The organism is Pseudomonas sp. GM78 (assembly GCF_000282475.1).
Lineage (GTDB): Bacteria > Pseudomonadota > Gammaproteobacteria > Pseudomonadales > Pseudomonadaceae > Aquipseudomonas.
Genome location: NZ_AKJF01000017.1, coordinates 1 through 55,918, shown reverse-complemented (window position 1 = coordinate 55,918; position 55,918 = coordinate 1). Strand labels below are relative to the sequence as shown.

The 55,918-nt window shown below is 60.9% G+C and carries 53 protein-coding genes, 1 tRNA gene and 4 pseudogenes (1 of these 58 cut by a window edge); 36 read left to right on the top strand and 22 right to left on the bottom strand.

Going from position 1 to position 55,918, the window contains the following annotated elements; translation table 11 throughout:
* The 3 genes and pseudogenes from PMI35_RS29885 to PMI35_RS34515 all read left to right on the top strand — a co-directional run.
* Positions 1-771: the 3' portion of an IclR family transcriptional regulator domain-containing protein gene (locus PMI35_RS29885; RefSeq protein WP_008054946.1), read on the top strand. The gene continues 3 nt to the left of window position 1, outside the view; the window shows 771 of its 774 coding nt (coding positions 4-774); the start codon falls outside the window, past its left edge; it ends in the stop codon at positions 769-771.
* 217 nt (positions 772-988) lie between these two features.
* Positions 989-1,804, top strand: a complete 816-nt coding sequence (gene dapF, locus PMI35_RS29890) for a diaminopimelate epimerase (protein ID WP_008054945.1) — start codon at positions 989-991, stop codon at positions 1,802-1,804.
* 15 nt (positions 1,805-1,819) lie between these two features.
* Positions 1,820-1,942, top strand: a pseudogene (locus PMI35_RS34515) (IclR family transcriptional regulator); the annotation flags it as partial.
* Here the strand turns inward: PMI35_RS34515 and PMI35_RS29895 are convergent.
* The 9 genes and pseudogenes from PMI35_RS29895 to PMI35_RS29930 all read right to left on the bottom strand — a co-directional run bounded on the left by PMI35_RS29895 (position 1,929) and on the right by PMI35_RS29930 (position 13,289).
* Positions 1,929-2,594: a TetR/AcrR family transcriptional regulator gene (locus PMI35_RS29895; RefSeq protein WP_008054943.1), complete on the bottom strand. Its 666-nt coding sequence runs from the start codon at positions 2,592-2,594 to the stop codon at positions 1,929-1,931. The pseudogene PMI35_RS34515 and the gene PMI35_RS29895 sit on opposite strands and share 14 nt — an antisense overlap.
* Positions 2,591-3,325 (bottom strand): methyl-accepting chemotaxis protein, encoded by a 735-nt coding sequence (locus tag PMI35_RS35790; RefSeq protein ID WP_443217043.1) that lies wholly within the window; start codon positions 3,323-3,325, stop codon positions 2,591-2,593. Before PMI35_RS35790 ends, PMI35_RS29895 begins: the two co-directional genes overlap by 4 nt.
* Positions 3,326-3,448: 123 nt before the next feature.
* Positions 3,449-4,153 (bottom strand): annotated as a pseudogene (locus PMI35_RS35785) (cache domain-containing protein); the annotation flags it as partial.
* Between the two features lie 129 nt (positions 4,154-4,282).
* Complete coding sequence (locus tag PMI35_RS29905; RefSeq protein WP_008054939.1) at positions 4,283-5,434, bottom strand: acyl-CoA dehydrogenase family protein; 1,152 nt, start codon at positions 5,432-5,434, stop codon at positions 4,283-4,285.
* A 17-nt stretch (positions 5,435-5,451) separates the two neighbouring features.
* Positions 5,452-6,540, bottom strand: coding sequence for an enoyl-CoA hydratase/isomerase family protein (locus PMI35_RS29910; protein WP_008054937.1), 1,089 nt, complete (start codon positions 6,538-6,540; stop codon positions 5,452-5,454).
* Positions 6,537-7,433: a 3-hydroxyisobutyrate dehydrogenase gene (gene mmsB / locus PMI35_RS29915; protein WP_032831291.1), complete on the bottom strand. Its 897-nt coding sequence runs from the start codon at positions 7,431-7,433 to the stop codon at positions 6,537-6,539. The genes PMI35_RS29910 and mmsB overlap by 4 nt, the downstream gene beginning before the upstream one ends.
* A 53-nt stretch (positions 7,434-7,486) precedes the next feature.
* Positions 7,487-8,995, bottom strand: a complete 1,509-nt coding sequence (locus tag PMI35_RS29920; RefSeq protein ID WP_008054935.1) for a CoA-acylating methylmalonate-semialdehyde dehydrogenase — start codon at positions 8,993-8,995, stop codon at positions 7,487-7,489.
* 102 nt (positions 8,996-9,097) lie between these two features.
* Positions 9,098-10,801, bottom strand: a complete 1,704-nt coding sequence (locus PMI35_RS29925) for an AMP-binding protein (RefSeq protein ID WP_008054933.1) — start codon at positions 10,799-10,801, stop codon at positions 9,098-9,100.
* Positions 10,802-11,927: 1,126 nt separating this feature from the next.
* The gene (locus tag PMI35_RS29930) at positions 11,928-13,289 is read right to left on the bottom strand and encodes an MATE family efflux transporter (RefSeq protein ID WP_008054931.1); all 1,362 of its coding nucleotides are present in this window, start codon (positions 13,287-13,289) and stop codon (positions 11,928-11,930) included.
* A 441-nt stretch (positions 13,290-13,730) separates the two neighbouring features.
* On the opposite strand from PMI35_RS29930, the gene PMI35_RS29935 reads away from it, so the two are divergent.
* Positions 13,731-14,003 carry a hypothetical protein gene (locus PMI35_RS29935; protein WP_008054930.1) on the top strand — a complete coding sequence of 91 codons (273 nt, stop codon included), beginning with the start codon at positions 13,731-13,733 and terminating at the stop codon, positions 14,001-14,003.
* 39 nt (positions 14,004-14,042) lie between these two features.
* On the opposite strand, the gene PMI35_RS29940 is transcribed toward PMI35_RS29935, so the two are convergent.
* The 5 genes from PMI35_RS29940 to PMI35_RS0132155 form a co-directional block, all read right to left on the bottom strand.
* Positions 14,043-14,819, bottom strand: a complete 777-nt coding sequence (locus PMI35_RS29940) for an alpha/beta fold hydrolase (RefSeq protein ID WP_008054928.1) — start codon at positions 14,817-14,819, stop codon at positions 14,043-14,045.
* 200 nt (positions 14,820-15,019) lie between these two features.
* Positions 15,020-15,095: transfer RNA gene (locus PMI35_RS29945), tRNA-Phe, on the bottom strand.
* Between the two features lie 153 nt (positions 15,096-15,248).
* Positions 15,249-15,698 (bottom strand): GNAT family N-acetyltransferase, encoded by a 450-nt coding sequence (locus tag PMI35_RS0132160; protein ID WP_086935995.1) that lies wholly within the window; start codon positions 15,696-15,698, stop codon positions 15,249-15,251.
* A gap of 147 nt (positions 15,699-15,845) precedes the next feature.
* The gene (locus PMI35_RS29950; protein ID WP_008054926.1) at positions 15,846-16,157 is read right to left on the bottom strand and encodes a hypothetical protein; all 312 of its coding nucleotides are present in this window, start codon (positions 16,155-16,157) and stop codon (positions 15,846-15,848) included.
* Between the two features lie 5 nt (positions 16,158-16,162).
* Positions 16,163-16,936, bottom strand: coding sequence for a cyclodeaminase/cyclohydrolase family protein (locus tag PMI35_RS0132155; RefSeq protein WP_032831280.1), 774 nt, complete (start codon positions 16,934-16,936; stop codon positions 16,163-16,165).
* Positions 16,937-17,011: 75 nt separating this feature from the next.
* Between PMI35_RS0132155 and PMI35_RS29955 the strand changes: the two genes are divergently transcribed.
* The 20 genes from PMI35_RS29955 to PMI35_RS30050 all read left to right on the top strand — a co-directional run bounded on the left by PMI35_RS29955 (position 17,012) and on the right by PMI35_RS30050 (position 35,947).
* A complete protein-coding gene (locus PMI35_RS29955; protein WP_008054923.1) occupies positions 17,012-17,554 on the top strand; it encodes a DUF3455 domain-containing protein in 543 nt (180 codons plus the stop codon).
* Between the two features lie 104 nt (positions 17,555-17,658).
* Positions 17,659-18,225: a sigma-70 family RNA polymerase sigma factor gene (locus tag PMI35_RS29960; RefSeq protein ID WP_032831290.1), complete on the top strand. Its 567-nt coding sequence runs from the start codon at positions 17,659-17,661 to the stop codon at positions 18,223-18,225.
* On the top strand, positions 18,222-18,953 hold the full coding sequence (locus PMI35_RS29965; protein ID WP_008054920.1) for an anti-sigma factor: 732 nt from the start codon (positions 18,222-18,224) through the stop codon (positions 18,951-18,953). Before PMI35_RS29960 ends, PMI35_RS29965 begins: the two co-directional genes overlap by 4 nt.
* Before the next feature lie 40 nt (positions 18,954-18,993).
* Positions 18,994-20,148 (top strand): epoxide hydrolase family protein, encoded by a 1,155-nt coding sequence (locus PMI35_RS29970; protein ID WP_008054918.1) that lies wholly within the window; start codon positions 18,994-18,996, stop codon positions 20,146-20,148.
* Between the two features lie 373 nt (positions 20,149-20,521).
* Positions 20,522-21,358, top strand: a complete 837-nt coding sequence (locus tag PMI35_RS29975) for an ABC transporter ATP-binding protein (protein ID WP_050562593.1) — start codon at positions 20,522-20,524, stop codon at positions 21,356-21,358.
* A gap of 38 nt (positions 21,359-21,396) precedes the next feature.
* Positions 21,397-22,398, top strand: coding sequence for an ABC transporter substrate-binding protein (locus PMI35_RS29980; protein WP_008054915.1), 1,002 nt, complete (start codon positions 21,397-21,399; stop codon positions 22,396-22,398).
* A 28-nt stretch (positions 22,399-22,426) separates the two neighbouring features.
* The gene (locus PMI35_RS29985; protein WP_008054913.1) at positions 22,427-23,203 is read left to right on the top strand and encodes an ABC transporter permease; all 777 of its coding nucleotides are present in this window, start codon (positions 22,427-22,429) and stop codon (positions 23,201-23,203) included.
* Positions 23,200-23,967, top strand: a complete 768-nt coding sequence (locus PMI35_RS29990; protein ID WP_008054910.1) for an SDR family oxidoreductase — start codon at positions 23,200-23,202, stop codon at positions 23,965-23,967. Before PMI35_RS29985 ends, PMI35_RS29990 begins: the two co-directional genes overlap by 4 nt.
* A 13-nt stretch (positions 23,968-23,980) precedes the next feature.
* Positions 23,981-24,520 (top strand): cupin domain-containing protein, encoded by a 540-nt coding sequence (locus tag PMI35_RS29995; protein ID WP_008054909.1) that lies wholly within the window; start codon positions 23,981-23,983, stop codon positions 24,518-24,520.
* A gap of 4 nt (positions 24,521-24,524) precedes the next feature.
* Positions 24,525-25,409, top strand: coding sequence for an alpha/beta fold hydrolase (locus tag PMI35_RS30000; protein ID WP_008054908.1), 885 nt, complete (start codon positions 24,525-24,527; stop codon positions 25,407-25,409).
* Positions 25,406-26,242: an IclR family transcriptional regulator gene (locus tag PMI35_RS30005; RefSeq protein WP_008054905.1), complete on the top strand. Its 837-nt coding sequence runs from the start codon at positions 25,406-25,408 to the stop codon at positions 26,240-26,242. The genes PMI35_RS30000 and PMI35_RS30005 overlap by 4 nt, the downstream gene beginning before the upstream one ends.
* A gap of 1 nt (position 26,243) precedes the next feature.
* Complete coding sequence (locus tag PMI35_RS30010) at positions 26,244-27,041, top strand: SDR family oxidoreductase (protein WP_008054903.1); 798 nt, start codon at positions 26,244-26,246, stop codon at positions 27,039-27,041.
* Positions 27,034-28,716 carry a thiamine pyrophosphate-binding protein gene (locus PMI35_RS30015; protein ID WP_008054901.1) on the top strand — a complete coding sequence of 561 codons (1,683 nt, stop codon included), beginning with the start codon at positions 27,034-27,036 and terminating at the stop codon, positions 28,714-28,716. Before PMI35_RS30010 ends, PMI35_RS30015 begins: the two co-directional genes overlap by 8 nt.
* A gap of 10 nt (positions 28,717-28,726) precedes the next feature.
* Positions 28,727-29,530 carry an aspartate dehydrogenase gene (locus PMI35_RS30020; protein ID WP_008054899.1) on the top strand — a complete coding sequence of 268 codons (804 nt, stop codon included), beginning with the start codon at positions 28,727-28,729 and terminating at the stop codon, positions 29,528-29,530.
* 10 nt (positions 29,531-29,540) lie between these two features.
* Positions 29,541-31,037 (top strand): aldehyde dehydrogenase, encoded by a 1,497-nt coding sequence (locus PMI35_RS30025; RefSeq protein ID WP_008054897.1) that lies wholly within the window; start codon positions 29,541-29,543, stop codon positions 31,035-31,037.
* Positions 31,034-32,014, top strand: coding sequence for a VOC family protein (locus PMI35_RS30030; protein WP_008054895.1), 981 nt, complete (start codon positions 31,034-31,036; stop codon positions 32,012-32,014). The genes PMI35_RS30025 and PMI35_RS30030 overlap by 4 nt, the downstream gene beginning before the upstream one ends.
* A gap of 1 nt (position 32,015) precedes the next feature.
* Positions 32,016-32,243, top strand: a complete 228-nt coding sequence (locus PMI35_RS30035; RefSeq protein WP_008054893.1) for a recombinase-like helix-turn-helix domain-containing protein — start codon at positions 32,016-32,018, stop codon at positions 32,241-32,243.
* 21 nt (positions 32,244-32,264) lie between these two features.
* Complete coding sequence (locus PMI35_RS30040) at positions 32,265-33,299, top strand: aromatic ring-hydroxylating oxygenase subunit alpha (protein WP_008054891.1); 1,035 nt, start codon at positions 32,265-32,267, stop codon at positions 33,297-33,299.
* A gap of 68 nt (positions 33,300-33,367) precedes the next feature.
* Entirely contained in the window at positions 33,368-34,327 is a 960-nt protein-coding gene (locus PMI35_RS30045) for a PDR/VanB family oxidoreductase (protein WP_008054889.1), read from the top strand.
* A gap of 390 nt (positions 34,328-34,717) precedes the next feature.
* Positions 34,718-35,947: a hypothetical protein gene (locus PMI35_RS30050; protein WP_008054887.1), complete on the top strand. Its 1,230-nt coding sequence runs from the start codon at positions 34,718-34,720 to the stop codon at positions 35,945-35,947.
* A 295-nt stretch (positions 35,948-36,242) separates the two neighbouring features.
* On the opposite strand, the gene PMI35_RS30055 is transcribed toward PMI35_RS30050, so the two are convergent.
* Positions 36,243-36,983, bottom strand: coding sequence for a GntR family transcriptional regulator (locus tag PMI35_RS30055; RefSeq protein ID WP_032831279.1), 741 nt, complete (start codon positions 36,981-36,983; stop codon positions 36,243-36,245).
* Between the two features lie 116 nt (positions 36,984-37,099).
* Between PMI35_RS30055 and PMI35_RS30060 the strand changes: the two genes are divergently transcribed.
* Positions 37,100-38,455 carry a class-II fumarase/aspartase family protein gene (locus PMI35_RS30060; protein ID WP_008054884.1) on the top strand — a complete coding sequence of 452 codons (1,356 nt, stop codon included), beginning with the start codon at positions 37,100-37,102 and terminating at the stop codon, positions 38,453-38,455.
* Between the two features lie 72 nt (positions 38,456-38,527).
* A complete protein-coding gene (gene dctA, locus PMI35_RS30065; RefSeq protein WP_008054882.1) occupies positions 38,528-39,829 on the top strand; it encodes a C4-dicarboxylate transporter DctA in 1,302 nt (433 codons plus the stop codon).
* Positions 39,830-40,008: 179 nt separating this feature from the next.
* Here dctA and PMI35_RS30070 read toward each other — a convergent pair whose 3' ends face one another.
* Positions 40,009-40,650 (bottom strand): LysE family translocator, encoded by a 642-nt coding sequence (locus tag PMI35_RS30070; protein WP_008054880.1) that lies wholly within the window; start codon positions 40,648-40,650, stop codon positions 40,009-40,011.
* 115 nt (positions 40,651-40,765) lie between these two features.
* Entirely contained in the window at positions 40,766-41,356 is a 591-nt protein-coding gene (locus PMI35_RS30075) for a CGNR zinc finger domain-containing protein (RefSeq protein ID WP_032831289.1), read from the bottom strand.
* Positions 41,357-41,484: 128 nt separating this feature from the next.
* On the opposite strand from PMI35_RS30075, the gene PMI35_RS30080 reads away from it, so the two are divergent.
* From PMI35_RS30080 to PMI35_RS30090, 3 genes are all read left to right on the top strand, one after another.
* Entirely contained in the window at positions 41,485-42,372 is an 888-nt protein-coding gene (locus tag PMI35_RS30080) for an alpha/beta fold hydrolase (RefSeq protein WP_008054878.1), read from the top strand.
* A 223-nt stretch (positions 42,373-42,595) separates the two neighbouring features.
* On the top strand, positions 42,596-44,983 hold the full coding sequence (locus PMI35_RS30085) for an arylsulfatase (protein ID WP_008054877.1): 2,388 nt from the start codon (positions 42,596-42,598) through the stop codon (positions 44,981-44,983).
* A 249-nt stretch (positions 44,984-45,232) separates the two neighbouring features.
* Positions 45,233-45,787: a YdeI/OmpD-associated family protein gene (locus PMI35_RS30090; protein ID WP_008054876.1), complete on the top strand. Its 555-nt coding sequence runs from the start codon at positions 45,233-45,235 to the stop codon at positions 45,785-45,787.
* Positions 45,788-45,878: 91 nt separating this feature from the next.
* Here the strand turns inward: PMI35_RS30090 and PMI35_RS30095 are convergent, their stop codons facing one another.
* Positions 45,879-46,337, bottom strand: coding sequence for a metallophosphoesterase family protein (locus PMI35_RS30095; RefSeq protein ID WP_008054875.1), 459 nt, complete (start codon positions 46,335-46,337; stop codon positions 45,879-45,881).
* Positions 46,338-46,543: 206 nt separating this feature from the next.
* On the opposite strand from PMI35_RS30095, the gene gltS reads away from it, so the two are divergent.
* Positions 46,544-47,758, top strand: a complete 1,215-nt coding sequence (gltS, locus tag PMI35_RS30100) for a sodium/glutamate symporter (RefSeq protein ID WP_008054874.1) — start codon at positions 46,544-46,546, stop codon at positions 47,756-47,758.
* A 21-nt stretch (positions 47,759-47,779) separates the two neighbouring features.
* Here gltS and PMI35_RS30105 read toward each other — a convergent pair whose 3' ends face one another.
* Positions 47,780-48,463 (bottom strand): winged helix-turn-helix transcriptional regulator, encoded by a 684-nt coding sequence (locus tag PMI35_RS30105; protein WP_008054873.1) that lies wholly within the window; start codon positions 48,461-48,463, stop codon positions 47,780-47,782.
* Positions 48,464-48,567: 104 nt separating this feature from the next.
* Between PMI35_RS30105 and PMI35_RS30110 the strand changes: the two are divergent.
* Positions 48,568-49,509, top strand: a pseudogene (locus PMI35_RS30110) (carbon-nitrogen hydrolase family protein).
* A gap of 55 nt (positions 49,510-49,564) precedes the next feature.
* On the top strand, positions 49,565-49,999 hold the full coding sequence (locus PMI35_RS30115; RefSeq protein WP_008054870.1) for a GFA family protein: 435 nt from the start codon (positions 49,565-49,567) through the stop codon (positions 49,997-49,999).
* A 20-nt stretch (positions 50,000-50,019) separates the two neighbouring features.
* Here the strand turns inward: PMI35_RS30115 and PMI35_RS30120 are convergent, their stop codons facing one another.
* Entirely contained in the window at positions 50,020-50,517 is a 498-nt protein-coding gene (locus tag PMI35_RS30120; RefSeq protein WP_008054869.1) for a cupin domain-containing protein, read from the bottom strand.
* Between the two features lie 265 nt (positions 50,518-50,782).
* On the opposite strand from PMI35_RS30120, the gene PMI35_RS30125 reads away from it, so the two are divergent.
* The 3 genes from PMI35_RS30125 (at position 50,783) to PMI35_RS30135 (ending at position 53,784) form a co-directional block, all read left to right on the top strand.
* Positions 50,783-51,106, top strand: coding sequence for a hypothetical protein (locus PMI35_RS30125; RefSeq protein WP_008054868.1), 324 nt, complete (start codon positions 50,783-50,785; stop codon positions 51,104-51,106).
* Between the two features lie 246 nt (positions 51,107-51,352).
* Positions 51,353-52,861: a DUF3300 domain-containing protein gene (locus PMI35_RS30130; protein ID WP_008054867.1), complete on the top strand. Its 1,509-nt coding sequence runs from the start codon at positions 51,353-51,355 to the stop codon at positions 52,859-52,861.
* Between the two features lie 80 nt (positions 52,862-52,941).
* On the top strand, positions 52,942-53,784 hold the full coding sequence (locus PMI35_RS30135) for a DUF2950 domain-containing protein (RefSeq protein WP_050562592.1): 843 nt from the start codon (positions 52,942-52,944) through the stop codon (positions 53,782-53,784).
* Positions 53,785-53,852: 68 nt separating this feature from the next.
* Here the strand turns inward: PMI35_RS30135 and PMI35_RS30140 are convergent, their stop codons facing one another.
* Positions 53,853-54,491 (bottom strand): TetR/AcrR family transcriptional regulator, encoded by a 639-nt coding sequence (locus PMI35_RS30140; RefSeq protein ID WP_008054865.1) that lies wholly within the window; start codon positions 54,489-54,491, stop codon positions 53,853-53,855.
* Positions 54,492-54,649: 158 nt separating this feature from the next.
* On the opposite strand from PMI35_RS30140, the gene PMI35_RS30145 reads away from it, so the two are divergent.
* A complete protein-coding gene (locus tag PMI35_RS30145) occupies positions 54,650-55,075 on the top strand; it encodes a hypothetical protein (RefSeq protein ID WP_008054864.1) in 426 nt (141 codons plus the stop codon).
* A 66-nt stretch (positions 55,076-55,141) separates the two neighbouring features.
* On the opposite strand, the pseudogene PMI35_RS30150 reads toward PMI35_RS30145, so the two are convergent.
* Positions 55,142-55,918 (bottom strand): annotated as a pseudogene (locus PMI35_RS30150) (allantoin permease); the annotation flags it as partial.

Genomic DNA, 55,918 nt, shown 5'->3' with positions numbered 1-55,918 from the left:
AAGCAGCCCACCATCCATCAACGGGACCTGATCGTCGGCCTGCAAAAGGGCCTGGCGCTGTTGCAGTTGTTTTCCCAGGAGCATCCGCGCCTGAGTGTGCCGGAGGTAGCGCGCATGGCCGACATGACCCAGAGCGCCGCCCGGCGTTTCCTGCTGACCCTGGTGCATGACGACTTCGCGCAGACCGATGGGCGCTACTACTGGCTGACCGCCAAGACCTTGCGCATCGGCCAGGCCTATGTCGATTCGGCCGTGCTGCCGCGCATGCTGCGGCCGATCGTCGAACAGGTGGCGCGAACCACCCAGGAGCATGTGTCGGTGGGCATTCGCGACGGCGATGACATCGTGCATGTAGTGCGCAGTCGCTACAGCCACATCACCTCGATGTCGATCCGGCCTGGCTCACGGGTGCCCATGTATTGCACCGGCAGTGGCCGGCTCTGGCTGGCGAGCCTGAATGCCGAGGCACTCGACGCGTATTTCGAACGCAACCCGCCACAGGCGATCACGCCGTACACGCTCACCGATGAAAAGCAGATCCGCGCCGAAATCGCCTTGGCGGCGCAGCGAGGCTACGTGCTGGTGGATCAGGAATACGAAGTGGGCATGCGGGTGTTGAGCGTGCCGTTGATTGATCGCGCAGGGCAGTTGCAGGCCACCTTGACGCTGACCACCCATGCGTCGCGAATGACCGTGGAGCAGATGCGCGAACGTTATTTGTCTGCATTGTATGAAGGTCAGGCGTTGTTGCGGCCGATTATGACGTTGTAGGGCGATGGTGTTGCCTGTGGGGAAGGTTGCAGTCGACCCGAAGTGGACGGTTGCCGAGGGCAGCTATCGGTCAAAAGTAGACGGTGACGAATCAAATCTAACGATCTATCCAGTCTGCTTAGCGCATCCGCCTAATGAGTCTTGCAATAGTTATGCAAATAGGGGTAGATCGCTTCAATGCGTTAATTCATCACACGTCTCGCCGCCAGGTCAATTTATGCCGCTGAGCTTTCATAAAATGCATGCCAATGGTGATGATTTCGTTATCGTCGACTCGCGAAATTTACCCAATCCAATTACCAGCAATATGGCTCGGCGAATGGGGGATCGGAACCGAGGAGTCGGCTTCAATCAACTCGCGGTGGTGTTCGACTGCGATGATGCAGATGCGCGTTTGATGTTCTGGAATGCCGATGGCTCACCGCTGGACGCTTGTGGCAGCGCAACGCGCGGGGCCGCGGATATGTTGATGCGTGGCTCCAACATGACTTCAGTAACGCTGCGAACCAACCGTGGCTTGCTAACTTGCGAGCGAACCTCAACTGGCGCCATTTCTGTAGACATGGGAAAACCGCTTTTGGGCTGGTCAGATGTTCCTCTGGCTTTGGAAATGGATACTTTGCTGTTGCCACTGGCGGGTAGCCCAACAGCCTGTGGCATGGGAAATCCGCACTGCACCTATTTTGTCGATGATCTGACAGCTGTTGAGATTGCGTCGATTGGGCCGACAATTGAAACCACGTCCTTGTTTCCCCTCAGGACGAACGTGCATTTCGTGCAGGTCATTGACCGGAAGCACATCCGGTTGCGAATTTGGGAGCGCGGGGGTGGTATCCCGCTGGGTTCAGGCTCCTGCTCTTGTGGCGCCGCGGTGAACGGCATTCGTCGTGGCTTGTTAGACAATTGCGTTGAAGTTGAATGTGACGGTGGAGCCGTAACGGTCCAATGGGACGGCGTGGGATCAGTCTTTCTCACTGGGCCGGTAGAGACGACTTTTTCCGGAATAATCGCGGATGCTTCGTTAAAAGCCTGATTTTCAGGCAGGCCACTATTGGCCACCTTGACGCTGACCACCCATGCATCGCGAATGACCGTGGAGCAGATGCGCGAACGTTATCTGTCGACCTTGTATGAAGGCCAGGCGTTGCTGCGGTCGATCATGACGCTGTAGATGCAGGAGCCTGGAATTTCGAACCGCTGGAGGGCGTCGCCTGCAACGCACCCTGCAGGGCACCCATGACCATGTCATGCAGCAGCTTGCGACGGGCTCCCTTGCTTGCCGGCGAGTCTGCGATCCAGGCCGGCAGTTGGTTGAGCAGGGACACGATGCCGCTCAAGGTCGAGCGCAGGGCGATGCTCACCGGTACGCCGGTGAGCTGCTCTATCGTGACCACCAGGTGCTCCTCGTAGCGCCTGCGCAACGCCAGGATCGAGGCCTGCTGTTCGCTGTCCAGGCAATGGAGGTCATGCTCGGCCAGGCGAAAATGCGCGCCCATGCGCTCATGCAGCAGCAGGTGCGCCTCCAGCAGCGCGTGCAGTCGCACAGCGGGCGCGGATTTGCGTCGGTTCACCTGGCTGGCGCCGTGCAGCAACTGTTCGTAGAGTTCCTCGATCAATTCGAACAGCAGGGCCTCCTTGCTATCGATGTGGTTGTAGATGGAGCCGGCCTTGATCCCCAGGTAAGCGGCCAGGTCGCGCATGCTGACCCGGCTGAAACCGCATCGGGCAAACAGCTCGAGGGCTTTTTGCCGGGTTTGCAGGTATCGCGAGGGGTGCACCTGATCGATGGCCCCCGCCAAAAGAGAGTGGCTCATCCCGTTCATAGGCGGAACTGCCCCAATAGCCGATTGAGCTGGCTCGCCAGTTCACCCAGATGCCGGCTGGCCTCATTGGACTGATCCGCTGCCAGGGCATTCTCCTGGGCCAGCGAGGCGGCGTGGGTGACATTCTGGTTGATGTCCTCGACCACGTGGGATTGCTCCAGGGTGGCACTGGCAATCGAGGCGTTCAGTTCAGTGAGGTTGCGCAGCGCCGCGATGACCAGGTGCAGGCTTTCACCGGTTTCCCGGGCCTGCAGCACAGTTTGTTGCGCGGCCTGGCTGCTGGCATTGATGACGTTCACCGCCGCTTCGGAGTTGCCCTGCAGGCGTTCGATCATGCCCTGGATCTGCGCGGTGGACTGCTGGGTGCGCTGGGCCAGCAGGCGCACTTCGTCGGCCACCACGGCGAAGCCGCGACCCTGTTCGCCAGCGCGCGCGGCCTCGATGGCGGCGTTCAGCGCCAGCAGGTTGGTTTGCTCGGCGATGGCGCGGATCACTTCCAGCACGCTGCCGATCTGGGTGCTTTCCTGGGCCAGGCTCTGGATCACTCCGACAGCCTGGCTGATGGTCTCGGACAACTGGTCGATCTGGCGCAGGCTGCTGTCGATGTTGTGCTGGCCCTGGCGTGCCTGCTCATCGGCCTGGCGTACTTCGTTGGCGGCGTGCTCGGCGTTCTTCGCCACTTCCTGTACGGCATAGGAGACTTCGTGGATGGCGGCGGCCACCAGTTCCATCTGCTGTGATTGCTGTTGGCTGTGGCGCTGGCTGTTGCTGGCAATCTCGCCGAGCGATTGCGAGGCCTGGTCCAGGTGGCCGGCGGTCTGCATGGACTGGCCGATCACCGTGCGCAGCTTGCGGGTGAACGCGTTGAAGTGGCTGCTCAGGGCGGTCAGCTCATCGCGCCAGCGACTGTCCAGGTTGTGGGTCAGGTCGGCTTCGCCGCTGGCGATGTTCTCCATGGCATTGACCACCTGCGCCAAGGGCGAGGCGATGCTGCGGGCGATCAGCAGGATCAGCGCGCTGAGCAGCAGGGCGATCGTCAGCACAATGACGAAGGCCTTGATCAGCTGGCGGCGGAACTCGACTTGCACGTCGTCGATGTAGATGCCCGAGCCGACGATCCAGCCCCAGGGCTTGAACAGTTCGACATAGGACACCTTCTCCACCGGCGCATCGGAGCCCGGCTTTGGCCAACGGTAGTGCACCAGGCCGGAGCCGTCGCGGTTGGCCACGGCGACCATCTCGTCGAACAGCGCCTTGCCGTCAGGGTCGCGGGTGCCGGCCATGCGCTTGCCTTCGAGCTTGGCATTGGGGTGCATGACCATGCGCGTGTCGAGGTCTTCGATCCAGAAGTAGTCCTCGCGGTCGTAGCGCAGGTCGCGTATGACCGCGCGGGCCTGTTGTTGCGCCTGCTCACGATCCAGACCCTGGCCTTCCAGGTTCTGGAAGTGGCGCAGGATGCCGCTGGCGGTCTCGACCACGTGCCGGGTTTTCAGGGCCTTGGCCGCATAGAGGTCGTCATGGTTCTGCTTGAGCAGCAGGCCCGCGAGAATCAGCAGCATCAGGATGGACGTCAGCAGGATCAGCCACAGGCGGCGGCTGATGGGAATGTTACGCAGGCCGGGCATGGGCAACTCCAGAAGGGGCAGGCGAGGGGGCGGCCGGCACGCAGGGCGCGTGCGGCCAAGGGCTCAAAGGGCGTAGTGGGCCAGCTCGCGGGCGATCAGCAGGCGCTGGACCTCGCTGGTGCCTTCGTAGATCTGGGTGATGCGTGCATCGCGGTAATAGCGCTCCACCGGGTAATCCTCCAGGTAGCCATAACCGCCATGGATCTGCACGGCGCTGGAACACACGCGCTCGGCCATTTCCGAGGCGAACAGCTTGGCCTGCGACGCTTCGGACAGGCACGGTTGCCCGGCGCTTTTCAGGCGCGCGGCATGCAGCACCAGCAGGCGGGTCGCATTGAGCCGGGTGTGCATGTCCGCGAGCAGATTGGCCACGCTCTGGTGTTCGATGATCGGCTTGGCGAACTGGACGCGTTCGCGGGCATACCCCAAGGCGGCCTCGAAGGCAGCGCGAGCAATCCCCAGGGCCTGGGCGGCGATGCCGATGCGGCCGCCTTCAAGGTTGGACAGGGCAATGGCCAGACCCTTGCCGCGCTCGCCGAGCAAATGGTCCTGGGGAATCGTGCAGTTATCCAGGGTCACCGCGCAGGTATCGGAGGCCTTGATGCCCATCTTGTGTTCGCTGCGGTCGACCACGAATCCTGGGTTGTCGGTGGGCACCAGGAACGCCGACAGGCCCTTCTTGCCCAGTTCCGGATCGGTGACGGCAAACACAATGGCCAGGCTCGCGCGCTTGCCGTTGCTGACGAATTGCTTGGCGCCGTTGAGTACCCAGTGGCCGTCGCGCAATTCGGCGCGAGTGCGCAAGTTGTGTGCTTCGGTGCCTGCCTGTGGCTCGGTCAGGCAGAAGCAGCCAATGGCCTGGCCGCTGGCCAAAAGCGGCAGCCAGCGGTCTTGCTGGGACGGGCTGCCGTATTTCAGCAGAGGGCCGCAGCCCACCGAATTGTGGATGCTCATCAAGGCGCCGAGGGCGCCGTCGCCGGCGGAAATTTCCTCCACGGCCAGGGCGTAGGCCACATAGTCGGTGTAGCTGCCACCCCAGGTGTCCGGCACCACCATGCCCAGCAGGCCCAGTTCACCCATCTGCGCAACCACGGCGTCATCGATCCAGCCGGCCTTTTCCCAGGCCTGGGCCTGCGGGCCGACTTCGCTGCGGGCGAAGTCGCGTGCCATGTCGCGGATCATGCGTTGTTCTTCGGTCAATTCGATATCGTGCATTGCGAGTCTCCTGCCGTTCAGGCGGTGCGAAGGGGTTTGCCAGAGGCCGGGCGGAAATCGTTGAAGAAAGCCTGCACCCGCGCAGGCACCAGTTCCGCCAGGGTGGGCGGGTTCCAGCGTGGGGTCTTGTCCTTGTCGATGATCAAGGCGCGCACCCCCTCCATCAGGTCGCCCTTGTCGAACCACTGGTAGTCCAGGTGCAGCTCCAGGGCAAAACAGTCGGCCAGGCTCAGGTAGCGACCGCGACGCAACAGTTCCAGGGTCGCCGCCATTGCCAGCGGTGAGCGGCTGTCGAGTAGCGCGACCGTCTGTTCGGCCCAGTCGCGCAGCTCGGGGCGTTGCTCGCGCTGCAGCGCATTGCGAATCGCCGGCACATCAGGCAGGGAAAAATACTCATCGATCACCTGGCGGTAAGCCTTGAGTTCCGATCCGGCAATGCGCTCGGTGGCCAGGCCGGCCAGCAGCTCTTGCAAGTCTTCTTCGGGCGCGGGAGTCCAGTTCAAGTGATCGAGGGCGGCGTCCAGTTCCACCAGTCGCTCGCTGGGCAGGTAGTAGTCGGCGAGGTCGGCATAGAGCGCGTCGGCGGCCCGAACCTGGCAACCGGTGACGCCCAGGTAGATCCCCAGCTCACCGGGAAGGCGCGGCAGGAAATAGCTGCCGCCGACATCGGGGAAAAAGCCGATGCCGACTTCCGGCATGCCCATGCGCGTGCGCTCGGTGATCACCCGCAGCGAGGCGGCCTGCGCCAGGCCCATGCCACCGCCCAGGACGAAACCGTCGAGCAGCGCCAGCACCGGTTTGGAGTAGCCATGCAGGTACTCGTCCAGGGCATATTCCTCTTCGAGGAACAGCTCGTGCAGGTTGTCCCCGGCCTGGTGACTGTCGTACAGCATGCGGATGTCGCCACCGGCACAGAAGGCTTTTTCCCCGGCGCCACGCAGGGTGACGGCGACGATGTCCGGGTCCTGTTCCCACACCCACAGGTACTGGCACAGCAGCTTCACGGTCGGCAGGTCGAGGGTGTTCAGCGCGCTGGGCCGGTTCAGCGTCAGGTGGCCGATGCGGTTGCGCACGCAGGCCAGCACCGGGGCTTGCTGCCCGCTCATGCCTGGGCTTCTCCACGGAACAGTTTGATGATGGCGGAGAAGTCCAGGCCGCCATTACCTTGCAGGCTGAAGGTCTGGTACAGCTGCTGGGCGGCAGCGCCGAGCACCACCGGTTGGCGCGCCTGTTTGGCGGCTTCGGTGGCGAGGCCGAGGTCCTTGAGCATCAGGTCGGTGCCGAAGCCGCCGGTGTAGCCACGCGAGGCCGGGGCATTTTCCAGCACGCCGGGGAACGGGTTGTTGATCTCCGAGCTCCAGCAGCGACCGGTGGAGGTGCCGATGACACCGGCCAGCACCTTGGCGTCCATGCCCAGGGCCACACCCAGGGCCATGGCCTCGGCGACGCCGACCATGGAGATGCCGAGCAGCATGTTGTTGGCGATCTTGGCCACCTGGCCGTTACCGGCCGCGCCGCAGTGCACGATGTTCCTGCCCATGGCCGAGAGGACCGGCAGGGCCTGGTCGTACACACTGACCGGGCCGCCGACCATGAACGTCAGGGTGCCCGCCGTCGCGCCGCCGGTGCCGCCGGAGACCGGCGCGTCGAGCATCGGGTTGCCTTGGGCAAGGGCGAATTTGGCCACCTCGCGGGCACTCAGCGGGTCGATGGTCGAGCTGTCGATCAACAGCACGCCTTGTCCGATATTGGCCAGCAGGCCGTCCTTGCCGCGATAGACCTGTTTCACGTGGTCTGCGGTTGGCAGCATGGTGACGATCACTTCAACCCCGGCCCTGGCCACGCCGGCGGGCGAGTCAGCGGCGCTGGCGCCGGCCTCGACCAGGGCGGCGACCGCCTGGGGGAAGGGATCGAAGACGGTCAGGCTGTGGCCGGCCTTGAGCAGGTTGCGGGCCATTGGGCCGCCCATGTTGCCGAGGCCGAGAAATCCGATATGCATGATGGTTACCTTTTTGCGTGTGATGGCGAGGGGATGAATCCCCTCGCCACAGGTCATTTGAGGGTGATCGTGGTGTTCACCGCGCCAACCACCTCGTCCTCGTCGAACCAGCGCTGGGTGATCGTCTTGGTCTGGGTGTAGAAGGTCACCACTTGCTTGCCGTAAGGGCCGAGGTCGCCGAGCTTGGAGGCGCGCGAACCGGAGAAGGAGAACAGCGGGACCGGTACCGGGATCGGCACGTTGATGCCCACCTGGCCGACGTCGATTTCTTCCTGGAAGTGACGGGCCGCCGCGCCGGAACGGGTGAACAGGGCGGTACCGTTGCCATTGGGGTTGGCGTTGATGATCTCGATCGCCTCGCTCAGGCTGGCGGCCTGCATGACGCACAGCACCGGGCCGAAGATTTCTTCGCGGTACACGGACATTTGCGCGGTGACGTTGGAGAAGATGGTCGGGCCGACGAAATTGCCGTCCTGGTAGCCCGGCACGCTCGGGTTGCGGCCATCCAGTTCGAGCCTGGCGCCTTCTTCGATGCCGCTGGCGATCAGGCTGTTGACGCGATCCAGGGCCGCGCAGGAAATCACCGGGCCGATGTCGGTGCCAGGTTCGGTGCCGCCATTGATCTTGAGGGTTTTGGTGCGCTCGATCAGGTCCGGCAGCCAGGTCTGCGCTTCACCCACCAGGATCACCACCGGTAGGGCCATGCAGCGTTGGCCAGCGGCGCCGAAGGAGGCGCCCAGCAGGTTGTTCAAGGTCTGCTGCTTGTTGGCATCGGGCAGGACGATGGCGTGGTTCTTCGCGCCCATCATGCACTGTGCGCGTTTGCCGTTCTGGGTGGCGCGGTTGTAGACATGGGTGCCGACCTTGGTCGACCCCACGAAGGACACGGCCTTGATGTCCGGGTGGTCACAGATCAGGTTCACCGCATCGACGCCGCCGTGGATGACGTTGAGCACGCCCTTGGGTACACCGGCCTCCAGCGCCAGTTCAACCAGGCGCATGGTTACCAGGGGGTCTTGCTCGGACGGCTTGAGGACGAAGGTGTTGCCGGTGGCGATGGCCATCGGGAACATCCACAGCGGGATCATCGCCGGGAAGTTGAACGGGGTGATGCCGGCGCACACGCCCAGCGGCTGCATCAAGGTGTAGGTGTCGACGCCGTTGGCGACGTTGTTGGCCAACTCGCCCATTTGCAGGTTACCGATGGAGGTGGCGTGCTCGACCACTTCCAGGCCGCGGAACACATCACCTTCGGCGTCTGGCAGGGTCTTGCCCTGTTCGGCGGTGAGCAGGGCGGCCAGTTCCTTGATGTTCTCGCGGATCAGCTGCTGGTACTTGAAGAAGATCCGCGAGCGGGCGCCGATCGGCGTCTTGCGCCAGGTCTTGAACGCTTCCTTGGCGCTGGCCACGGCGGCATCCATTTCATCGGCGGTAGCAAAGGGCACGCGAGCGAGGACTTCCTGGGTGGCCGGGTTGACCACGTTGCGCCACTCGGTGCTGCGCGATTCGACGAATTCGCCGTTGATGAGAAGCTTGACGGTTGGAACGCTGGATGAGGTCATTTTCGGGTCCTGTCTGCTTTCTTTGAGTCGAGTGAGGCCCCTCGGCCGGGTCGGCCGAGTGGTCGGATGTGAATTCAGGAGGGCCGGCGCACCGGCCCGGGTTCAGCCCTTGAGCTGTGGGAAGTCTTCTTCGAAGTACTCTTGAGGACCGCGCGTGTCGCCCTGACGACGCTGAGTTTCCATCTGCCGCAGTTCCACCCGGCGGATTTTCCCGGAGATGGTCTTGGGCAACTCGGTGACGAATTCGATGCGTCGCACCCGCTTGTACGGCGCCAGGTGCTCGCGGGCGAAGGCGAGGATATTGCCGGCGAGTTCGGCGCTGCCGGGTTCGTCATGGGCCAGGATCAGGAAGGCCTTGGGCACGGCCAGACGCAGCGGGTCGGGGCTGGGGACCACGGCGCATTCCATCACCGCCGGGTGCTCGATCAGCGCGCTTTCCAGCTCGAAGGGGCTGATGCGGTAGTCGGAGGCCTTGAACACGTCGTCGGCGCGGCCGACAAAGGTGATGTAGCCTTCATCGTCGATCTGCGCGGTGTCGCCGGTGCGGTAGTAACCGTCGCGCATCACCTCGGCGGTTTTTTCCGGGCTGTCCTCGTAGCACAACATCAGGCCGAGTGGACGCACGTCCAGCGGCAGGGCGACTTCGCCTTCATTGCCGGGTACGCCGTCGGGGTCGAGCATGGTCACCCGGTAGCCCGGCAGCGGACGACCCATGGAGCCGGGTTTGAGCAGTTGGCCGGGCGTGTTGCCGACCAGGGCGGTGGTTTCCGACTGGCCGAAGCCGTCTCGCAGCGGCAAGTTCCAGGCGTGCAGGATCTGCTCGATGATCTCCGGGTTGAGCGGCTCACCGGCGCCCACCAGTTCGCGCAGGCGCAGGCGGTCCTTATAACTGGCCAGGTCCTCCTGGATCAGCATGCGCCAGACCGTGGGCGGGGCGCACAGGCTGGTGACGCCGTAGCGCTCCAGGGCGCCCAGCAGGGCAGGGGCGCTGAAGCGCGCGACATTGTGGATGAAGATGCAGGCACCGGCGTTCCAGGGGGCGAAGAGGCAACTCCAGGCGTGCTTGGCCCAGCCCGGGGACGAGATGTTCAAGTGCAGGTCACCCGGTTGCAGGCCGATCCAGTACATGGTCGACAGGTGGCCGACCGGGTAGCTCTGGTGGCTGTGCAGCACCATCTTCGGCTTGGAGGTGGTGCCAGAGGTGAAGTACAGCAGCATCGGGTCGGTGGCCAGCGTCTGGCCCTCGCTGTCGAACTGCTCGGAATGCTCGCTGGCGGCGCTGTGCGGCGTCCAGCCGGCGGGGGCCGGGCCGACGCAGATGCGCGTGCAGCCTTCACCCAGGCCGTCGAACTTGTCGACATGGGCGGCACCGACCACCAGGTGGCGCACGTGGCCACGCTCGATGCGATCACGCAAGTCTTCAGGGGTGAGCAGGGCGGTGGCGGGGATGACCACGGCGCCGAGCTTGAAGGCGGCCAGCATGGTTTCCCACAGGGCGACGTCGTTGCCGAGCATCAGCAGGATGCGCTCACCACGGCGCACGCCAAGGGCGCGCAGGTGGTTGGCCACCTGGTTGGAGCGCGCGGCCAGTTGCTGGAAGCTGTAGCGCTGTTCGCTGCCGTCTTCTTCGACGATCCACAGGGCGTTGGCCTGGTTGCCCTCGGCCATGGCATCGAAGTAATCCAGTGCCCAGTTGAATTCGTTCAGTTGCGGCCAGCGGAAGTCCCGCGTGGCAGTGGCGTAGTCGGTACGGTGGGCCAGCAGGAAATCGCGAGCTTTGATGAAGGGTTGGCAGTTGCTGTTCATTGGAGTCTCCATCGATCGCGGGGGCGATCGGCGCGGTAACGGGTACGGGATGGTCAGGCGGCGAGGGGCGCTTCGCTGCGGGGGGCAATGCGTACGTGACGCGTGCGGGTACCTGAGAGCGGGGAGACGATGGCAAGCATGGATGTCTTCACGGTGGATGCCCTTGTTTGTTTTTGTTGGGTCTGGCCCGGATCATGACCGGTGCTTGAGTCCAGTATATGCATGCAAAAATGAATTAAAAATGCTCATAAAAGCCGGTGCGTTGTGCAGAAAAGTCATAGCTGTATTGGGTGTATATCCATTCCTGCGGTAACGGCGTCTGGCGGTTTCGCTCTTACAGCGAGTCACTTGGAAAAGCCCCAAGTAACCAAGGGCTCTTGCCCCTGGCGTTCGGTGCCTCGCTAAGGCTCGGCATGCCCTCGCTCCGGTCCTGCTCCGTGGGTCGCCGCGATGGGGCAAGAAAATCAAAAGCCAGATCAAGATCAAAAGCCAAAGCGAGGCGGCCTTAAAGCCGACCTGATTGCAGGTCTGTCCGCGATCCCATTGTGGGAGCCAGCCTGCTGGCGATGGACTTCCAGGCAACGCGTTCATCCAGACAGGGCGCGTTATCGTTGAGGCCCATCGCCAGCAGGCTGGCTCCCACAGGGAATTGGGGACAGGGAATTGGGGATATCTACAAAAGTCTATCTACAAAAGTCAGGTCGGCTGTCAGGCCGCCTCGCTTTGGCTTTTTATCTGGGTGCCCCGTTAACCACGATGGCCGAACGCAGGCATTGCCCAGCGCGGCGACTCACGGAGCAATGCCTTCGTTACGGCATGCCGAGCCCTAGCGAGGCACCGAGTGGTGGGGCAAAGCCTTTTGCTTACTTTTCGCTGGGCCGGCACTCCGGCGTTTGGAAAAGTGAGTCGCCGTAAGGGCGAAACCATAAGTGGTCGTTACCGCAGCAATGGATATGTACTCCGACAACAATCGCCCATAGGTGTTGACTTTGACGGACAGGCTCAGGGCGAGAGGTGGCAAGAAAATCAAAGCAAAAGCCAACGCGGCCTACCGGCCGGCCTGATCGCTGGTGAATGCGTTCCCCTGTAGGAGCTGCCGAAGGCTGCGATCTTGGCGCCCACCCTCCTACACCAACCGCTCAATCTTCTGATGCTGCCACACCAGCTTGTAATACAGCGTCTGCAACGCCAGCATCCCCAGATACGCCACCGGAAACGCCATCCACACCCCTTGCAGCCCAAACCGCGCATCCAGCAAATACGCCACCGGCAACTGCACGCCCACTACGCACACAATCGAAATCGCCACCGGCACCATCACCGTGCCGCTGGCGCGCATGATGCCGCCGATGATCGCCTGGAAGCCGAACACCAACAGGCTCCAGAGCATGATGTGCAGCAAGTGCTCGGCCATGCTGCGCGTTGCGTCTTCGGTGAGGAACGACCCCAGCAACCAGTGCGACAGCAAATACCCCAACACCACCAGCCCACCAGTGAGGCACACGTTGATCATCAACCCCGTGCGCAGGATCGGCCCGATCCGCTCAATGCGCCCTGCCCCGATCGCCTGCGCACCGAGGATCGACGCCGTGATCGCGATCGACAACGCCGGGAACTGCACATAGTTCACGATCTGCGTCACCGCCCCATACGCTGCTGTCGCCTGGGAACCGTGCTGGTTCACCAGCGCCAGGATCACCAGCTCCGACAACGACAACACCACCATCTGCAACCCGGTGGGCAAGCCGATGCGCAACACCTTGCCGAGGATCGCCATGTCCAGCTTCATCGCCGCAAAAAACGCCCGGTCCGGCGCCAACGGATGGCCTTTGCGAATCAAGCGCCACGCCAGCCACCCCATCGCCGCCAGGTTGCCCGCCAACCCGGCAAACGCCGCGCTCTGAATCCCCATCGGCGGCAACCCCAACCACCCGCGAATCAATGCCGGCGTCAGCGCCAGGCCGATACAGGTCGACACCACCAGCGCCAACAACGGCGACAACGTATCACTCACCCCGCGCAGCAACTGCGTGAACAACACAAACACCAACAGCGTCGGCATGAACCACAACATCACATGGGCATACGCCACCGCATCGTCCAGCACATCCCCCGGCGTCCCCAACCCCACCAACGACGACCGCGCAAACACACTCCCCACCACCGCCGCCACCAACCCGATCAACAACCCCAACAACAACGTCGACCCGGCAATGGCCTTCACCAAATGCGTCTCCCGCGCCCCCCAGGCTTGCCCGATCAACACACCCGCCCCCGCGCCGAGGCCGATGACCAGGGCGATGAAAAAGAACACGATGGGGAACATGCCGGACACGGCCGCCAGGGCCTGGGTGCCGAGCATCTGGCCAATGTAGATGCTGTTGACGGTGCCGGACATGGACTGCAGGAAATTGGACAGCACCATGGGGGCGAGGAATAGCAGGTAAGTTTTCCAGAGGGCATGTTGCGGTTGGGCTGGGGTTTGCATTGGGTTGAGGTCCATCTCGACGGCTGGCGTGTTGAATGAGGATAGCTTCGGTGGCTGAAACCAACGGGCGATGACCATCTCAGGTCTGTGTTTGGATTTCCAGCGCAGTGATGGGAAAGGTCTGAGAATTCATCATCACAGGTCCTACATAAAGCTCGGAATGCCTCACCTTGCCCATCGATCCGATGAAGCTTATAGTCCGCCCGTCGCCCAAATGGCGACTCAGGTTTGGCGACCTGACTGATCGGGTGCAAAAGCTCTGTGCTTTCTTGCAGGTGCTTTTGCACGTTCGCAAAGCTGTCTTTATGGCAGTTGTGCGCGGGAGACCTTCGGGTCTGCCGGATTCCGATCCCGGTTCGCCAACCTGCGTACAGCTGTCACCCATTTGTTTGGCGACGAATGAGGGACAGTCAACCTTTGCACTGATCGGAGCGTTCACCTATGGAAAGATACATGCCCCTCACCGGAATCGACCTGATCCCGGCCTCCCTGCTCATCGACACCCAAGCCCCGCTCGACGTTCTGCAAGCCATGGCGGATTACCGCATTCGCACGGTGACGCAGGTACTGGAGAACATCGCCTTTCGCGCCGAGATCGGTTGCGACACGGTGGTGTTGTCGGACTTTTCCAAGCTGCTGGCGATTCCGTTGCGCGATGGTTGTGACTTGATGGATGTGATTGGGCGGCGCTTGCGGGCGCAGGCGGCGGAGTAAATGAAAACGGGCGCTTGAAGGGCCCTTTTATACCGTTTTCTATTCATCGCCATGCCGCTGGCAGAGGAATTCGCGCGTCGCTTCAGCGGTTTGCCTGGCGCTGGTCACCACGAAAAAATGCCCCTCGCCCTGCAGGACTTGCAGTTCGGCACGGTGAATGGCGCGGTGCAGGATGTGCGCATTGTACGGCCGCACCAGGGTGTCGCGTTCGCCGGTGAGGATCAGCGTGCGCTGGCGCAGACGGAACAGCCGCAGCAGGCTGGTCCAGCCGACCAGGGCGGTGAGCTGGTGGTAATAGGTTCGCGGGTCGACCGTGAGCATGCCCTTGCCCACACCGAAGCGCAGCAGCGTCTGTATCGAATGGCGCGAGCCTGCCTGCTTGCGCAGTTTGGCGCTTTTGCTGCTGGCAAAAAACTCCAGGATGTCGGCGGGCTTCACCAGCATCGCCGGGCCGGCCGAGGTCGCCGCGAGGATCAGCCGGCGCACCCTGCTTGGGTAACGCAGGGCGAATTCTTGCGCCAGCGCACCGCCCCAACTCACGCCGAACACATCGACCTGGTCGATTCCCAATTGCTTGAGCATCTCGGCGATGAGGTCGGCATGGCGTGGCAGACGCATCGGCCAGCGGGGCATTTGCGATTTGCCGACCCCGGGCACGTCCAGCGTAATGGTCCTGTAGTCCACCAGTTCAGCGCGCAGGGGATCGAAGGTACGGATCAAACCACCCAGGCCGTTGAGCAAGAGCAGCGGCGAGCCTTGACCGCGGATCGAAACGTTCAACTGCAGGTCGTTAATGGTTAGTGTGTGCGTTGTCATGGCTTCCCCCCCTTGGCCTACCCACTATCAAGACAGCGCCTGGCATTCGAGACTGTACTAGGTGTAAACCTATCTCAGGGCAAGACAAACTGTTTGGGTTTACAAGGGAGCGGTGGGGGAACCCTGGATAACAAAAAACCCGCACTGGGCGGGTTTTTTGTGTGCTTTCAGGTGTGCTTGGCATCACCTGAAACGAAAGGTGGTGCCCAGAGACGGAATCGAACCGCCGACACGGGGATTTTCAATCCCCTGCTCTACCGACTGAGCTATCTGGGCCGCGGCGCAATTAAACGTTTTTTACTGCTGGGGCGTCAAGCACGAAATCAAAAAAAATTAAGGAATACCTATACTTACGATAAGCACAACGAGTGGTCGAGGCTTTCGTGAAGCAAAGTGCTCTAGCCGCGCTTTCCACCTTGGATAACGCGGTTAAGTTTCATCTACTATCGATTTCTCATGAGTAGCAAAATCATTGTGGATCTGTTGGAACCCGCAGCGAAGATAAAATGCGGCTCCCTCGGGTGTATCCGTGGACAGGCGCACGACCCGAAATCGCCCAGCCGCATATGCCAGAAGCTGCTGCACCAGCGCTTTCCCCACATTCTGGCCCCTCGATACGCGCGCGACGTATACCCTGCGTAGCCTACCGATGTCCGGTCCAGCATATGGATCATATGAAAGGCCGCCGATAGCAATCAGTTGCCCGTCGCGGAAGGCACCAAGAAGGCATTCACCTGGCTGATTGAATCGATTGGACCCGTTTTTCCAATCTGCAACCAAACGCGTAAGAAACCTGAACCCTTCTGTCACTGCCTCCGCTTCCAGCACCAGGACTTCTGAAGGCAGCGCTGAGATCTGGCGTATTGCAAGTACGCCCATTGACGTAACCACTGGATATCCCCCGTGTTTCTCTGGCACCTGCACCCTACCTCACTTATCTGCACGGACAACACTGCATCCGGCCTTCAAGATCAGCCCATCGAATTTCTGCCGAATGCACCGCATTTTGGGGTGGGCTGCTGAGGGTCACCGAATGAGATTCACAGCAGTGGCACGAATCAAGATTTCTTCCTGTTGAAATCGCTCTTCAAGGTCACGCTTGTAACTTTGCCACCAAAGCCGGTCAACCGCTTCCACCATCACCTCATAGATGATGATGTCGTCCTCTGATCTTTCGTTGCCTTCCTGCAACGAAATACCTTTCGCTGGATTGCGGATGAACGCCGTCACGCCTCCGAACTGGTCGGTCAGGTGCTCGCGTACATGGCGCAAGAGCTCGACCGGCTGCGGTGCGCCATCGTTGGTGTTGAGCGGTAGGAAGACCTCGATCAAGTGCATGATGATCACCTCTGCACAAACGTTTTGTCCTGATGCCAGGCGCGAGCCAGCGCTTCATCGGCTTTTTGCTGAAGGTCGCGGCGGTCTTGTGCCAGTTCAGCTCTCCTGGCCGACGGCACGATCTGATCAACGTCCGAATCGACATTGAGCAAGAGCGCCGAGAGGCTTGCGTGCAGGATCAGCACGGCGGCGACCACATCGCATTGCAAGGATGGCTTGACGCAGGGTAAGCCGCACTGTGCCAGTTCGATACCTTGAAGGCAGCCTCTCGCAGCAGCGAGTGCACCCAGGGTCACTTCCAGGGTTCGCTGCTGACTGTGACCCTGAGCGTCGGACAAGGGCTCTTCGATATAGGCACTGAACGCTCGAACATCATTGTCGGCGTGGGCCTTCATGACGTCCATCAGTTGCTCCACCTCATGGATGTTTTTTTCTCGCTGGTCTTCCAGGTGGCGGGTATCAGATTTACGAAGTGCCATTAGCAGAAGCGCAAGCCCGAAGCTGGCACAGACGCAAGACGTGGCACCGCAGCTGGGTACCGGAGTATCGGCTGCGATCCTGTTGCGAAAAGACTCGAGGCTTGTCAACCAGATGCTCATGCGCAGCCTATCCTTCAAGGCGGTGGGTTTTCTTTGGAGTAACCCTGAGCACTCCAGTGCAACGCGAGGGACAAACGGTCCGGGCATCAATTGAGCAACCGTACAGCCAAGTGCCCGGTCAGGCTGTCGCTCGAATTGGACCTCACCCATCCCGTTCAGATTTTTTTCAATCAGCTGCATCCAGTTCGTCCTCCAGCGGGTAGTACAGGTAGTAGCCACAGCTGCTGAACCGATTACCTTTCTGGAGAGATGTGCATGAACGCTAAACGATTGCTGGGCATTGTCAGCACCACGCTCACTGCCACCTGCTTGTTGGTCACAGTGCCAGCTGCCTATGCGCAAACAGATCTGCCCGACAGCATCAAGGTCCCGGACGGGCATAAGGTCGCGCTGGAGACGGTCGGCGTGGGCGAAATCACGTATGAGTGTCGCGACAAGGCTAACGCCGCCGGCCAGACTGAATGGTTTTTTGTCGGACCTAAAGCGGTGCTCAATGATCGCAGTGGCAAACCGGTCGGCACTTACTTCGGACCGCCTGCCACCTGGCAAGCCAAGGACGGCTCCAAAATCACCGGGACGCAACTGGCTGTTGCCCCCTCAGGTACCGGCGACCTTCCTTACCAGTTGGTCAAGGCCAACCCTGCTGAAGGCAAAGGTGCGATGAACGGCGTCAGCTACATTCAGCGAGTGGCTGCCAAAGGGGGCGTAGCGCCCAAGACCGAATGCACCGCCGCAAACAAGGGCAAACGCGAGGTAGTCAAATATCAGGCCGACTATATTTTCTGGGCCGCCAACTAGACCGAGGACTCAGAACCGGTTGTCAGCAAAACTCGTCTACTCTGCTCCGATGGAACCCCAGCCCTATGGCTGGGGTATTGACCTCCCGCTGGCGGCTGAAAACCTTGTCCTTACCAGAGCCCTGTTTTGACTATGAAGCCTGCCTGATCGCTTGCGCCCGGGGTGAGCGGCAAGCCTTGCGGGACTTGTATCAGCAGGAAAGTGCTCGCCTTCTGGGGGTCGCCAGGCGAATCGCTCGCGATAACGTCTTGGCCGAAGACATCGTGCACGATGCCTATATCAGGATATGGACCCGTGCCGCCAGTTTCGATCCGGCACGCGGCACTGCGCGTGGCTGGATCTTCAGCGTCACGCGGCATTTGGCGCTCAACTTCATGCGCGATAATGCCCGGGAGGTTCAAGTTAGCGAACACAGCGAAATGGCACTGCACGCTTCAGCGTCTATCGAGACATCGTCAGAGACTGCGGCCCCCTTCGATTGTCGAGCCCGTTCAGGACGGATTTATCTGTGCCTTGAGCAACTGGAGCCGGTGCGGCGCAACTGCATACTTCATGCGTACGTAGACGGCTATTCGCATTCGGAAATATCACACAAGCTGGGCGCCCCGCTGGGAACCGTCAAAGCCTGGATCAAGCGCAGTCTGGCGGCATTGCGGGAGTGCATGGGATGACCTCAAGCCCGGAAGGAGACACCCCCGACAATATTGACGAACTGGCGAGTGAGTACGTGTTGGGCACGTTGCCGGCCGAGCAACGCATCGAGGTACAAAGGCGTCTCGCTGAGGACGGCGATTTGCGAGCGGCTGTCGATGCGTGGGAACAGCGTTTGTTTGCGTTGACCGAACTGGCTGAACCGCAACCCCCTACTCCGCAGCTCTGGGGGCGAATCGAGCGCAGCTTGAGTAGCAATGAACAGCCAGCACCACGCGTGATGGCCGCCGCGCAGCCAACCTCCTGGTGGAACCTGCTAGCACTATGGCGCGGGCTCGCGGGAGCGGGTCTTGTCGCAACGCTTGTACTCGCAACAGTCATGCTGACACGAACTGCGCCGGTGAATCCGACTACCTACCTCGTCGTTCTGGTCGCTCCGCAGAACCAGGCACCCGGCTGGGTGATTCAAGCCAGCAACCCGAAGGAAATCCAACTGATACCCTTGGGAGTAGCGCAAGTCCCGACCGACAAGGCACTTGAGTTCTGGACCAAGGCGGACGGTTGGCAAGGACCGGTGTCCCTTGGATTGGTCAAACCCGGGCAGACGCTCTCAATCCCGCTGGATAAATTACCACCGCTGGAACCCAACCAGCTCTTTGAATTGACGCTGGAGAATCCCAATGGATCGCAGACCGGCAAACCCACAGGACCGGTGCAGTTCATTGGCCGAGCCGTTAAAGTGATCTGACGATGAGGGCGTCCCCAGTCCCCTCACACAGAGAATCGTCATGTCGATCCGCCCTTTCACGCTTGCCATTACCCCTGAGCAGCTCGACGACCTCGATCGACGCCTGCGCGCTTCACGCTTTCCAGACACCTTGGCAGCGGACAGTTGGGATGACGGAACCAGCGCAAATTTTCTTGCGCGCCTCCTGGATTATTGGCGCAACCAGTTTGATTGGCGCATTCATGAGCAGCGAATCAACCGGTTGCCACAGTTCATGGCGGAAATTGACGGCGAGCAGATTCATTTTCTGCACCAGCGGGGGATTGGGCCCAAGGCTATGCCACTTATCATTACCCACGGCTGGCCGGGCTCCTTCCTTGAGATGGAGCGGTTGCTTGCGCTTCTGACCGATCCTGCGAAATACGGGGGCGATGCTTCAGACGCCTTTGATGTAGTGGTGCCCTCTCTACCCGGCTACGGTTGCTCTCCTGCTCCGACCAAAGCGGGTTTCAGCTCCAGGCAAATCGCCGGACTGTGGGCAGCGTTGATGGGAGAGCTGGGCTACGATCGATTTGGCGCTCAGGGAGGCGATATCGGTGCGGGTGTATCAATGTGGCTCGCACGTAACTACGGCCCCAACTTGATAGGCGCCCATCTCAATTACATCCCGGGTAGTTTCAGGCCACCGCTAGGCGGGGCCGAGGACGGGGTGAGCGAAGAAGAACAGGATTTTCTGAATCGAAGCAGCCAATTCGCGGCGACCGAAGGGGCTTACGCTGCTTTGCACGGTACGAAACCTCAAACCCTGGCTTTCGCGCTTGCAGACTCGCCAGCGGGCCTTGCTGCGTGGATTGTCGAAAAATTCCACTCGTGGGTAGATCATTCCGGCGATCTTGAACAAGTGGTGCCGTTTGACACTCTCCTCAGCGACATAGCGCTTTACTGGTTCAGCGGGAGCATTCAAGCAACCTTGAGGCTATACAAGGAAAATCGACTGAATCCGCTGGTTTTCCAAGCCAACGAGCGGGTGGAGACTCCGTTGGGTGTGGCGTTGTTTCCCAAAGAGCTGCCCATGCCACCCCGCAGCTGGGTCGAGCGCGTATTCGATGTCCACCGTTGGGAGCCTATGGCGCGTGGCGGTCATTTCGCAGCGCTGGAGCAGCCCGAAATCCTTGCTGAAGAGATCAGGGCATTCTTCAGGCCTTTGAGGCACTAGATCCAACCATTCGGCCAGTTGAGTCGTTGCAGCAAAAAACGGGCGCCTGATTGGGCCCGTTTTTCGTTTCGCAGAACTTTGTTTCACATTTAAAACAAATTCGTTGTTTTCCCACCCTCGGCGTTACTTAAAAAAGCACCGCCTCCTCGCAAATCGCCAGGCCTCGCACAATCGATGTGCAATTTCGTGCCATATAAGAAACTACGTTTCATATATGAAACGCCTATAAATTTCTAAATATTTCCTATGCCATTGTTTTTAAACGTTTTTTAAACATAAAAACGACTTGGTCAATCTCTGGCATTGTTCATGCACTAAACGCCGTATCACCTATAAAACAGACCAGAGACCCTTCCCAATGGCTGTGAAAGAGATGTACGCCGTCGCCCCTCAATGGAACAAACCCGCTCCCAAGGAAGATCTGGAGCCCACTGAAATTGAATTTCGCAATGTCGGTAAATGTTTCCCGGCCAAGGGAAAGTCCGAAGCGCCGTTCGCCATTCGCGGGGTCAACTTCAAGATTCGCCGTGGTGAAGTGGTGTCGATCATCGGCCCTTCCGGTTGCGGCAAGAGCACCATCCTGAATATGGGTTCCGGCCTCTACCGCCCTTCCGAAGGCGAAGTGTTCGTCGGCGGTGAAGCGGTCACCGGCCCGGTCCGTCAGGTCGCCTTCATGCTGCAAAAAGACCTGTTGATGCCGTGGCGCAGTATTCGCCGCAACGTGGAACTGGGCCTGGAAATACAAGGCGTGGCGGCCGCCAAACGTCAGGCCGTGGCTGAAGATCTGCTGGTTCGCTGCCACCTGCAAGGTTTCGCCGACCACTACCCGTTCCAGCTGTCGGGCGGTATGCGTCAGCGCGCGGCCCTGGCCCGCACCCTGGCCATCGACCCGCAAGTGCTGTTCCTCGACGAGCCGTTCTCGGCGCTGGATGCGCAGACCAAGATGATCCTGCAACAGGACATGGCGCGAATGCTGTTCGATGAAAAGAAGACCGCGCTGTTCATCACCCATGACCTGATCGAAGGCATCGCCATGTCGGACCGGCTGCTGGTCATGAGCGCCCGCCCCGGCACCATCATTGAAGAAATCAACATCGACCTGCCGTTTCGCGACAACCCGCTGGAGCGCCGCAAGCTGCCGGAGATCGGCCCGCTGGTCGGTCGCCTGATGGAGTTGCTGCAAGTCAGCGAAAACACCGAACTGCATTGATCCTGCCTGTGTGGCCAGCAACCGATTGAGGAGTACGCATGTTCAAGTCCCTGTTTCAACGCTTCAGCCAGGTCACCGGCATAACGCTCGGCCTGGGCCTGGCTTTCGTCGCCCAGGCGCAGTCTACCGACGTCACCTATTTGTTGCCGGCCCCCCCCAACCTGCCGGCGTTCGCCCCGTGGATCATTGCCCAGCAAAAGGGTTACTACACCGCCCAGAACCTGAACATGAAGTTCATCGCGGCCAAGGGCGGCGTGGATGTCGCGAAACAGATCGGTGCCGGTAACGCGATGCTCGGCGGCGCCCTCGGCGATACCCCGATCGTGGTGCGGGCCAACGGGATTCCGGTGCGCGCGGTCGCGGTGCTGGGTGCCGGCGGCGTGACCATGATTGCCACCAATGCGGCGCAGAACATCAACTCGATCAGCGATCTGAAGGGCAAGACCATGACGGTGATGTCCTACTCGGACACCACCTACTACGCCCTGCTCGCCTCGCTGCGTAAAGCCGGCCTGAGCAAAAACGATGTGGATATCCAGGCCGCCGGCCCGGCAGGTGTCTGGCAATTGTTCTCGGCCAACAAGGCCGAAGCGATGGCCGGTGTGCCGGATTGGGTGGTCAACGCCGAAGAAGCGGGATTGAAGATCAAGCTGATACCGCAATCACAGATTTTCGAAAGCATGGCCCAGTCGATCCTCGCCTCCGACGATGCCATCCAGCATCACCCGGATATCGTGCGCGGCGCGGTCCAGGCAACGCTGCAGGGCATGCGCGACATCATTGCGGACCCACGCGCTGCCGCAGAAACCTTTGCCAAGGCCGTTCCTGCCTATGCCGGCAAGGAGGATTCGCTGGAGAAAATCTTCAAGCTCTACGTCGAGCATGTCTATGCCAACCAGACCGTACTGGGCCGCATCGATCCGGCGCGACTCGAAGCGGTCCGCCAGTTCTATGTCAGCGAAGGCATCGTCACCCAGGAGCCGAAGCTCGACGACCTGTACACCAACCAGTTCATCGACACCCAAACAGCCGCGCAATGACGGCCAGTGACAACAAGGTAACGACACGATGAAAAACCTCAATAACTCCATGCTCGGCAGCGTCGGCCTGCTGGTCCTGTTTTTGGTGCTCTGGCAGTGGGGCCCGGGATTGCTTGGCATGCCCGAATTCGTCATGCCGCAACTGAGCCGCGTGGCCCAGGAAAGCCTGGTGATGTGGCACACAGGCGGCCTGTTGCAACACACGCTGATCACCGCATTCGAAATCATTGTCGGCTTTGGCCTCGGTGCCCTGCTCGGCGTGGTGATCGGTGTATCGCTGGGCCTTTCGCCCGCCGCTGAGGCCATGCTCTCGCCGTACATCCTGGCGCTGCAGATCGCCCCGAAAGTCGCCTTTGCCCCGCTGTTCGTCATGTGGCTGGGCTACACCATCTACCCGAAGATCCTGATCGCCATCCTGATCGTGTTCTTCCCGGTGATGATCAACGTACTGTCGGCCATCCGCACGGTAGACCCGGACATGATCAACCTGGTGCGGACCATGAACGCCAGTCGCTGGCAGATCTTTCGCCTGGTGGAGTTTCCCTCGGCCATGGCCGCGCTGTTCTCCGGCCTGCGCATCGCTTCGACCCTGGCCGTCATCGGTGTCACCGTCGGTGAACTGGTCGGCGGTAACCAGGGCCTGGGCTTCCTGCTGGTCGATGCCGAAGGCCAGGGCAATACCGCGGGTGTGTTCGTCGCCATCGTCATGCTCACGCTGATCGGTGTACTCGCTTACGGCGCGGTGGTATGGACTGAAAAACGGGTCCTGCACTACATGCCCAAAGCCATGTTGAGCACTCAATGATGACGACCTTCAATCGCTTGCTCGAAGGCCGCCGCGTGCTGGTCACCGGTGGCGCCCGCGGATTGGGTTATGCCTTTGCCCAGGCCATCGGCCGCGCCGGTGCCCAGGTGGTCATCGCCGACATTCTCGCCGAACGTGTGCAGCAATCGGCCGCCGAACTGGTGGCTGAAGGCCTGAATGTGCATGGCGTGACGGTCGACCTGGCGCAACCGGAATCAATTGACGCCTGCATCGCTGAGACCACCCGTTTGCTCGGTGGGCTCGACGGTCTGGTGAACAACGCCTCGATCACCAACTCCGGCGGCAAGACTTGCGAAGAGCTGAGCCTGGACACCTGGGACCAGGTGATGCAGGTCAACGTGCGCGGCACCTGGTTGATGACCAAGGCCTGCCTGCCAGCCCTGCGCGCCAGTGGCCAGGGCGCCATCGTCAACCTGGCGTCCGACACCCCGCTGTGGGGTGCGCCGAACCTGCTGGCGTATGTCGCGAGCAAGGGCGCAATCATCGCCATGACCCGCAGCCTGGCCCGCGAACTGGGGACCGACAACATCACGGTCAACGCCATCGCGCCCGGCCTGGTGCTGGTCGAGGCCACGGCCTATGTGCCTGAGGCGCGCCACCGTTTGTACAACGATCAACGGGCCATCCAGCGCCCACAACTTCCCGAAGACGTCAGCGGCGCCGTGCTGTTCGCGCTGTCCGACCTCGCCCGCTTCATCACTGGACAAACCCTGCCGGTCAACGGCGGGTTCGTCATGCCTTGATCAGGAGATAGCCATGACCGATTTATCCGCACAGCAAAGCACCCCGAAAAGCTGGGAACAGCCGGCCGGCAGCGACCTTGAAAGCTGGATGAACACCCGTATCGCCCGCTACGAAACGCGCAAGTACGACTGGAACGCCTTGAAATTCCAGGCCGACTACGACCCGAAATTCCGCCGCGCGCAAATGCGCTACATCGGCACCGGTGGCACCGGCGTGACCGCGGACATGAACACCATCCCGTCGGAGAACTTCACGTTTTCGACCATGGTGATTCCGGCCGGTCACGAAGGCCCGCCGCATTTGCACACCGACGTTGAGGAAGTGTTCTTCGTGCTGCGCGGCAAACTCAAGGTGGTAATCGAGAAGGACGGCGAGCGTTTCGAAACCATCCTCACCGACCGCGACGTGATTTCCGTACCACCCGGCGTGTACCGCGAAGAGATCAACATCGGCGATGAAGACGCGTTGATGTGCGTGATGCTCGGCGCGAAAAAACCACTGACCCCGACCTACCCGCCAGAACACCCCCTGGCCTCGATCAAGCGCGGATAAGCCCATGTCGCACGCCATCGATAATCTTGCTTCGCCACTCACCGCCGATCTCCAGGCCCGATTGGCCCGCAACTTTCCCCAGCGCACGCTGGAGCTCGCGGGTGCACGCCAGGCCTTTCGCGAATGTGGAAGCGGGCCAGCCGTTGTGTTGTTGCACGGGATCGGCTCGGGTTCGGCGTCGTGGTTGCAGGTGGCGCAGGAACTTGGCAGCAAAGCCCGGGTGATTGCCTGGGATGCGCCCGGCTACGGCGACTCCACGCCGCTCAGGGCCCTGGCTCCCGATGCGTCGGACTATGCCGAACGGCTGCTGCAGATGCTCGATGCACTGGGCATCCAGCGCTGCGTGCTGGTGGGGCATTCCCTTGGGGCAATGACCGCCGTCGCTTTCGCCAGCGGCGTGCAACAACAGCGCGTCAGCCGCCTGGTATTGATCAGCCCGGCCCAGGGCTACGGCCATCCATCGCGCTCCGAGCAGCGCCAGCAAGTGCGCAACAAACGCCTGCACGCGCTGGAACAGTTGGGCCTTCAGCAGATGGCCGAGCAGCGCAGCCCCTACATGCTCTCGCCTGCTGCCAGCCCTCAGGCACTGGCCTGGGTGCGGTGGAACATGGCGCGACTCAATCCCGAGGGTTATCGCCAGGCCATAGAACTGCTGTGCGGCGACGACCTGTTGCGCCATGCACCGCTGTCCATGCCTTGCGAAGTGCATTGCGGCGAAGCCGACGGCATCACCACGGCCGAAAGCTGCCGGATCCTGGCCAAGTCCCTGGGCGGCACCTTCGCGCTTATCAACGATGCCGGACACGCCAGTCCCATCGAACAACCTTGTGTGGTGGCGGGCCGCCTGGCCTTCGCCATCAAAGAATCCCTGACAGGTGCATCGCTATGAACGATTCAGATCTGCTGAAGGACGCTCAGGACAAATACATCGTGCCGGGCCTGGAGCGCGGCCTGCTGCTGCTGTGCGAATTCAGCCGGCGCAATCGCACGCTGACCGCACCGGAACTGGCCCGGCGCCTGTCACTGCCGCGCTCGACGATCTTTCGCCTGCTGACGACCCTGGAAACCATGGGCTTCGTGACCCGCAGCGGCAACGAATACCGCCTCGGCATGTCGGTGCTGCGCCTGGGCTTCGAGTACCTCGCCTCACTGGAACTGACCGAGCTCGGTCAGCCGCTGCTGGCCCGCTTGTGCGACCGCCTCAACTACCCGAGCAATCTGGTGGTGCGCGACGGCCGCTCGATCGTCTACGTGGCCAAGGTCTCGCCGCCGTCGGTGTTCTCCAGCGCGGTGAATGTCGGTACCCGCCTGCCTGCCCACGCCACGGTCCTTGGGCGCATCCTGCTCGAAGACCTGTCGCTGGCGGAGTTACGCGAGCTGTACCCGGAAGATCATCTGGAACAGTTCTCGCCTTGCACGCCGAAGACCGTGATGGAGCTGTTCGACATGGTCCAGGCCGACCGGCAACGCGGATTCGTCAGCGGTGAAGGCTTCTTCGAGTCGGCGATTTCCTCGGTGGCCGCACCCGTGCGCGATCAATCGGGGCAGATCGTCGCGGCGCTGGGCGTGACGATCCCGACCACGCAGATCGCTCACGTCAACTTCAACGAATTGCTCCTGCAAGTGCGTCGTAGCGCCGACGAACTGTCGCGGTTGCTCGACTACAACAGCGCGACTGGCCACGACGGCCACAACCGCGTAACGGCTCTGATGAGGGATTGAGATGAGTCTCTATCAACTGCAAGACCGCACTGCGATCGTCACCGGTGGCTCATCGGGCATCGGCCTGGCCTGTGTCGAGCTGCTGCTCGAAGCCGGCGCGGCCGTGGCCTTCTGTGGCCGCGACGAAGATCGCCTGCGCGGTGCCGAAGACAAATTACGTCAACGCTTCCCTGAGGCGCGGATGCTGGCCCAGGTCTGCAACGTCCTGGACGCCGACTCGGTCAACGCCTTTGCTGCCGCCAGCCTTGCCGCTTTAGGGCCGGCCAGCGTGCTGATCAACAACGCCGGCCAAGGTCGTGTGTCGACCTTCGCCGAAACCACCGACAGCGCCTGGACCGAAGAGTTGAACCTGAAGTTTTTCTCGGTGATCAACCCGGTTCGCGCCTTCAAGGCTCAACTGCAAGGTGAAGCGAACGCCGCCATCGTCTGCGTCAATTCGCTGCTGGCCAGCCAGCCGGAACCGCACATGGTCGCCACCTCGGCCGCGCGCGCCGGGGTGATGAACCTGGTGCGTTCGATGGCCACCGAATTTGCCGTCGATGACATTCGGGTCAACGGCATCCTCATTGGCCTGGTCGAGTCCGGGCAATGGCGCCGCCGTTTCGAAGCCCGCGAAGAACGGGACCTGGACTGGTCCCAGTGGACCGCTCAGCTGGCACAACGCAAACACATTCCCTTGGGGCGCCTGGGCCTGCCGATTGAAGCGGCCCGCGCGATCCTGTTTCTGGCTTCGCCTCTGTCGTCCTACACCACAGGCAGCCATATCGATGTTTCTGGAGGCCTGTCCCGCCATGCGTAATGAAAATACTGTCACCGTCGGCGCTGTCATCACCGCGTTTCTCGAGCAATGCGATGTCAAGGCCGCGTTCGGTGTGATCTCGATCCATAACATGCCGATCCTCGATGCGTTCGCCGTGCGCGGCAATATCCGTTTCGTCATGGCCCGCGGTGAAGCCGGCGCGACCAACATGGCCGACGCCTATGCCCGCACCACCGGTGGCCTGGGCGTTTGCCTGACGTCCACCGGCACCGCGGCCGGTAACGCCGCCGGGGCGATGGTCGAGGCGCTGACCGCCGGCACGCCGCTGCTGCACATCACCGGGCAGATCGAAACGCCGTACCTGGACCAGGAATTCGCCTACATCCACGAAGCCCGCGATCAGCTGACCATGCTCAAGGCGGTGTCGAAGGCCGCGTTCCGCGTGCGCAGCGTCGAGACCGCCCTCAGCACCCTGAAGCTGGCCGTGCAGACCGCCTTGACCGCGCCGACCGGGCCGGTCAGCGTGGAAATCCCGATCGACATCCAGTCGACTTTCATCCCGATGCCGACCGACCTGTCGCCGCTGCCCGTTCCGGTTGCCGTACCCGCGCCGGACGCGCTGGACCTGGTGGCCGAGCGCCTGGCGACGGCCAGCCGCCCGCTGCTGTGGCTCGGCGGTGGCGCACGGCATGCCGGCCCGCAAGTCAAGCGCCTGCTGGACATGGGCGTTGGCGTGATCACCTCGACCCAGGGTCGCGGTGTGGTCAACGAAGATGACGAACGCTGCCTCGGTGCGTTTTCGCAAAACAAACTGGTCGAGCAGTTCCTGCAAAGCTGCGACGCCCTGCTGATCGCCGGTTCCCGCCTGCGCAGCAACGAGACCTTCAAATACGCGCTGAAGCTGCCGCGCAATACCCTGCGCATCGACGCCAACCCGGCCATCGAAGGCCGCAGCTACAACAGCGAACTGTTCATCTGCGGTGATGCGGCGCTGGCGCTGGAAGGCCTGGCGGATCGCCTGGAAGGTCGCTTGCACATCGACCCGACGTTCCTCGCCGAGCTCAAGCAAGTGCGTGAAAAGTCCCGCACGCAACTGATCGCCGATCTGGGCCCGTACTCGGCCATGGTCGAACAGTTGCAAGCGCTCACCGGGCGCAATTTCAGCTGGGTGCGCGATGTCACGTTGTCCAACAGCATCTGGGGCAACCGCCTGCTGACACTGTTCCATCCACGCGCCGGCGTGCATGCCTTGGGCGGCGGCATTGGCCAGGGTTTGTCGATGGGTATCGGCGCGGCCGTTGCGGCAGCGGAAACGGCGCCTGAACGCAAGGTCTTCGCCCTGGCCGGTGACGGTGGCTTCATTCTCAACCTCGGCGAGTTGGCGACGCTGGTGCAAGAGAACGCCAACGTGGTGATCCTGCTGATGAACGATCAGCGCTACGGGGTGATCCGCAACATCCAGGACGCGGTGTACGGCAGTCGCCATTGCTACGTCGACCTGCACACACCGGATTACTCCAAGCTGGCCGAATCGCTGAACCTGCGCCATGGCCTGGTCACCGACCTCAAGGATTTCGGCAAGGTCGTCGACGGTGCGCTGGCGCAACCCGGCCCGTTCCTGCTGGAAGTGGACATGCTCAGCGTCGGCAGCTTCGCCACCCAGTTCGCCGGTCCGCCCAACAGCGAAACCAAAGCGCAAAAAGCCACGGCCTGAGGACTTCGCCATGTTGCATATCACCATGATCGGCTGCGGCGCCATTGGCGTCGGCGTGCTCGAACTGCTGGAGAAAGACCCGCAGTTGTGCGTCGACTACGTCATCGCCTCGGCCGGTTCCGAGGAACTTGTACGCCAACGGCTGGCCAGCTTCAGGCAACCGCCGCAAGTGCTGACGGCATTGCCGGCCGACGCGCGCCCCGACCTGCTGGTCGAGTGCGCCGGCCACAAAGCCATCGAAGAACATGTATTGCCGGCCCTGGAGCGTGGCATTGCCTGCCTGATCGTCTCGGTCGGCGCGCTGTCCGAAGTCGGCCTGGTGGAGCGTCTGGAAGCGGCCGCCGAACGCGGTCAGACCCGCATCGAATTGCTGCCCGGCGCCATCGGCGGCATCGACGCCTTGTCGGCGGCCAAGGTCGGCGGCCTGGACTCGGTCGACTACACCGGACGCAAACCGGCGCGCGCCTGGAAAAACACCCCGGCTGAACAGGCTTTTGACCTGGACAGCCTCACCGAAGCCACGGTGATTTTTCAGGGCAGCGCCCGCGAAGCGGCCCGCCTCTACCCGAAAAACGCCAACGTCGCCGCGACCTTGTCGCTGGCCGGGCTCGGCCTGGATCGCACCCACGTGACCCTGATCGCCGACCCGCTCAGCGAAGAGAACGTCCATCACTTCGAAGCCCGTGGCGCCTTTGGCGGGTTCGAACTGAGCCTGCGTGGCAAACCGCTGCTTGCCAACCCGAAAACCTCGGCGTTGACCGTCTACAGCGTCGTCCGTGCCCTGGGCAACCACGCCCACGCGATTTCGATTTAAGGGACAGACAATGACTCTCGAACAGACTTTACCGATCTGCATTGCCGGCGAATGGCGCCAGGGGCGTGGTGAACGCTACGCCACCTGCTACCCCGCCACCGGCGAAGCCGTTGCCTGGCTCAACGCCGCCAGCGTCGACGATGTGGAAGATGCCGTACAAGGCGCCCACCAGGCGTTTCTGCACAGCGGCTGGGCGCAGCGCAAACCCCATGAGCGCGCCAGCGTGCTGTATCGCATTAGCGAGCTGATCCGTGAGCGCAGCGAAGAACTGGCGCAGTTACAGCGCCAGGACAATGGCAAGCCGATCAACGAAACCCGAGCCCTGGTGGCCAGCGCTGCCGGCACCTTCCAGTTCTTCGCCGCCGCCTGTGAAACCCTCGAAGAAACCATCACGCCATCGCGGGGTGATTTCGTCAGCATGAGCGTCTATGAGCCGATGGGCGTTGTCGCCGCGATCACGCCGTGGAACTCACCGATTGCCAGCGAAGCGCAGAAAGTCGCACCGGCGCTGGCGGCCGGCAACGCCGTGGTGATCAAGCCGGCGGAAATCACACCGTTGATGGCTTTGCAACTGGCGCGCATCTGCGAAGACGCCGGGTTGCCCAAAGGCTTGCTCAGCGTGGTGCCAGGCAAGGGTTCGCTGCTCGGTGATGCACTGACCCGCCACCCGCTGGTCAAGCGCGTGTCGTTCACCGGCGGCACCAAGACCGGCAAGCACATTGCCCATATCGCCGCCGACAAGATGATGCCGGTGTCCCTGGAACTGGGCGGCAAATCGCCGACCATCGTCCTCGATGACGCCGACCTCGACCACGCGGTGGCCGGTGTGTTGTACGGCATCTTCAGTTCTTCGGGCGAAGCCTGTATCGCCGGTTCGCGGCTGTTCGTCGCCCGCGCACTGTATGCGCCGTTCATGGCGCGCCTGGTGGCGGCGGCGGCCGAGTTGCGGGTCGGTGATCCGGCGGATGAGCGCACGCAAATGGGCCCGCTGATCAGCGCCGGTCACCGCGAGTCGGTGGAGCGCTATGTGGCACTCGGGCTGGCCGAAGGCGGACGCCTGTTGCTCGGTGGCAAGCGTCCCGTCGGCGGTGTTTACGACCAGGGCTATTACTACCCGCCGACCATCCTCGAAGGTTTGAACAACCACCAACAGGTGTGCCAGGAAGAAATTTTCGGCCCGGTGCTGGTCGCCATGCCGTTCGACGACGAAGCGCAATTGCTGCAGCAGGCCAACGACAGCCTGTACGCCCTCGCCGCCGGCATCTGGACCCGCGACTACAAGCGCGCCTGGGCACTGGGTCGAAAAATCCAGGCCGGTACGGTGTGGATCAACACCTACAAACAGTTCTCGATTTCCACCCCGTTCGGTGGTTGGCGCGACAGTGGCCTGGGCCGTGAAAAAGGTCGCCTGGGCATCCTGCAGTACATGGAACAGAAAAGCCTTTATTGGGGCATGAATGAACAGCCACTGGCCTGGGCCGGTGTGCAACGAGAGGTAGGGTTATGAGCGTTTTAGGCATTGATGAAGTCACCTATGGCGTCGAGGACCTGGAGACCAGCGCGCGGTTTTTCAGCGACTGGGGGTTGAGCAAAGTCAGCGAGCAGCCTGACGAGGTGATCTTCGAAACCCTCAACGGCTGCCGTGTGGTGCTCGCCGACATTGACAAGGCCGGCCTGCCACCGGCGATCGAAGCCGGTTCAACGGTGCGCGAAGTGGTCTGGGGCGTCGAAAGCGACGCTGACCTGAAGCTGTACAGCGAGCGCATTGCCAACGACCCGGGCTTCATCGAAGCAAACGGCCGTATCGGCTGCACCGACCCCAATGGCCTGGCGATCCGACTGCAAGTGACCCGCAAGCGCGCACTGGACATCGAGTGCAGCGGCCATAACACCTGGCAAACCAAGGGCCGGATCAACAAGGCCGCGCCGGTCTACGAACGTGCAACCCCCATCGAGGTCGGGCATGTGGTGTTTTTCGTCAAGGACGTCAACGCCTGCGAAGCCTTCTATCACGAGCGCTTCGGCTTCCAGGCCTCCGACCGCTATCCGGATCGTGGCGCATTCCTGCGCACCGCTGAAGAAGGCGGTCACCACGACCTGTTCATGCTGCAACTGCCCGCCCCTCGCGCCGGCCTGAACCATGTCGCTTTCACCGTGCGCGATGTGCACGAGGTATTCGGCGGCGGCATGCACATTTCCCGCTGCGGTTGGGCCACCGAAATCGGCCCGGGGCGCCATCCGGTGTCCTCGGCGTTCTTCTGGTACTTCAAGAACCCGGCCGGGGCACTGGTGGAGTACTACGCCGACGAAGACCAACTGACCGGCGAATGGCAGCCACGCACCTTCGAGCCAGGCCCCACAGTCTTCGCCGAATGGGCGATTGCCGGTGGCATCGACGGCAACACCCGCCGCCAGCAAAACGTCGAGGCGCCGCAAGGCAAGTTCCTGACTGACAAACCGAAATCCTCAGACGGAGGTCAATGAGATGCGTAATACCGAACCCTACCTGGAGCCCCATCAGGCCCGTAAACGCCCGAATACCCAGTTCGAGGATTTGCTCGGCGACTCCATCGAACGCGCCTTCGGCAACGGCGTGACCGAGTTGCCCGAGTTGCTCGCGCACCTGAACCTGGCCGGGCCGCCTTGCCCGCTGACCAGCGGCGAGTGGACCACGGATGCCTATACAACCCTGATGGCTCGGCTGGGCGAATGACCCGCCGGAGGTAAATAAGAAATGAACATGAACACAACCGTCGATCCTGTAGAAAACCTCCTGGCAAATGGCTTGAAGAACCTCTGGTTCCCGGTCCTGCCCAGCGATCAACTGAACGAGAAACCGGTGTCGATTCGCCGACTGGGCTACAAGATCGCCCTGTGGCGCGACAATGACGGCAGCGTACATGCCCTCGAAGACCACTGCCCGCATCGCGGTGCGCCGTTGTCCCAGGGCCCGGTGCTGGGCGATCGCCTGCAATGCCCTTATCACGGCGTCGAAGTACGCTGCGACGGTACTGTCACCAAGGTGCCCGGCAGCCCCGGCTGCAAACTCGAAGGCAGTCGCCCGACCCGGATGTTCCACACCCGTGAAGCCGCCGGCGCGATCTTCCTCTACAACGCCGCCGAACCGCACGTGGACACCCCGCCGGAACTGGTACTGCCCGAGCAACTGAGCTCCCCCGAGTGGAGCAGCTTCCTCTGCTATGCCGAGTGGCAAGGCGACTACCGCTATGTGATCGACAACGTCATGGACCCGATGCACGGCACCTACCTGCACAAGATGTCGCACTCCATGAGTGAAGGCGAAGCCACCGCCAAGTTCGTCACCCGTGATACCGACAAAGGTTTCTTCTTCGAGAAGGAAGGCCAGCGCGGGGTGAACTTCGACTGGACCGAATTCATGGACGACAGCTGCCACTGGCTACGCCTGGAAATCCCCTATCCGAAAACCGGCGGGCCGGGCGGCAACTTCACCATCATCGGCAGCTACACGCCGAGCAGCAGCGCCCTCTCGGCGGTGTTCCACTGGCGTTGCCGGCCACTGACCGGCTGGCAGCGCGACACCTGGCGCTTCCTCTACAAGAACCGTCTGGAGGCACGCCACTGGGCGGTGCTGGAACAGGATCGGGTGCTGCTCGAATTCATGGAACCGGACGCCAACCAGCGGGAAAACCTCTACCAGCATGACCTTGGTGTGGTGCGCCTGCGTCGCTACCTGAAGAACGCAGCCAAGGCCCAGCTTGAGCTGATCGACGCGAAGCAGTTGCCATGAAGCCGATCGCGCATCCTGTTCTGCCCGGCGCGTGTGTCGAATTGCGAACTGTCGAAAAGAGGTGACCGATGTCCCATTCCTCCCCCATCACCGCGCTCGTGCACACCTTGCGCTACGAAGCCGAAGGCATCATCAGCGTCGAATTGCGGCCCTATGGCGACACCGTGTTCGCCCCGTTCGAAGCCGGCTCGCACATTGACCTGCATTTGCCCAACGGCCTGGTGCGTAGCTACTCACTGCTCAACTCGCCGAGCGACCGTGGCCGCTATGTGGTTGGCATCCTGCGCGATCGCAACAGCCGCGGCGGTTCGGAATACGTGCACGGGCAATTGCGGGTCGGCATGCAGCTGCCGATCTCGTCGCCGCGCAACAATTTCCAGCTCGACCTGAGCGCCAGGCACAGCGTGCTGGTGGCCGGCGGTATCGGCATCACGCCGATCTACTGCATGTTCCGACAGCTGCTGGCACTGGGGAAATCCGCCGAGCTGATCTACTGCGCCCGTTCGCGGCAGGAAGCCGCACTGGTGGAAGAACTCAGCGGCCTGAGTGCCAAGGTGGTCTACCACTTCAACGACGAAAAAGGCATGCCGCCGGACCTCAGCGCCTATCTGGCGGGCCAGCCCGACGACACGCACTTTTATTGCTGCGGTCCGACGCCGATGCTCGATGCCTTCGAAAGCACCTGCGAAGGCCTGGGCTATCCCCATGCACATATCGAGCGTTTTGCCGCGGCTGAACTGCCGCCGTCCGAAGACGCGCAGAGCAGCTACAGCGTCGAGCTGAAAAAGTCCGGCAAGACCCTGTCCATCGAGCCGGGGTTGAGCTTGCTCGATGTGCTGCTGGAGGCAGGTTGTGACATTGAGCACAGCTGTCGCGAGGGTGTCTGTGGTTCGTGCGAAACACGCGTCCTGGAAGGTGATGTCGATCACCGTGACGGCGTATTGACCAAGGCCGAGCGTGCGGCGAATAAATCCATGATGGTCTGTGTTTCAGGGTGCAAGAGCCGGCGCCTGGTACTCGATCTATAACAACGTTGCGTTATTTCATCCATTGAACAGGCCGACTTTTTAGTCGGCCTTTTTAATGCGCGCGAGGTAAAGCCGCACAATTAACGTGCAGTTTCGTTACCCCAGGAACTGCCTGTTTCGCAGGCAATACAACAAAATTCGATTCCCATATAAACAATTGTTTTTACTGGATTTATTGCCTAACAACGCCCCAGGTAAGGACTGGCATGGTTTCTGCTCTATCTCTATCAGGTTCATAGGTCAGACACCGTATTACCTACGAAACAGCCAAAACAAAAAACACGCTGCATAACAGCAACACAAGAAGTCTTCCTTGCATTGCCACTTTCAAGGCAAGCGGGAAAGTGTTGCCGGTTACTTTGCAGTACTCAACATCGCAGGGGAGTCAACATGAAGAAGTACGTAATAGGTCTGGGACTGATCATCAGCAGCTGCGTCAGTTTCGCAGGCGAACCCGGCCCTGCCGCCCCCGTGACGTCGACCACCGGCAAGAAGCCGTTTCCGCACATCGCCTGGCGTAGCGATGACGGCACCAGCAGCCTGGACATCGGCGGTGCCTTGCGCACCAACTACCGCGACGAACATTGGGACACCACCGAAAACAATGGCCGGTTTCTGTTCGACACCTTCCGTATCGATGTGCAAGCGACGTACAAGAACCTCTACAGTGATGTCGGCTACTGGTTCCAGGACGACGGAAAACGTTCCATCGATCGCGGCTTCGTCGGCTATCGCCTCAACAGCAACGCCAACCTGCAAGTGGGCGCGCCGTTCAAACCGTTCGGGCTGGAACCCTACCCGCAATTCGGCTGGAGCTATCACCTGCCGTTCTTCATGGGTTACGGCGTCAGCGCCGGCACCGGTTTGAAGTACAGCTACAAGGACCAGGACTGGGACCTGCAACTGGGCTACTTCCCGCGCATGTTGCCGTCCGACATTCGCTACTCGCCGGAGGTCGGGCGCTACGCCGACCTCAAGGACAATGCCATCCCCTTCACCCAGTCGCGCCAGGACAACGAGAAACGCAACCAGCTCAACGCCCGCGTCGCGCGGACCTTCGTCAACGATGGCTGGAAAACCGAAATCGGCGCATCGCTGGCCACGGCCCAGCTCTATAACGCCACCACCAAAGACGACGGCGACTATTGGGCCGGCGGCGTCCACGCCATCATCAACGCCGGCCAGTGGACCGTCAGCACCCAAGGCATTCGCTACGAGTACGACCCGAAAAACCCCAGCGGCGTCAGCGACGATTCAATATTGATGGGAAGCAACGGGTTGACGCCCGCCTACCTGATTGCCGCCAAAGCCACCATCGCTTCGCTGAACGTCAGTTACGACATCGCCACACCGAAACTGGGACCGTTGAAGAAAATCAAACTGTACAACGACTACAGCCGCATGATGAAAGACCAGAGCGGTTGGGACGACTCGCAGATGTACACCGTTGGCGCGCAGTTCCTGGCGATGCCGATCATGGCGTGGGTTGATTTCACCTGGGCGAAAAACGCAAACCCCTATGGCGGCGCGGAAAACGGCACGGGGTTTACCAGTACCAGTTCGATCGGCAGTAATCAGTGGTACTACCGAACGAACGTCAATATTGGGTACTACTTTTGATGGGCGGGTAGAAGCTGTTGCAGTGGGTCGATTGTTGTCCTGCGTGATGGGCAGCAATCGGCAAAAAGCAGCTCGTTATGCTAGTGAGCACGGCCGTATCTCACTACGATCAAGTCAACACATGGAAGGAACTATTTGAATGGGGCTGCTTTGATCGATGACCGCCCTTGAGTCCGGCTGTGCTGACAGCATTACCAATATCGGTGAAGGCGGGACGGACTATCCTTATTGGGTAGGTTTCGGCCAGTCGTGGAAGGCAGCAACCGGCCCATGAGCAGTCATCAATATCTACTCCCTAAGACGTCAGGTTTTTTTCTCTACGCATCTGGGTGACTAGCGTAAATCTATCCTGAGGATGAGTGGTCTCCGACACCACCATCACAGCCCCCTCCTCGTCACGATACTGGCGAACAATGTTCAAGCCCGGGGAGCCGGCCTCAGCATTGAGGCTCTTTGAAATCTCGGGTGACAGCAGTACCGCGCGTACCTGCTGATCCACCACATCGATGTGTCGACCAAAGTGCTGTTCGATCAACGCGGCAATCAGCTCGTCGGGATGCTGTTCGGCCAGTTCGATGACCTCTGAGTAGATATCCTGGGCATAAACGTCAGTCCAGCAAAGCGGCGCCCGCAGGTTCTGCTGATCGACCCGGATGCTGGATACGCAAAAGTAATGCTCGCCGGGTTCCAGGCCCAATCGCTTGGCCAGCGCGATGTCGGCCACGAAGTGCTGCACGCTCTGGATGCTACGCACCTGTGTTTCAGCCAGGTGCACAAGGTCCGATACCGACGCCAGCGACTGCGAATAGCCGCCCTTGGGGGTGGCGGATTCAACCCGGGTGCCCACCCTTTTGCGTCGTGAAACCAGCCCCTGGTTCTGCAATTGGGTGATGGCGGCACGCACGGTGTGGCGGCTCACGTCATACAGCTCGCACAGCTCGAACTCCGTGGGCAGCAAGGTCCCGACCGGAAATCTCCCGCTGGAAATCCCTTCCATCAAGTCTTTTGCAACGACCGCATAGCGCGTCTGGCTCATACCTTTCATCAGTCCCAAGCATTACCTGAGTTGACAGTGTACCAGTGAGGGCGTAATTATTATGTACGGACATATTAAATATGTCCGATCAATAACAAACATATCAGGATTACCCCATGTCCAGCACCGTCTTCGATTCCGCCCTCTTTCGCGACATGTTCGGCACCGCCGAGATGCGCGGTGTGTTTTCCGACAAAGCCCTGATCGAACGCTACATCGAGGTGGAAGTGGCCTTGGCCCGCGCCGAAGCACGCTGTGGCGTAATCCCGAGCCAGGCCGCCGAACAGATCGCTGAACTGGCAACCTATGCCTCCCTCGACCTGGCGCTGATGCAGCACGAAACCGAAATCGTCGGTTACCCGATCCTGCCGTTGGTTGAACAACTGTCGAAAATTTGTGGCGAAGCCGGGCGCTATGTCCATTGGGGGGCCACCACCCAGGACATCATGGACACCGCCGTCGTCCTGCAAGTGCGCGCGGCACTGCAACTGGTGGAGCGCGACATCCAGGCCGTACGTGGCTTGCTGGCCGATCTCGCCAAGCGCTATCGCGACACGCCGATGGCTGGCCGTACCCACCTGCAACATGCCCTGCCCATCACCTTCGGCTACAAATGTGCGGTGTGGTTGAGCATGTTCGACCGTCATGCCGAGCGCCTGGTGGAGCTGCGTCCACGGGTGGAAATCGGTCAATTCGCTGGCGCCGCAGGCACACTGGCGTCACTGGGTGATAAAGGCCTGGAAGTCCAGGAAGCGTTGATGGCCGAACTGGGCCTGGGCGTGCCGCAAGCCACGTGGCATGTCGCCCGTGACGGCCTGGCGGAAACCCTGAACTTCCTCGGACTGGTCACCGGCTCCCTGGGCAAAGTCGCCCTGGACGTCATGATGATGATGACCAGCGAGCTGGGTGAAGTGTACGAACCGTTCGTCAAGGGACGGGGTGCCAGCAGTACCATGCCGCAAAAACGCAACCCGATTTCCTGCGAGTTGATGTACGCCGCGGCCAAAGGTGTGCGTCAGCACGCGGGCCTGATGCTCGATGCAATGATCCAGGACTTCGAACGCTCGACCGGCCCTTGGCAGGCCGAGTGGATCGCCATTCCCGAAGCGTTCGCCTTGAGCGCCGCCTCGCTTGGCCAAGCGAAATTCATGCTCGCAGGCCTGGAAGTACGCACCGAGCGCATGCGCAAGAACCTTGATATGACCCAGGGCCTGATCGTGGCTGAAGCGGTGATGATGGGCCTGGCCCCGGCCCTGGGCCGTCAGGTGGCGCATGATGTGGTGTATGCCGCCTGCCGCATGGCGAACGATGAAGGCACCAGCCTGCTCGATGCGTTGCTCGCCCAGGGTGAAGCCACAGCGCAACTGGATATCGAGGAACTCAAGCGCCTCACCGACCCGTCTAACTATCTGGGTCTGGCCCCGCAAATGGTGGATATCGCCCTGTCCCGCGAGGGCTCCGTCAAGCGCTAATCCCACGGGGCTCGGTCATGGGTCGAGCCCTTCTGCACTTTGCTCGCCAATAAAAACAACGAGATCGCAGACATGACCACTGTCAACAAAAAGCCGTTCTACAAAGACCTGACCTTTCAAGTCATCGCCGCCATGGTGCTGGGCATTGCCTTCGGCTTCCTGGCCCCGGAGCTGGCCGCCAAATTCAAGATTCTCGGCGATATCTTTCTCAAGCTGATCAAGACCGCCGTTGCCCCCCTGGTGTTTTTCACCGTGGTGCATGGCATCGCCTCGGCAGGCGACATCAAGCGGGTCGGCAAGGTCGGCTTGCGCGCGCTGATCTATTTCGAGATCGTCTCGACCATTGCACTGGCCATCGGCCTGCTGTGGGGCAACCTGCTGAACATCGGCTCGGGCATGCATGACGCACACCCGAGCTCCGCCACCGCCGCAGCCGCCAGTGCAGCCGTCGCCAAGGGCCACGCGCCGGCGTCGACCATGGATTTCATCTACGGGATTTTCCCGGACAACTTCGTCGGCGCCTTCGCCGGTGGTCAGTTGCTGCAAGTGCTGGTGATCTCGGTACTGTTCGGTTTTGCCTTGCTGGCCCTCAAACCCGAGCGCCGCAGCGTGATCGAGGACGGCTTGAGCCGTGTCTCCGAATGCTTCTTCGAGTTTATCAACCTGATCATGAAGTTCGCCCCGCTCGGCGCCTTCGGCTCGGTGGCCTACGCCGTCGGCAGCAATGGCAGCGCCGTGCTGATGTCGCTGGCCAACCTGGTGCTGATGTTCTACGTCTGCGTCGCCTTCTTCATCTTCGTGGTGCTGGGCGCGGTCTGCCGAATTTCAGGCTTCAGCCTGTGGCGCTTCCTCAAGTACATCAAGGATGAGATCTTCATCGTGCTCGGCACCGCCTCCTCGGAAAGCGCCCTGCCACGCCTGCTGCAAAAACTGGAGAAATTCGGCTGCTCCAAGCAAAGCGTCGGCCTGGTCCTGCCGACCGGTTATGCGTTCAACCTTGATGGAACCTCCATCTACATGTCGCTCTGCGTGCTGTTCATCGCCAATGCCTACGGCGTACCGATGAGCTGGGAGCAACAGTTGGGCACCATCGCCATCATGCTGGTGACATCCAAAGGCGCGGCAGCCGTCTCCGGTGGCAGTTTCGTGGTATTCGCCGCCACGGTGACCGCCATTGGCGTATTGCCGGTGGAAGGCCTCGCCCTGCTGTTCGGCGTGTACCGTTTCATGTCCATGGCCATCGCCACCTGCAACACCATCGGCAACAGCGTGGCGACGGTGGTGGTTTCGAAATGGTCGGGGGAGTTTACCGAGCAGACTGCCAAGGCTGAATACAACCGGGTGTTTGGGCGGAATGTGGAGGCAGCGCTTTAACCGATCGACGGTCTGTCGATGGGAAGTGAAATCTTCTTGGAATGATTGAATCGTGCTAACTGGTAAGGGTCCTCGAAGGGCCCTTTACCTGCTGAAAACGAAGATAAGACTAAATAAATCTGTCCCCCCGTTCCGTCCCCCCTTTCCCATTAGCAACCACCAACATGGATAGCCCAATCCTATGTAGCCTGTCGACGCATTGTCAGGATGGCTGCTCCGAAGCAGATGAATGTCGACCCCACCACCCGGCTCACCCACCGCGACAGGTCGGGTCGCGTTAGCACGCCCTTAGCTCTTGAGGCTAGCGCGGCATACAGACTCAGAGACCCCACCGACAATCCCATGAAGATTGAGGTGAGGATCAGGAACTGCGGCAGCAACGCCGCGCTCTGGTCGATGAACTGCGGGAACAACGCCGTGAAGAACATCGTCGCCTTGGGGTTGGTCACCGCCGTCAGGAAGGCCGATTTGTAGAGCTTCAGGCGAGTGGGCTTGCTCTTCTTCAAACCATCCTGCATGCCGTTCTCAAGCATTGGGCTTTTTTTCAATAACTGCCTGACACCCAAGTAGAACAGATAGCCGGCACCGATGATCTTCACCGCATTGAACAACAATTCTGAACTGGCAAGCAGCGCCCCCAGCCCCAACATGGCAGCAGCCGACAAGCAGAACAGGCCACTGGCATTACCGAGGGAAGACCACACCGCGCTGCGCTGTCCATGAGCCAGGCTGTTGTTGATCGCCATCAAGGTTGCGGGCCCAGGGCTGGCGATGGCAATCGCGGCGACCAGAGTAAAAGCAAGAATCGAGTGGAGTTCCATTTTCCAGGCTCGTGGAGGATTGGAGGGGCATATTACAGGAGGGAACTGGCTAACAGGCAGCCCGCGTCTTAGCCGAAGCTATTGGGTCTGCCCTGACCGGGCAACGTTGCCATTATCACTCCACAGCACCCTGACGCCGCTTGCGGAACTCGGCAACCTTATGCCGGTTTCCGCACAGCGCCATGCTGCACCAGCGCCGTTTGTGCGACTTGGTGCGGTCATAAAACATCAATGAGCAATCCGGGCTTTCGCATTTGCGCACGAGATTGAAATCACCTTCAGCCAGTAACTCGGCAGCGGCATAAGCCAGCCGACTCAGGCATTGGCTGGCGGCATCACCCTGGCGGAAGCGATCCAGTACTGGCGCGCCCGCCCCCTCCCAAACCAGTTGCGGCACCGCCTGCAGCAGAAAGGCATTCAGCGCCGCCGGATCCGCCACGCGGTTTTCTCGGCGAGCCGCGAGCAGGCCCTCGATGCTGTCGCGCAGCTTGCGCAATCGGGCGAGCAGATGCCCGTCGCCTCCCGCCACGTCTGTCGCCGAACCGACACCAATCTGCTGCAGCCACAACGCCGCATCGGCATCGGTGCCGAGCAGGTCTCGTCGCTGGCCTTCGACCACCATTTGGGTGTTCAGAAGATCCAGCGCCGGGTGATCGGCCAGTATCAATGGCGCTGGCAGTTGGGGGGGGATGACGGGGTTGGTCATAGGAATCTCCAGGGAAGCAATAGCCAGATTGTAACCCATAAAAAACTCTTTACAAGTTACTAGACTCGTGCAAAATAAGCTCAAGTAACCCGTAAAAACAATTTTATACAGTTACAGGAGAAGCAGCCATGTCCCGCTCCCAGCACACCAACGTCGCCTACAAATTTGTCGAAGCCGATGGCGTCAAGGTTTTCTATCGCGAAGCCGGCGCTGTCGACGCCCCAGTACTGTTGCTGCTGCACGGCTTCCCCAGCTCGTCGCACCAGTTCCGTGACCTGATCCCGCTACTGGCGGACAGATACCGCCTCATCGCGCCGGATCTGCCTGGTTTCGGTTTCACGGAAGTTCCTACGGAACGTAACTACGTCTACACCTTCGATGCCATTGGCGAGACGATTCGGCAGTTTGTCGATGCACTGGCACTCAAGCGTTACGCGATGTATTTCTTCGACTACGGCGCCCCCACCGGCCTGCGCCTGGCGCTGGCCTACCCGGATCGGGTGAGCGCGATTATTTCGCAAAACGGCAATGCGTATCTCGAAGGCCTGGGGGATGCCTGGGCGCCGATCCGTCAGTATTGGGCCGACCCGTCGCTCGCCAATCGCCAGGTGATCAAGGATGCCATCCTGCATCTGGAAGGCACGCGCTGGCAGTATGTGGAGGGCGTACGTAACCCCGCGGTCATCGCACCCGAGGCTTACCATCTGGACGCGCTTCTGCTGGAGCGCCCAGGTAACAAGGACATCCAGCTCGATCTATTCCTGGACTACCAGAACAACCTGGAGCTGTACCCGGCGTTCCAGCAATTCTTTCGCGATAGCCAAGTGCCAACGCTGGCGATCTGGGGCAAGGGTGATCCGTTTTTCATTCCGCCAGGCGCGCAAGCCTATAAGCGTGACAACCCGAATGCGGTCGTCGAGTTGCTGGATACCGGCCACTTCGCGCTGGAGACGCACGTCGAGCATATCGCCCGGCGAATTGTTGAAGTGTTGGGCAATGACATCAACAGAGAATGACGGGCTGAAACCGGCCATTAGCGGACGTTCAGCTTCAGATTGCCGTGAGCCAAAAACGAGTAGCTGCACTCACTTTTGAGAATGAACTACACCTTTCATCTGTTCACTTCTGTGTCTCAACCGCCTCCAACTACGCTCATCAACGTCAGCAAGAACTCCACTCCAGAGGGTTCCTTGACGTGCTCGGTCGGGGGACACCCATGCGTTGATTCGGAGATCAGGAATGAGACAGCAATTGCGTCCCTTGATGAGTGCAGCTTTTGGTTTCACGTTAATGCTGGGCCTGAGTCAAACCGCGCTCGCCGTCGAAGTGATGGGTGTCGAAGCGTTACCCGGCAAAGTGGGCGAGGTACTGCCGATCCAGGCGCCCAAGGCTGAGCCCATTACCGAGATGGACTGGCGTAAAGTACCTGCGCCCAAACGCTTCCAGGTCAGGCCTCCCAAAGACGCTCCCAACGTAGTCATTGTGCTGATGGATCAGGCTGGCTATTCAGATCCCTCGACCATGGGTGGGGCCATTACTACACCGACCATGGACATGCTTGCCAAAGAGGGCGTGACCTTCACCGATTTTCACGTCAATCCGCTTTGCTCCCCCAGTCGCGTCGCCCTGCTGACCGGACGCAACAGCCATCAGAACAGCATGGCCGGGGTCACCGGTACAAATACGTCGTACCCCGGCGATACCGGAATTCGCCCACCGACCATTTCCACCATCGGCACCATCCTGCAGAACTGGGGGTACGTGACGTCTTACTTCGGCAAAAACAATGAGGTGCCAGACAACGAAGTCAACGTCAGCGGACCCTATGATCGTTGGCCGACCCGCAGCGGATTCGACAAGTTCTACGGCTACATCGCCGGTGAGCAATCGTCCTTCAGCCCGAGCCTGATTGATGGCACCACCTTCATTGGCACACCTCGCGACCCTAACTATCACTTTAATAAAGACATCACCGACAAGGCCATCCAATGGGTTCAAACCACCCATTCGCTGACTCCGGATCGGCCCTTCCTGATCTACTACGCCTCGAGCGCCAGCCATCCGCCACACACGCCGCCAAAAGACTGGATGGCGCGCGATCCTTACAAAGGCAAATTCGACGAAGGCTGGGATGTGCTGCGGGAAAGAATCCTGGAGCGGCAGATCAAAATGGGCATCATGCCCGCCGGCACCAAGCTTGCCGAAAACCCCGAAAGCGTAAAACGCTGGAACACCTTGTCGGCCGACGAGAAGAAAGTGTTTGCCCGTGAGATGGAGGTGTACGCCACGCTAACTGAAAACGCTGACCATGAGGTCGGACGGTTGGTCGAGGGTATTCGCGATCTGGGCGAGCTGGACAATACGCTGTTCATCTACATCTTCGGCGACAACGGCGGGTCGGTCGTCGGTGACGTCAACGGCACCTTCGTTGAGTGGTCTGCATTGAACGGTGCGCCGGAAGATGTGCCCTACCTGTTATCGCGTCTGGACGAGTACGGTGGGCCGGACTCCTATCCCAACTACGCGGTCGGCTGGGCCATGGCCAGCTCGACCCCGGCGACCTGGGGCATCACCTTCGCCCACGGGGGCGGCAACATCGCCGGGATGGTGGTGCACTGGCCCAAAGGCATCAAAACCAAAGGTGAGCGCCGCACCCAGTACACCCACTTGATCGACGTGGTGCCGACCATTCTCGATGCGGTCGGCATCCCCGAACCTAAAGTGGTCAACGGTGTCGAGCAATTGCCGATGCCCGGTGTCAGCATGCGCTACGCCTTCGATGACGCCAACGCCCCGGAACGCCATACCACGCAATACACCGAGACCGCTGGCAACCGCAGCATCTACCACGATGGCTGGCTGGCTGCGGTGGTACACACCGTGCTGTGGGAGCCGAAAAACCGTACCGATGACTTTGCCAAGGACAAATGGGAGTTGTACAACGTGCGCGAGGATTTCGGCCAGGCCACCGACCTCGCGGCGAAATACCCGCAGAAAGTCGAAGAAATGAAAGCGCTGTTTCTGGCCGAAGCGACCAGGAACAACGTACTGCCCCTGGACGATCGCCGAGTCGAACGTTTGAACCCCGAGGTGGCTGGACGTCCTGACCTCATGTTCGGTCGCAAGTCGTTGACCCTGTACCCTGGCATGCCCGGCATGACCGAGAACAGTTTCATCAACACCAAAGCCACCTCTTACACCATCAAGGCCGATATCGATGTGCCCGCACAAGGTGCAGACGGGGTCATCTTGTCCCAGGCAGGAAAATTTGGTGGTTGGAGCTTCTACGTCAAAGATGGAAAACCCAAGTATGCCTACAACTGGCTGGCGCGCGAGCTGTATGTCATCGAAGGCACTGAAAAACTGCCCCCGGGCAAAGTCGATCTGGAGTTCGATTTCAACTATGACGGCGGCGGCCTGCACAAAGGTGCGACAGGCATCATCAAGGTCAATGGCAAGAAGGTCGGCGAAGGCCGGATCGAGAAAACCATGGGGGCGCTGTATTCCCTGGCCGCCGAAACCGCCGACATCGGCAAGGACGCGTTCTCCCCGGTCACGAAGGATTACGATCCATGGGATAACGCCTACACCGGTACCATCAAACAGGTAACTATCGATCTCAAGTGATGACGGTATCACTCCGGCAAATGGGCCAAGAGCAGTCGGTACGAATGTGTCTTTTGGGTCGACTGAGGCACTTCGCAGCTGGCTGCAACGGCCATTAGCACCCGCTGGACAGGTTAGTGGCTAATAGGTAGCGTCGACCTTCTGCACTGAATATTTACCGCAGCTGAGCTTGGCGACATCACTGTCGGTTTTAAACGCGACAGTGATGTCGCCAGAGAATAGTCAGGCGTATTGGTTGGAGGAGTCGCAATGACAACAATCGATGTGAAATCCCGATTCGAAGCAAAGCTTCTTCGTCCGGCAAAGCCTGGCAATGATACGTCGTGGGCGTTCGTCGTACTGCCAAGAGACGCGAGTGAACAGCTTCCGAGGCGAGGAAGGACGACCGTTGACGGCACAATCAATGGGCACCCTTTCCAGGCAACCCTTGAGCCGGATGGTCAGCTGAGCCATTGGCTGCAGGTCAGTAACGGGTTACTCGAAGCCGCAGGCGCGGCCGCTGGGGATGTCGTTACGCTAGAGCTGACACCTGTGAAGAAGGAACCCGAGCCTGACATCCCAGCTGACTTTCAGGAGGCATTGGCAGCCAATCCCGAGGCTCATAAAGTCTGGAAAAATACGACGACCCTCGCACGAGTGGACTGGATACACTGGATTACTTCAGCCAAGCAACTCAAGACGCGCGCAAAACGAATGGGTGATGCCTGCGAGATGCTTGCATCCGGCAAGAAGCAGGTTTGCTGTTTCGACCAGTCCGGTTACTACAGCAAGGCCTTCCGGGCGCCCGAGGCAGAAGATTTTTAAATGGAGCATTGCGCTGCCCCCTTTACCCCCTCAGTTCAGCATTGCTAGTCGCCCCCTTTATCAAAGACAATACCCGCCCCTAATAAAACGCTCACTCCAGCAACGAAACCAGACGCGGTTCAATCACCCCCGCTTGCACGTCAAGCAACGCCAATGTCACCGGCAACTTGAACCGTCGCGGCCCTGCACTGCCTGGATTGAGAAACAGCCGTTCACCGCGCCACTCAATGAGCGGCTTGTGGGAATGCCCGGTAATCACCAGCCTCGTGCCTGGTTCCAGCGCTGCCGGGACATCGACAATGTCGTGCACCAGCAAAACCTGCCATCCCTCGAGCTCGAAACTCAGGTGATCGGCGAGATGTTCAGCCCACGCAGCCGCCAGGTCATTGTTCCCGCGCACGACATGCAGCGGCGCGATCAACGCCAGTTGTTCGAGAACTTCCGGCTTGCCAATGTCGCCGGCGTGAATGATCCGTTCACAGCCCTGCAACGCCGCGAGCGCTTCTTGGCGGAGCAGGCCATGGGTATCGGAAATCACGCCAACTTTCATGCAAGGCTCCTGGCCACTCTCATGGATGTACGCCCCCTGCCCCGGCGATTGCGTGTTCCGGGATCAGGTGCTTGACTCACTTCGGCGAACCCGGGCCTTGACCGCGTCCGGTTTCGTCGGCGATCTGTACTTTCATTGATCCAGGTCGCAAAGCCGTGCGATCGACTCTGGATAATATTTTTTTCAGGTTTTTCAATAGGCTATAGATGACCGCCCAACTCTTCGCTGTTCATGGCCTGGTGAGTTTCACCCTCGCCATCCTGCTGCTCTTCCTGGGCAAGACGCTGGTGCAGCACAGCACCTTGCTGCGTCAATACTGTATTCCAGAATCGGTGGTCGGTGGCTTTGTCTGTGCGGCGGTCACGAGCCTGTTGTACTTCGGTCTGAATATCCAGGTCGAGTTCGACCTGCAAGTTCGCGACACCATGCTGCTGTATTTCTTTGCCGGCATCGGCTTGAGGTCGGACATGCGCCAGCTGATCAAGGGTGGGCGACCGCTGTTGATCCTGCTGGTGCTCGCCGCGGTGTTCATCTTCCTGCAAAACGCGCTGGGCATGGGCATGGCCGAGGTATTCGGGCTTGATCCCAAGGCTGGCCTGATGGTGGGTTCCATCTCCCTCACCGGCGGGGTTGGCACGACCCTGGCCTGGGCACCGCTGTTCGTCGAAAGGCTGGGCATCGAGAACGCGCACGAATTGGGGATCGCCAGCAACACTGTCGGCCTGATTGCCGCTTGTGTGATCGGCGGTCCCATCGCCAACCGCCTGATCCGTCGCCATCAACTGACGCCATCTGGGGATGCAGCGTTGGAAGTCGGCATTCTCGAGCAACAGCAGAGCAAGCCACTGGACTACTACGACGTGCTCTGGGCGTGGATGTGGCTCAATTTGACCTTGATGCTCGGCTATGGACTCAACCTGTTGCTGGTCGATAGCGGGATCACCCTGCCCAAGTTCGTCAGTTGTCTGTTCGCCGGTATCGTCATTCACCACCTCGTCCGGGGGCTGATCGGCGAGCAGCGCCTGAAATCCTGGAGCGGCGCCAGCCAGGGCCTGTCGCTGATTTCCGATGTCTGCCTGGGCATGTTCCTGACCATGGCGCTGATGGGCTTGCAGCTGTGGCAGCTCAGCGGCGCGCTGCTGTTCATTGCTTGCGCACTGACCCTGCAGATCCTGTTGACCGTGCTCTATACGTATTTTCTGGTGTTCCGCTTCATGGGCCGCAACTACGAAGCCAGCGTGATCGCTTCAGGCTTCGGCGGCATTGCGCTGGGTTCCACCGCGACAGCCATCGTCAATATGACGACCGTGACCCAGAAGTACGGTGCGGCTCACCAGGCCTTTCTCATCGTGCCGTTGGTGTGCGGATTTTTCATTGACCTGGTCAATGCCGTGATTATCGGGATGTTCAGCGGGCTGTAGCGTCTCGTTTGATTTGAATGGCTATCGCGCCGCGCTCCGGGTACCGGCAAATGCGCTTGTACCCAGCCAGCGCCACAGGTTTTGCGCGTCCTGCGCTGCGCCATCCACACGCAGCTCTCGCGACTCAAGCACCTCCCGCGGTGTGCGGTCGCCCGCCCATACCTCAGTCAAGGCACGCACGCTGGAGTCGACGACGAGGGTCAATTCACGCCCGGGATCGTCGCGGCACAGGTCTGCCACACCCTCCTCGACCACCAGCCACCACGCTTGCTCGCCGGACCGCGCGTCACGGAATTTGAACTGGATGACCACCGGCCGGGAGGGGAACGTCTCGAGGCGCACGAACCGGCGCACGTCCCACATGAGCAGGCCCGCGTCGAGCTGGTCGTCGCGCAGGCGACTGCCGATCCAGCGCGCGCCCCAATGCCCCAGCGCCATGATGATGGGGCGCAATTCCTCGCCCGCCTCGGTCAGGCTGTATTCCCAGACTTTGCCGACCGCTGTGCGATGCACTACACCGATTTCTTCCAGATGGCGCAGCCGCTGTGCCAGCAAACCGGTGGACATCCGGGGTACGCCGCGGTGCAGTTCATTGAAGCGTTTACTGCCGCACAACAGTTCGCGCACGACCAAGGGTGTCCAGCGCTCGCACAGTGCTTCAGCACCGCGCGCAACTGTGCAGAACTGACCGTAGCTTTCGTCCATCGCCTGCACTCCACCGCTGCAACGCTTCAGATTCTGAACTAGCCCCGGGACTTCGCCACGCGCACGCTCAAGTCTCCGACAGCCAACCGCCCCAGGAGAACATCATGACCAAGATCGCCATCATTCAGCGCCCGCCCGTGCTGCTCGATCGCAGTGCGACGATCGCCCGGGCCGTGCAATCGGTCGCCGAGGCCGCGGCGGCGGGAGCCTCGCTGATTGTTCTGCCCGAATCGTTCATTCCAGGTTACCCGTCGTGAATCTGGCGACTGGCGGCGGGAAAGGACGGGGCGGTAATGGGCCAGTTGCACGCCCGGCTGCTGGCCAACGCCGTCGATATCGCCAACGGTGACCTGAGCCAATTGTGCGAGGCGGCCCGCGTCCACGCGGTGACGATCGTGTGCGGCATCAATGAATGCGACCGGCGCAATGGTGGCGGCACGCTCTATAACAGCGTAGTCGTTATCGGCCCGAGCGGCGCCGTGCTCAACCGACACCGCAAGCTGATGCCCACCAATCCCGAGCGCATGGTGCATGGCTTTGGTGATGCAACCGGGTTGCGTCCGGTCGATACACCGGTCGGCCGCGTGGGCGCGCTCATCTGCTGGGAAAACTACATGCCGCTGGCGCGCTATTCACTGTATGCCCAAGGGGTGGAAATCTATGTCGCGCCCACCTACGACACGGGCGAGGGATGGATCTGTACGATGCGTCACATTGCCCTCGAAGGCCGCTGCTGGGTGCTCGGCAGTGGCTCCGCACTGCGCGGCAGCGACATCCCCGACGACTTCCCGTCCCGTGCGCAACTGTTTGCCGATCCGGACGAATGGATCAACGACGGCGACTCGGTAGTGGTCAATCCGCAAGGCCGGATCGTGGCAGGTCCATTGCACCGAGAGGCAGGCATTCTGTATGCCGACATCGACGTCTCACTCGTGGCCCCGGCACGGCGGGCGCTCGACGTCACCGGGCACTACGCGCGCCCGGACATTTTCAACCTGCAGGTGCGACGCACGCCGGCGACAGCGGTGAGCTATGTCGACGAGTGAAGGCAGGTACCTTTTGTGCGAGCAATGCCCTGACCATTGATCAAGGAGTCATGCCATGAACATTGAACGGTCTTACCAAGGCAGTTGTTTTTGCGGTGCCGTCGAGTTCACCGTCAGCGGTGAGCCGGCCGCGATGGGTTATTGCCATTGCGAGTCGTGCCGGCACTGGTCAGCGGGGCCGGTCAACGCCTTCACCCTGTGGAAACCCGAGGCGCTGCAAGTGACTCGGGGCGCCGACAACATCGGCACCTACAACAAGACACCCCGGAGTTACCGCAAGTGGTGCAAGATTTGCGGCGGGCATCTGTTCACCGAGCACCCGGGGATGGGGCTCATCGATGTGTATGCCGCGCTCATCCCGGATCTTGAGTATTCGCCGGGGGTGCATGTGCATTATCAGGAGTCGGTGCTGCGCGTTAAGGATGGATTGCCGAAGTTCAAGGATGTGCCGAAAGAATTGGGAGGATCGGGTGTTGGCGTCGGGGAATAGTTGTCAGGAACTTTGAATCCTTATCGCTTCGACGCATTACGAGGATCATCATGGCCATCCACGTACTCAAGCCCCAACGGCCCCGTCCCGTAGACTTGTGAGATGTACTCTCCTGATTTCGCCCAATGGAAGTGTGGCGTATTGGCCGGGAGTATCACGACGCTGCCCGGTCCATAGGCAACCAGCTTGTCCCGATCAAACACCGTACCGAAGCCAATATAGAAAACACCGGACATGACGGTGTAGATACGGTTTTCCGGATGGGTGTGGGGCATTAATCGGGTGCCGTTCGGCACTTTGACTCGCACCACGTAGGGTGCTGGTTTGCTCGGGTCGCCGGCGATAACTGCCAGTTTTACTTCTTTGGGGAAGGCGGGGAAGCTGCGCCATTCCACGTCTTCACTACGCAAGGCAGCGGTTTGATCGAGTGGCAATGGTTGCGCCTGAACGGACGGCATGGCTGCGCTTGCGACAAGAAGTGCTGCCAGGGCAGTTGTTTTCATAATGCTTTGAACCATGAGAGGCACCTTGACTACGCCATAAACAAAATCGTCAGGCTGACTCTATGGGCGATTGGCATTAATGATAACGGCGTGATCGGGCATTACAGTTGATACGCAATGTAATCAATGCTCCGTGCCATATCATCACGCTCACCAGGGGGCTCGCGCTGGCCCTATCAATCGCATCGATGTTCAACATCACGTCAATGAAGTTCTCTTAAAAAATCCGCGGCGTAACATCAGCTCCATACCAACCAACAACACCCCGGAGCACACGATCATGAAACGCCAAACCCTCCTCAGCATCGCATTCTCGGTTTTTGCAGTTAACGCTTTTGCCGCTACCTCTGTTCAGCCTGTTGTCGCTGAAGGCGGCTCGGATCGTTTGATTGAAAGCCGAGTGGCTGAAGGTGGTTCGGATCGTTTGGTCGAGAATCGTGTAGCTGAAGGCGGTTCGGATCGCCTGATCGAGAATCGCGTCGCTGCTGATGGTTCTGATCGTCTGCAAGGCAACACCGTCGCCGCCGATGGCTCCGACCGCCTGCAAGGCAACACCGTCGCCGCCGATGGCTCCGACCGCCTGCAAGGCAACACCGTCGCCTGACCCCATCGCTGCACCGCACCCACAAAAAGCCCGGCCTGATCAGCCGGGCTTTTTCGTGTTCACTGCACTGGGCGGTACCTATCGACTGCTATTGGTCCGAGAACCGAAGGTATTTCGGGCAGAATTTTTATGTTTGCTACTATCAATGGACGGCGTCGAAGTTGAGGTCCGGGTTTGCGCAGTCGGCTTGCATTCACCTGGCATTGATCCACTCATTTCATATCTGCCTGACCACAGGGAGCGGTGATGCGTACCCCATTTTTCTACGTGTTGTCAGCGATGTTTTTTCTCAGCGGCCCGGCCCTGCAGGCCGCGGATCCAGCCCCCACCCCGACAGCCAGCCCTGCCAATACGGCAGCGGCCACGGTGCCCGCCAAAGACCCGGTGTTTACCCAGGAACAGCTGGATCAAATGCTGGCGCCCATCGCGCTCTACCCGGACCCATTGCTGGCACAGCTACTGATGGCGTCCACTTATCCCGGGGAAGTCGCCGAGGCGGTCACCTGGTCGAAGGCTCACCCGGACGCCAAGGGCGATGATGCGGTCAAGCAAGTGGCGAACCAGCCTTGGGACCCGAGTGTGCAGGCGCTGGTTGCCTTCCCGCAGCTCCTGGCAACGCTGGGGCAGGATCCGGTCTGGGTACAACGCCTGGGGGATGCCTTCCTGGCGCAGCCCGACGATCTCATGAATGCCGTGCAACGCTTGCGTCGTCAGGCCCAGGCCGCCGGCAACCTGCAGAGCAACCAGTATCAGAACGTGACGATCCAGAACGCGGCACCGGCCCCCGCACCGGCCGCCACGACCACGACGCAGGCTCCGGCCCCTGCGAGCAGCAGCTCGACCATCATCATTCAGCCGGCCGATCCGCAGGTGGTGTACGTCCCCACCTATAACCCGACAACCACCTACGGCACCTGGGCCTATCCCGCGTCACCGCCTGCCTACTATCCCCCGCCGCCTGCCTATTACCCTGGCCAGGCGCTGATGGCCGGGCTGGCGTTTGGCACCGGGGTGGCCATCGTCGGTGCGTTGTGGGGTGAATGTGACTGGGGCAATAACGACGTCGATATCGACGTCAATCGCTACAACAACATCAATGCCAACAACCGGATCACCAACAACCAGAACAAGTGGCAGCACAACGCCGCCCATCGCAATGGCGTGCCCTATCGAGACAGCAGGAGCCGCGAACAGTTTGGCCGGCAGCTGGACGGCGCCAGTCAACGCCAGGCCTATCGAGGGGACAATGCCCAGCGCGCCCAGGCGCGTGATAGAGCTCGTAGCTCAATGGACCGGCACGGCATAGAACGACCTGCCACCAGCAACCTGGAGGCCCGTGATCGGGCGCGCGACGCCCAGTCCCGGGCCGCGGCTGGCAATCGGCTGCAGGCCGGTGCAGACAGGCCGAAAGCGGCCGATAGGCCGAGAACGGCTGACCGAAGCCAGGGTACCGCCAGAAATACCCGGGAGAATCAGCAATCGAGAGTTCAGCAACCCAGGAATCAGAACCAGGCCAATCAACGCGCACAAACGCGCCAGGCGGCGCAAAACCGCCAGGCTGCACCGGCCGTCAATAGAGGCAGTGCCCGCAACAATGCCTTCGCCGGCGCGCGTTCGCCGTCCCAGGCCAACCTGCAAGCCAACCGTGGCCGGGCCAGCCAGGCTTCCTTCCAGCGCCCGAATGCCTCGCGGGCAGCCGGGCATCAGATCAGTCGGCCGTCCGGCGCAGCGCGTTCAAGGGGGGGCCGCCGTTGAATAACCATCCTCGAGTAAAGGCACGCAAGAGCGTGTTTGTGCATGCCCTGGCGATCACGGTCGCCCTGGCCTGGTCGTGCATGGCCACGGCGCAGCAGGAATTTGCAACGCCGGAAAAGGCCGCCCAAGCGTTCGTCGAAGCCTTGGGTACGAAAAACGCCGATCAGAAGCGCCTGGCCGAGTTGCTGGGTGAAAACTGGCGCAGTTTTATCCCTCGCGACGGCGCGGAACGTGAAGACGTGGAAGCGTTTTTGAAGCAATACCACGAGCAACACAAGATCGAAAAAACCACTGACAAAAAGGCGATCCTGTCGGTGGGCAAGGAGCAATGGACACTGCCGATCCCCATCGTCAAAAGCGCAAAGGGTTGGCGCTTCGACATCAAGGCCGGCAGTGCTGAACTTCGTACACGGCAAATTGGCCGCAACGAGCTGGCCGCGGTGCAATCGGCGCTGGCCTATCACGATGCCCAGATGGACTATGCCTCGGTGGATCGTGACGGTGACGGCGCACTCGAATACGCGCAGAAAATCTTCAGTACCCCCGGCAAGCACGACGGACTCTATTGGGCGGACGACGATAGCGGGCAGATCAGCCCGTTGGGCCCCGAGTTCGGCAAAACCATTGCTGGGGAACCCTGGCATGGTTACCGCTTCCGCATCCTGCTGGGCCAGGGGCCTTCTGCACCGGGTGGGGCCTACAGCTACCTCATCGGCGACAAGATGAGCCGGGGTTTTGCACTGATCGCCTGGCCGGCGAAATACGGTGAAACCGGGGTGATGAGTTTCATGATCAGCCATGAAGGACAGGTCTTCGAAAAAGACCTGGGACCTGGGAGTGAAAAGCTGGCGCAGGCAATGAAACGCTTTGATCCGGATGACAGCTGGACTGAAGTGCCGGCCGATGATGAGAAGGCGGACTGAGGCGGGTTGATCGTTCCCACGCTCTGCGTGGGAACGATCAGGAGTGCGCGCACGTACCATCGCGCAGATCAGCCACGCTTTCGACGGTTTCGTTCATCCTCATCCAACGCCTGGCGAACCAGCGCGCGCGCTGCCCAGGCGGTAGTGGCGAGTGATTCTTCGATACTCGCGCCACCGATATCGCGCACGGCAATCAACGCCTCGGTGCCCATGACGATCGACAGCGCCTGCTTCAGGCGTTTGCGCGCTCTGGCTGACAGCACGTCCTTCAGCGAGTCGACTATCGGTTCGATGTAGCTCAGGCGTCGGCCCGGTCGCAGGGGCTCGTGGGACTCGTTTTCGAGCCACACGGTCATGAACGAACGCTCCATCACGTGCAGGCCGATCTCGTCGTCGATCAGCAGTTTGTTCAACGCGTTCGCCGCCAGGCCCATGCCCTTTACCGGATCGTCACCCGGGCGCCAGATGCGCTCCAGCGGCGGCATGTCACGGTCGGCCGCGGTCTCGCTGAGCAACGCCTCGACCGTGGGAAAGTAGCGATAGGCCGTGGCGCGCGATACCCTGGCGCGCTCGGCCGCCTGCGCCACCGTGGGCTGCTGGCCCTCGTCGCGCAAGGCGACGGCGGCCTCGATCAGCGCCTGGCGGGTGCGCAGCTTCTGGTTGATTCTGCCCTCGCCGATCGACGGGCTTGACTGGGAGCTCGACATGGAATAAATGATACCTTGTCTTGTAATGAGACATGAGTCTCATAATAGACGCACGGCACGGGATCTGCCACCGCCCCTGTGCGCAGCACCTGCGGGCATCACGATTTCAGGGATTTTCCAGCAACTGAGCGCGCCTCAGGGCGCTTGAGGTGAATGCCATGAATCACACTTCCCGTTCGCGGACCTGGTTTCGGCTCGCAGCCCTCTACTTTGCCATTGGCGTGATGCTGGGGGTGACGATGGGCGCGTCCGGCGACCACTCGCTCTTCGCCGTACATGCCCACATCAATCTGTTGGGATGGGTGTCGATGGCGCTGTTCGGCGTCATCGGCACAGTGCACCCGTGCATGACCGAAGGTCGCGCAGCTGCCGTGCAGTTCTGGACGTATAACCTGGGCGTGCCGGTGATGCTCGGCGCGCTGACCCTGCGCCTGAAGGGCTTTGCGTCGATCGAGCCATTGATTGGCGTCGCATCGATTTTGATTGGCGTGAGCGTGCTGCTGTTTGCCTGGCTGGTGTTCTCGCGCATCGGCGTTGCTGCCGGGTACTTGAGCCGTACGACAGGCGAATCAAGCCTGTCATGACCCGGTAGCTACTGCCGCGGGTGCCGTATGGACAAGGCACCCGCAGCGAGATGTCCGACTGCTCCTCTACTGCGCCACCTGCAGGCGCAACCGGCTTCGACGTGACAAACCGGCCTGCAGGGCAAACGCCAGGACCACGGTCGAAGGCGCCGAAAAGCTGCCCAGGCTACCACCGCTGTACATCAGGGCGAGGCCCGTTGCCGTGGCGCCAAACCAGGCCGTCAGGCCCACCGGGTTGAAGGCCGCCACGCGTTCCAGCGCCGCCACGTCACTGCGTCCGTAAAGAATCTGCGCCAGCGCCACGCCGACCCAGGCCACCACGAAAATGCCCTGGTAGGCCAACGCCTTGAGCAAATAGGCAAACACATCGGCGAGCATCAGGCCGTACACGATCACCCCAACCGCCAGGGCCCATGCCCAGTACGAACCGCGCACACCGAAACGGGCGAAGAACGCCTGCATGTTAAGCGTCGCCAGGTAGTAGTTGGCGGTATTGATGCGGGTTTGCGTGGCCCAGACAAACAACAAGCCCCACAGGCCCATCAACTGCAGGATCGCCATGACCACCGACACTTCGTTCAACGCGCCTTCATGGGGAATGCTGCTGACCAGATAGATGCCCGCGGCGCCGTTGAGCAGAAAGGTCACCGCGTAGAACGGCATGCCGAAGTTCCAGCGACCGTGATACTCAGCGTCCTCAGGCTTGCCGAAACGTGCGTAATCGAAAGTGAACAGCATCAGCACCCAAACGCCCATGTAGGCGACGAAGCAATCCCACCAGCCAGACGCACTGGGGGTTGCCGGGCCGAAATCCAGCCATTGCGGCTGGTAGCCATAGCGGCT

Excerpts from the sequence above, each read along its gene's own strand:
- dapF (WP_008054945.1), top strand. The coding sequence starts at position 989 with ATGCCGCTGAGCTTTCATAAAATGCATGCCAATGGTGATGATTTCGTT.
- PMI35_RS29895 (WP_008054943.1), bottom strand. The coding sequence starts at position 2,594 with ATGAACGGGATGAGCCACTCTCTTTTGGCGGGGGCCATCGATCAGGTG.
- PMI35_RS35790 (WP_443217043.1), bottom strand. The coding sequence starts at position 3,325 with ATGGAACTGGTGGCCGCCGCCATCCACGAAGTCTCCTATGCCGTACAG.
- PMI35_RS29905 (WP_008054939.1), bottom strand. The coding sequence starts at position 5,434 with ATGCACGATATCGAATTGACCGAAGAACAACGCATGATCCGCGACATG.
- PMI35_RS29910 (WP_008054937.1), bottom strand. The coding sequence starts at position 6,540 with ATGAGCGGGCAGCAAGCCCCGGTGCTGGCCTGCGTGCGCAACCGCATC.
- mmsB (WP_032831291.1), bottom strand. The coding sequence starts at position 7,433 with ATGCATATCGGATTTCTCGGCCTCGGCAACATGGGCGGCCCAATGGCC.
- PMI35_RS29920 (WP_008054935.1), bottom strand. The coding sequence starts at position 8,995 with ATGACCTCATCCAGCGTTCCAACCGTCAAGCTTCTCATCAACGGCGAA.
- PMI35_RS29925 (WP_008054933.1), bottom strand. The coding sequence starts at position 10,801 with ATGAACAGCAACTGCCAACCCTTCATCAAAGCTCGCGATTTCCTGCTG.
- PMI35_RS29930 (WP_008054931.1), bottom strand. The coding sequence starts at position 13,289 with ATGCAAACCCCAGCCCAACCGCAACATGCCCTCTGGAAAACTTACCTG.
- PMI35_RS29935 (WP_008054930.1), top strand. The coding sequence starts at position 13,731 with ATGGAAAGATACATGCCCCTCACCGGAATCGACCTGATCCCGGCCTCC.
- PMI35_RS29940 (WP_008054928.1), bottom strand. The coding sequence starts at position 14,819 with ATGACAACGCACACACTAACCATTAACGACCTGCAGTTGAACGTTTCG.
- PMI35_RS0132160 (WP_086935995.1), bottom strand. The coding sequence starts at position 15,698 with ATGGGCGTACTTGCAATACGCCAGATCTCAGCGCTGCCTTCAGAAGTC.
- PMI35_RS29950 (WP_008054926.1), bottom strand. The coding sequence starts at position 16,157 with ATGCACTTGATCGAGGTCTTCCTACCGCTCAACACCAACGATGGCGCA.
- PMI35_RS0132155 (WP_032831280.1), bottom strand. The coding sequence starts at position 16,936 with ATGCAGCTGATTGAAAAAAATCTGAACGGGATGGGTGAGGTCCAATTC.
- PMI35_RS29955 (WP_008054923.1), top strand. The coding sequence starts at position 17,012 with ATGAACGCTAAACGATTGCTGGGCATTGTCAGCACCACGCTCACTGCC.
- PMI35_RS29965 (WP_008054920.1), top strand. The coding sequence starts at position 18,222 with ATGACCTCAAGCCCGGAAGGAGACACCCCCGACAATATTGACGAACTG.
- PMI35_RS29970 (WP_008054918.1), top strand. The coding sequence starts at position 18,994 with ATGTCGATCCGCCCTTTCACGCTTGCCATTACCCCTGAGCAGCTCGAC.
- PMI35_RS29975 (WP_050562593.1), top strand. The coding sequence starts at position 20,522 with ATGTACGCCGTCGCCCCTCAATGGAACAAACCCGCTCCCAAGGAAGAT.
- PMI35_RS29980 (WP_008054915.1), top strand. The coding sequence starts at position 21,397 with ATGTTCAAGTCCCTGTTTCAACGCTTCAGCCAGGTCACCGGCATAACG.
- PMI35_RS29985 (WP_008054913.1), top strand. The coding sequence starts at position 22,427 with ATGAAAAACCTCAATAACTCCATGCTCGGCAGCGTCGGCCTGCTGGTC.
- PMI35_RS29990 (WP_008054910.1), top strand. The coding sequence starts at position 23,200 with ATGATGACGACCTTCAATCGCTTGCTCGAAGGCCGCCGCGTGCTGGTC.
- PMI35_RS29995 (WP_008054909.1), top strand. The coding sequence starts at position 23,981 with ATGACCGATTTATCCGCACAGCAAAGCACCCCGAAAAGCTGGGAACAG.
- PMI35_RS30000 (WP_008054908.1), top strand. The coding sequence starts at position 24,525 with ATGTCGCACGCCATCGATAATCTTGCTTCGCCACTCACCGCCGATCTC.
- PMI35_RS30005 (WP_008054905.1), top strand. The coding sequence starts at position 25,406 with ATGAACGATTCAGATCTGCTGAAGGACGCTCAGGACAAATACATCGTG.
- PMI35_RS30010 (WP_008054903.1), top strand. The coding sequence starts at position 26,244 with ATGAGTCTCTATCAACTGCAAGACCGCACTGCGATCGTCACCGGTGGC.
- PMI35_RS30015 (WP_008054901.1), top strand. The coding sequence starts at position 27,034 with ATGCGTAATGAAAATACTGTCACCGTCGGCGCTGTCATCACCGCGTTT.
- PMI35_RS30020 (WP_008054899.1), top strand. The coding sequence starts at position 28,727 with ATGTTGCATATCACCATGATCGGCTGCGGCGCCATTGGCGTCGGCGTG.
- PMI35_RS30025 (WP_008054897.1), top strand. The coding sequence starts at position 29,541 with ATGACTCTCGAACAGACTTTACCGATCTGCATTGCCGGCGAATGGCGC.
- PMI35_RS30030 (WP_008054895.1), top strand. The coding sequence starts at position 31,034 with ATGAGCGTTTTAGGCATTGATGAAGTCACCTATGGCGTCGAGGACCTG.
- PMI35_RS30035 (WP_008054893.1), top strand. The coding sequence starts at position 32,016 with ATGCGTAATACCGAACCCTACCTGGAGCCCCATCAGGCCCGTAAACGC.
- PMI35_RS30040 (WP_008054891.1), top strand. The coding sequence starts at position 32,265 with ATGAACATGAACACAACCGTCGATCCTGTAGAAAACCTCCTGGCAAAT.
- PMI35_RS30045 (WP_008054889.1), top strand. The coding sequence starts at position 33,368 with ATGTCCCATTCCTCCCCCATCACCGCGCTCGTGCACACCTTGCGCTAC.
- PMI35_RS30050 (WP_008054887.1), top strand. The coding sequence starts at position 34,718 with ATGAAGAAGTACGTAATAGGTCTGGGACTGATCATCAGCAGCTGCGTC.
- PMI35_RS30055 (WP_032831279.1), bottom strand. The coding sequence starts at position 36,983 with ATGAGCCAGACGCGCTATGCGGTCGTTGCAAAAGACTTGATGGAAGGG.
- PMI35_RS30060 (WP_008054884.1), top strand. The coding sequence starts at position 37,100 with ATGTCCAGCACCGTCTTCGATTCCGCCCTCTTTCGCGACATGTTCGGC.
- dctA (WP_008054882.1), top strand. The coding sequence starts at position 38,528 with ATGACCACTGTCAACAAAAAGCCGTTCTACAAAGACCTGACCTTTCAA.
- PMI35_RS30070 (WP_008054880.1), bottom strand. The coding sequence starts at position 40,650 with ATGGAACTCCACTCGATTCTTGCTTTTACTCTGGTCGCCGCGATTGCC.
- PMI35_RS30075 (WP_032831289.1), bottom strand. The coding sequence starts at position 41,356 with ATGACCAACCCCGTCATCCCCCCCCAACTGCCAGCGCCATTGATACTG.
- PMI35_RS30080 (WP_008054878.1), top strand. The coding sequence starts at position 41,485 with ATGTCCCGCTCCCAGCACACCAACGTCGCCTACAAATTTGTCGAAGCC.
- PMI35_RS30085 (WP_008054877.1), top strand. The coding sequence starts at position 42,596 with ATGAGACAGCAATTGCGTCCCTTGATGAGTGCAGCTTTTGGTTTCACG.
- PMI35_RS30090 (WP_008054876.1), top strand. The coding sequence starts at position 45,233 with ATGACAACAATCGATGTGAAATCCCGATTCGAAGCAAAGCTTCTTCGT.
- PMI35_RS30095 (WP_008054875.1), bottom strand. The coding sequence starts at position 46,337 with ATGAAAGTTGGCGTGATTTCCGATACCCATGGCCTGCTCCGCCAAGAA.
- gltS (WP_008054874.1), top strand. The coding sequence starts at position 46,544 with ATGACCGCCCAACTCTTCGCTGTTCATGGCCTGGTGAGTTTCACCCTC.
- PMI35_RS30105 (WP_008054873.1), bottom strand. The coding sequence starts at position 48,463 with ATGGACGAAAGCTACGGTCAGTTCTGCACAGTTGCGCGCGGTGCTGAA.
- PMI35_RS30115 (WP_008054870.1), top strand. The coding sequence starts at position 49,565 with ATGAACATTGAACGGTCTTACCAAGGCAGTTGTTTTTGCGGTGCCGTC.
- PMI35_RS30120 (WP_008054869.1), bottom strand. The coding sequence starts at position 50,517 with ATGGTTCAAAGCATTATGAAAACAACTGCCCTGGCAGCACTTCTTGTC.
- PMI35_RS30125 (WP_008054868.1), top strand. The coding sequence starts at position 50,783 with ATGAAACGCCAAACCCTCCTCAGCATCGCATTCTCGGTTTTTGCAGTT.
- PMI35_RS30130 (WP_008054867.1), top strand. The coding sequence starts at position 51,353 with ATGCGTACCCCATTTTTCTACGTGTTGTCAGCGATGTTTTTTCTCAGC.
- PMI35_RS30135 (WP_050562592.1), top strand. The coding sequence starts at position 52,942 with ATGGCCACGGCGCAGCAGGAATTTGCAACGCCGGAAAAGGCCGCCCAA.
- PMI35_RS30140 (WP_008054865.1), bottom strand. The coding sequence starts at position 54,491 with ATGTCGAGCTCCCAGTCAAGCCCGTCGATCGGCGAGGGCAGAATCAAC.
- PMI35_RS30145 (WP_008054864.1), top strand. The coding sequence starts at position 54,650 with ATGAATCACACTTCCCGTTCGCGGACCTGGTTTCGGCTCGCAGCCCTC.